The organism is Mesorhizobium sp. RCC_202 (assembly GCF_041355295.1).
Lineage (GTDB): Bacteria > Pseudomonadota > Alphaproteobacteria > Rhizobiales > Rhizobiaceae > Mesorhizobium.
This window is the reverse complement of record NZ_JBFUPO010000007.1, coordinates 110354-164085: the sequence shown is the minus strand read 5'-3', so window position 1 is coordinate 164085 and position 53732 is coordinate 110354. Positions and strand designations below refer to the sequence as shown.

Sequence of the window (53732 nt, the reverse complement as noted above, 5' to 3'; positions counted from 1 at the left end):
ATGGGCGGCCTCTTTGGGTTTGTTTCGAGCACTCTGAAAGACATCCACGACCCAGTCGTGGGCCACAGAATGCGATGCTGGCGGGACAGCGCCCCCCTCTGCCCTGCCGGGCATCTCCCCCACAAGGGGGGAGATCAGATGTCGCGCAGGCTTTCGCCAATCACTAGCGTTACAGAATGAGCGCGGCGTCAAAACAGCCAATCTCCCCCCTTGTGGGGGAGATGTCCGGCAGGACAGAGGGGGGCGCGAAGGAACGCGGCCTGGCAGAAGTGGCTCAGGCTAATTCCCCGCCCCCTGCGCGTCGTCATAGGCTTTCTTGATATCGGCCGGCCAGTCCTTCACCGGCGGCCAGGCCTGCGGCTCGCCATTGTCGCCGCGGCGGGCGAAATAGACCGCGTGCTTGCTCGGGTCGACAGCCATGAAGCCGTCATTGCCACCGCAATCATGCGGCACGCAGCCGGTGGCGTAGAAAGCGCCGGATGCCGTCTTTTCGGTGCCGCCGCCGACCAGCAGGCTGGTCGCCATATCCGGCATGTCGTTGCCGAGCAGCGTCTGGCCGGCCTTATAGACGGCCTCGTTGTGGAAGGCGTCGATGATGTTGTCGTATTTCGACGGATCGACATCCTTCCAGTCGGTGCCGGGTTCGGGCGTGTAGGCAAGCTCACCCGAGGTCGTCAGTCCCTCCTTGGGCGACCATTGCAGTGCCGGCTTGGAATCGCCGGGCAGCAGATAGGGCACGAAATAGATGGCGTCTTCCGAGATGGCGGCCGGCGGCGCGCCGCATTCATCCTGCTCGACCGTCGTTGCCTGGATCTCGCCGCCTTGCGGCTTCCAGACGATCACCTTGGCCGGACCGCATTGATTGCCGCCATCGCCGACATCGACCAGCGCCACATTGACGTCGCCGATCTTGACGATCTTGTCGAAAAAGACGTCGTAGTTGCTGGCCAATTGCTTGCCGTCATAGGACAGCACCTTCTCGCCGTCCTGCTCCGGCTGCGTGATGGTGAGCTGGCCGCCCTCGAAGGCGATCGGTGCTTGGCCGTCATCGGCGGCCAGGGCCGCATTGGCGGTGCTCGACGGGTCGGCGCCGTTAGACGGATCCTCCGCCGGCACGAGCACCTTGTCGGTCTGCGCATGCGCGCCAGCCGCCGACATCAGAACCCACGCCAACGCGCAAGCGCCGGCCAGAAGCAAGCGTGTCATGACTGTCCCTCCATTCAGTCGCAACCACCCGTCCGCTGGCGGCCGGGCCTATCGTCTTAGAGCAATTCCAGGAAAAGTGTGTGCGGTTTTCCGTCCGGAATTGCGTAAAAACAAATAGTTGGAGCTTCAGGCGCTCAGGCCCACGGGCGCAGCTCTGCGTTCTTCTTCTCGAAAGACGCGATCTCGCCGGCCTTCTCCATGGTCAGGCCGATGTCGTCGAGGCCGTTGAGCAGGCAATGGCGCTTGAAGTCGTCGAGGTCGAAATTCACCACGCCGCCATCCGGGCCGCGGATTTCCTTGGCCTCGAGATCGACCGAAACCGTCGCATTCGAGCCGCGCGAGGCGTCGTCCATCAGCTTTTCCAGATCTTCCGGGCTGACGGTGATCGGCAGGATGCCGTTCTTGAAGCAGTTGTTGTAGAAAATGTCGGCGAACGAGGTCGAGATCACGCAGCGTATGCCGAAATCGAGCAGCGCCCACGGCGCGTGCTCGCGGCTCGAGCCGCAGCCGAAATTGTCGCCGGCGACCAGGATCTGCGCCTTGCGGTAGGCCGGCTTGTTGAGCACGAAATCCGGATTTTCCGAGCCGTCGTCGTTGTAGCGCATCTCGGCGAAAAGGCCGGTGCCAAGCCCGGTGCGCTTGATCGTCTTCAGATAATCCTTCGGGATGATCATGTCGGTGTCGACATTGATGATCGGCATGGGCGCGGCGACGCCGGTGAGCTTGGTGAACTTATCCATGGCTTTTGCCCGTCTTCTTTGGGTTGCGGGGGTGGCTTTCGCCCGGTTTACACAAAGGCGTGGGCAAATAAAAGGCGGCTGTTCCGGCTCGTGCTTGTGCCATCGCACACAAGATCGGCATCGGCCGCTTTCAAAACGCCAGGCGATCATGCACCCTTCCACCATGACATCGCCCTCAAAGATCCTTTATGCCAGCGAGCCTGACCTCGACGTCGCCGAATTCCGCCGCGTGCTGGTGGAGTCCACGCTGGGCGAGGTGCGTCCCGTCGATGACGCGGCGCGTTTGAGGACAATGCTTGCCAATGCCGATCTGGTGCTGACGGCGCGCCTCGACATCGAAGGCAAGCCGCTGATCGGCGTTGCCCGCGCCATCACCGATTTTGCCTGGGTCTGTTATATTTCGGACCTTGCCGTGTCCCAATCGGCGCGGGGGCTCGGCATCGGCAAGGGCCTGATGGACGCCGCGCGCCGCGCGCTTGGCCCGAACGTCGCCATCAGCCTGATTTCCATGCCGGACGCCGTCGGTTTCTATGAACGCATCGGCATGAAGCGGATGTCCGACGCCTTCTGGTTCGGTCGCAAAAGCTGACATTCCTTTCGTGACCGCATCGCACCCGTAGGCGGAGGCGAATATTTCACCGCTTGACATGCAACCAAACGGTTGCATATTAAAGCCATGAGCATGGATGCCGTCTTTCGCGCCCTGGCCGATCCGACCCGCCGGCAGTTGCTGGACAGCCTCCATGCCAGGAACGGGCAGACGCTGAATGCGCTGTGCGAACGGATGGACATGACGCGCCAGGCGGTGACCAAGCACCTGGCGATCCTCGAAGAGGCAAACCTCGTCACCACCATCCGCAAGGGCAGGGAGAAGGAGCACTACCTCAACCCCGTTCCGATCAACGAGATCGCCGAGCGCTGGATCGGCAAGTTCGAGCGAGGGCGGCTTGCCGCCCTCAGCGACCTGAAGCAACGTCTTGAAAGGGAAGAGCCGTGAGCGACAACAGCTTCGTCTATGTCACCTACATCCGCACCACGCCCGAAAAACTCTGGACGGCGCTGACCGATCCGGAATTCAACCGGCAATTCTTCCTCTGCTCCCATCAGGAGAGCGACTGGAAGGTGGGCTCCAGCTGGAAGCTGGTTTTCCCGGATGGCAGCACTGCCGATTCGGGCGAGATCCTGGAGATCGATCCGCCAAGACGCCTCGTCATCAAATGGCGCAACGAATGGCTGCCCGAGGTGAAGGAGGACGGTTACACGCGCTGCACCTTTGCCGTCGAGCAGGATGGCGAATTGACCAAACTCACCGTCATTCACGAAGCCGACGGCCCGCATAAGCTGATCGCGAACGTCGCCAAGGGTTGGCCGCTGGTGCTGGCGAGCCTCAAGAGCCTGATCGAGACCGGCAAGGGTTTCGAGCGCCCGCCATCAAAGGGATAACGTACACAACGCTTCGTTTCGAAAACGAAACAATTTTTTGGAGATAAGCCATGATGCTCTGGCATGCCTGGCCGCAGGCGATGGCGAATGGCGAAACCGCCATGGCCGCGGCCGAAATCCCCGCCGCGCCCGATCAGGTGCTCGCGGCGCTGGTCACCAGCGAGGTCGAGCGCTGGTGGGGCTCGGCCGACACCTACCGGATGACCGGCTGGACCGCCGATCTGCGCGTCGGCAGAAGCTGGAGCGTTGTCGTGCGGTCGGCTGACGGCAGGCACTTACCCGCCAGCGGAAAATTCCTTGAGATCGAGATACCGCGCCGGATCGTGCAGACGCGGCGCTATGACTGGGACCACCCGACGCTCGGCCGCCGCGAAACGACGGTCGCCTATCTGCTGGAACCAGCCGCCGGCGGCACGCGGCTTACCGTATGCCATGGCGGATTTGCCGGATTGACGGACGCCGCCGCCGAGCATGCCGACGGCTGGGCGCGCGTGCTGGGGTGGCTGCAGCGGTATTCTGGTGCGGAGACATAGAACAGACGGCCGCGATCCTTCGCCCCCCTCTCTGCCCTGCCGGGCATCTCCCCCTCAAGGGGGGAGATCAGATGTCACGCCGGCTTTCGCCAATCTCCGGCGTTGCAGGAAAAGCGCCGTCGCCGAAACTGCCGATCTCCCCCCTTGAGGGGGAGATGTCCGGCAGGACAGAGAGGGGGGCCTCGTACCAGCGTCCAAGAAAACCGCGAGCGACTCAGATCACGTTCAGCTCCCGGAACGCGCGGCCTTCCGCCACCCGCCCATACCCGAACGCGGAGCAATCAATCGTCCGGTAGCCGCCATGCATGACAAGCTCGGCGATCGACTTGCCGACCGCCGGCGCCTGCTGCAGGCCGTGGCCGGAAAAGCCGTTGGCGAAGAGGAAATTATCGACCTCCGGATGCGGTCCGATCACCGCGTTCTGGTCGAGCGTGTTGTAGTCGTAATGGCCGACCCAGGCGCGCGTCGGCTTGATCGCCTCGAAGGCCGGGACGCGGGTGGCGAGCACCGGCCAGATGACCTCCTCGAACAGCGGCCAGTTGACCTCGAAATCCTTCGGATCGGGCGCATGATCGCCCTCCTCCGGCTCGGCGCCGCCGGTGAGGTAGACCGACCCTTCCGGCCGCACATAAATGCCGGAGGGATCGACCAGCAGCGGCATGTCGGCGAATTTGTCGCGCGCCTCGAAGACGAAGACATTGCGCTTGCGCGGCTCGACCGGCAGCGCCAGCCCGGCGAAGGCCGCGACCTTGCCGGCATTCGGCCCGGCGGCGTTGACGACGATGCCGGCCTCCACCGTCTCGCCATTGTCGAGGGAAACACCGGTGACGCGGTTGCCCTGGCGCGCGATGCCGGTGACGGAGGCGGTGATGAAGTCGATCTTCTTGTCGCGCAGCGCCTTGCGGAACAACGTCAGCATCGCATGCGCGTCGAACCAGCCCTCGCCTGTCCGGCCATAGGCGCCGGCCGAAATTCCTTCGGTCGATAGCCAGGCGAAGCGCTTGGTGAGCTGGTCGGGGTTCTCCAGCAGAATATCGGCGCCTTCGGCGACCTGCGTCTCGTGATTGGCCTTGAGGATCGGCAGTCCGGCCTCGCCGGCGAGGATCAGATAGCCGCCCTCGCGAAAACCGATATCGGCGTCAGTGCCGAACGTTTCCTTCAGCCGCCGGAACAGCTTCAGCGTGAACTGCGACAGCCGGATGTTTTCAGGGATCGAGAATTGCTGGCGGATCGAGGCCAGCGACAAGGTCGTCGCCGCATGGGAGAATTGCGGATCGCGCTCGATCAGCGCGATGGTGCCGCCAAAACCCTCCTCGCGCAGGTAATAGGCGATCGAGGATCCGACGATGGCTCCGCCGATGATGACAATGTCGTAGCGCACGCTTTTGGGTCTCCGGCTCCAGAGCATGACCCCGAGGCTGGGCTCACTCTCAAATCAATGCAGGCAGGTTGATCTCGAAGCGCGTGCCGCGCTCGGAGTCAACCAGCCTGATCGTACCATCATGCGCTTTCAGGAGGGCCAGAACGATGCCGAGGCCCATGCCGGTGCCGCCGGTCTCGCGCCTTGTGGTGAAGAACGGCTCGAAGATTTTCGCGCGGTTGGCGGCCGAGATGCCGTCGCCGTCGTCGCCGACATGGATCGCCACCCTGTCGCCGGCGCCCGCCGCGCCGACCGTAACCAGCCTGGCGCCATGCCGGGCCGAATTGTCGATGAGGTTGGCAAGCACGATGCCGAGATTCTCGGCCGAAATGCCAAGGCCGATGTCGCCGCCGGCCTCCTTTTGAAGCTCCAGCCTGGTGTCGATCGGCAGCAAGGTAAGCGCCGCGTTGAGCGTCGTGCTTTCGCCGCTCGGCGCCAGGTTTTCGGCACGTGCCAGGTCGAGCAGCCGGCGCACCAGGAGATTGAGCCGGCCGGCGTCGGTGACGATGTTGTTGGAGAAGCGCCGCCGCTCGGCCTCGTCCATGGCGCCGCCGGAATCGCGCAGCAGCTCGGCCGCGCCCTGGATCGCCGTCAGCGGCGATTTCAATTCATGCGAGACATGGGTGGCGAAGGTCTGGATGCTGTCGGAGCGCGCCTGCAGCTTGGTCGCCATGTCGAGGAAGGCGGCCGACAGCTCCGCCATCTCGCGCGTGCCGTGATGGGCAAGCGGCCTGATCGCCTCGCGATCGCCGGCAGCGATGCGCTTGGTCCGCTCGATCAGCGCATAGATCGGCCGGCTGACCGTGCGGATGAACACCAGCCCGATCAGCAGCGTGCCGCCGACGATGGCGATCGCCGCCAGGGTCACCTTGCCGCGCTCGCCATAGAGATGCTTGACGATGTTGTTCGGCGTCCGCGACAGGTACACGACGCCGGCAACCCTGCCGTCGATCTCGATCGGCAGGGCGACGAAGACGCGCACCTTGGTGCCGCGGCTCACCGAATAGAGCGGCGGCGTCGGCTGGTCGGGGATGCGCAGCCTGAGCGCGCTGGCATAGGCGCCGGTCAATGCCGTGCGGACCTCCTCGACCGCGGCCAGGGTCTGGCCGACTTCGCCGCCGCCGGCAATCACCACGCCGTGCGGATCGAGCAGGCGGAAGCCGGCAAGCGTCGTCTTCTGCGTCTCGTCCAGGATAGGGTCGAGCCGGGCCCCGATGGCGGCGAAGGCCGGATCGGCGGCGGCGGGAAGCGCCGCCGGCCGCGACGGCAGGACAGAGTCGGAGGCGAGATCGAGCTGCGGCTCGATCGGCTCGTAGGGATAATTGTTGTCCCTTGAAGGATCGGCCGAGATCGGAGCCCCCAATTGTTCGGGCGCAATACCGGCGGTGCGCACGGCGTCGGCGTAAACGGCGGCAACCACCGCGCCTTGCGCGATCAGTTCGCCCTCGGTCTGGCGGATCAGCTGGTTTTCATAGAGCCGGAAGAAGAACAGCCCGACCAGCGGCAGCGCCATCACCACGATCAGGATGGCGACGACGATGGTGGCAAGCCGCGGCCGCCACCGCTCCTTGCTCAACCACCGCATCGGCCGAGCCGGAAACCAACGCCGTGCACGGTCTCGACCGCATCGAGGCAGCCGACCGCCGCCAGCTTGGCGCGGAGGTTGCGGATATGGCTGTCGACGGTGCGCTCGGAGACATGGATGTTGGAGGCATAGGCATTGGCCATCACCGCGTCGCGGCCGAGCACATGCAGCGGGCGCGCAAGAAAGCCTTTGAGGATGGCGAATTCGATCGCCGTGAGCACCAGCGGCTTATCGTCGAAACGCGCCGCGTGGCTGGCCGGGACAAGCATCAACTTGCCATGCGCGAATTGCTGGTCGTCTTCTTCCGCCACCGGCGCCGGACGCGCGCGGCGCAGGATGACGTTGACGCGCGCGACCAGCTCGCGCGGGCTGAACGGCTTGGTCACATAGTCGTCGCCGCCCATTTCGAGCCCGAGGATACGGTCGATCTCCTCATCGCGCGCCGACAGGAACAGCACCGGCACGTCGGATTTCTGCCGCAGGCGCCGGCAGACCTCCAGCCCGTCCATCTCCGGCATGCCGATGTCGAGCACGATGAGATCGGGCGCGCGGCGTTCGACCGCCTGCAGCGCGGCGGCGCCGTCGGCCACGGCGGCCGTCTTCATGCCGGCCTTTTCCAGCGCGAAGCAGATGATCTCGCGGATATGCGGGTCGTCGTCGGCGACGAGGATGTTGTGCGGCATCGATCAATGGCCCGGCGCGTAAGGTTGGTTGACGGCAGGATTAGCAGGCAGGCCGCGCTTGTCGAGAGTGCGCAGCAGTCGCCAATCGCGAAAGCTCCAGGCGCGCCAGCGGTTCAGGGTCGCGCGATACCAACTTTCGCTCCCGCGTCGCGTCGCCGCAAGATCCTGAAGCTCTATATCGCCGGTAACGGACGACCTGCGGTGGTCGAGATAGCGATCGAGCGCAGGAAATCCGCTCGGCCCGAGGTCTTGCAGGTAAAGGGTGTCGAGAGGAACACCTTTTCCCGTCATTTCAAGCGAATGGTCGACATTGAAGTTGGCAATCAGCGCTGCGAAGTTGACGAAACAACAGGCATAAAGCGTCGTCGATAACGTCAGAAGATTGGCCGAAAGCAGCCATTCGCTGGATTTCCGCAGCGCGATTCGGGCGACGATAAGCGCCAGCCCCGCCGCCACCAGTCCCATCCAGATGAAGGTGGCAATGCGCAGATAGGTCAGCGCATAGATCCCCACATAGAGGTCGAGCCGCAGCATCGAGGAGACGACCAGCACGATGTTCTGCGCCACCCAGAGATAGACCAGACGGCGGATGAGCGGATCGGCCGATGTCTCGCTGCCGGGTTTCAGCGCCGCCAGCACGAAGCCGGCGGCAAGCAGGGCGGTGACGATCAGCGGATAGGCGCCGCGGTGCGCATAGGCGGCATAGGTCAGCCCATCGGGCAGGGCGACACCGCCCCAGAGATAGGTGGCGTCGAGCGCGGTCTGCAGCGCAAACAGCGCGTTGAAGACGATCAGCGCGCGCAGGATCGCGGCCTTGCCGAAGAGAATATCTTCCGCGGCGGTTTTTGCCGGCCGGGCAACAGGCGCGGCAGGCAGGAGGCGCCTGAGCCGGGAGACGAAGCGTGGCAGGCGAGGGCGCAGGAAGGCCCAGATGCCGGCTAGGAAAAGCAGCCAGAAGACAAGCCGCGCGACTTCGATTTTTTCGAGCAGCGCATTGAGGTCGATCAGCGACAGCCAATGGTCGATGATCGGATTGGCGGCGCCGAACAAAGCGAGGAAGACGACGCCAAGCGTCAGCGGCATCACCCAGACGACAATTGCCGCGAGCCGGAACCGCCGCTGTCCGAGTTCTCGCGCGGCCTTGCGCCAGCGAAAGAAGTCGCGCCCGAAGCGGAAGGGCGCTGCCAGCAGGAACAGGAAAAGCTGGTTGGCGATGCGCGCCAGCCCGGCGCGCAACCGCCCGGCGATCGACAAGGCGAACACGGCCAGCGCCACGATCGCGACCAGCACCGAAAGAAGGCTGACATTTTCGATCAATGGCAGCAGCGCGGCAAACAGCGCCGCCGGCTTGAACCAGACCCGCGCATCGCTGAGCGCAGCCGGATGCATGGCGACGACGGCGGCGGCAAGCACGACAGCAAAAATGAAGGCGGTGATGCCGACGGGCTGGCCGTAGAAAAGGAAATCGGCCAGCGCCGCCAGCAGAACGCTGGCGCCGGCGCGGCGGCAATAGCTTGGAGCAAGCGATGTCTTCATCGTCGGCATCGGCATGGTCATCGTCGTCATCGCTGCGACCTCCTGGCTGTTGCCATGCCAGCACCACGTGCCGGCCGCGATCTGGGAGCGAAAGGCAGCACCGTCGCTGTGAAGCGCTGTCTCTGCGGCCCGGCGAGCCACCAGCCTTCGTTGCGCAGCCGGCGCGGCAGGGACCAGCGGGGTTTGCGATGTGTTTCCATGCCGACGGTTTCGCCGGCTGGCGCGGTAAGGTCAGGGCGAAATCCCGGAGCTTTTCAGCAAGGGTTTGCAGATTTGGTGCAGAGCAAATCGCTCGAGGTTGGCGCTGCCCCTCATCTGGCTGCCGCCATCTTCTCCCCGTGAACGGGGAGCTGTCATTGCCGATTTCGCCAATCGTCAACGTTGCAAGGTGGCCACCGAGGTCGCGGCCAGCCCTTTCGCCCCGTTTACGGGGAGAAATGCCCGGCAGGGCAATGAGGGGCGGCGCCGACGTTGACGATATGCAGTGATACTCGCAAGGCCAGGATTGCTGGTGCAGCGAGCTTGCCTTGCCAAGTGGCAGGCGGCATAGATCGCCCATGACCGACCCTTACCGCCCGCGCCGCTCGGTGCTTTACGTGCCGGCCGCCAATGACAAGGCGCTCGCCAAGATCGCCACCTTGGCCTGCGATGCCGTCATCATCGACCTTGAGGACGGCATCTTGCCCGCCGACAAGGCGGCCGCCCGAGACAAACTCGCCGGCATCCTCGCCACGCGGCCGAAACGGCGCTGCGAGATGCTGGTGCGCATCAACCCTTTGGCCAGCGAATGGGGCGCCGACGACCTTCTCGCCGCGAGCAAGGCCGAGGCCGACGGCATCCTTCTGCCCAAGATCGGCACGCCGCGCGACATCCTCGAAGCCGGCGACCTGCTCGACGACAATTTCGCGCCGGACAGCGTGAAACTATGGGCGATGATCGAGACGCCCAAGGCGCTGCTCAACATCGGCGCGATCGCTGAACTCGGTCGCGATCCGGCTTCTCGGCTCGCTTGTTTCGTTGCCGGAACGAATGACCTGGCAAAGGCCACCGGCACGCTTGTCACGCCCGACCGCCGCTATCTCATGCCCTGGCTGATGCAGCTGGTGCTCGCCGCGCGGGCCGGCGGCCTCCACGTGATCGACGGCGTCGCCAATGATTTTCGCGACCTCGACGCCTTTGCCCGCGAATGCGCCGAGGGTGCCGCCATGGGTTTCGACGGCAAGTCGGTGATCCACCCCAATCAGATCGAGCCGGCGAACCGCGCCTTTTCGCCGTCGCCGGAAGCAATCACCGCCGCCCGCACTATTACGGATGCGTTCGCGCGGCCCGAAAATGTCGGCAAGGGCGTGATCGCGATGGACGGCCGCATGGTCGAGCGGCTGCATCTGTCCGAGGCCGAGAAACTTCTGGCGAAGGCCGCAATCATCGGCGCATGATGGGCCGGGCGGCAAGACGATTTCCGGGACTGTGAGCGATCCGCTCACGCCCATGACAGGATGGAAAGATGAAACTCTACCGCTTCCTCACCGGGCCCGACGACGCCACCTTCTGCCACAAGGTGACCGCGGCGCTGAACAAGGGCTGGCACCTGTTCGGCTCGCCGACCTATGGTTTCGATCAGGAAACCAGGTCGATGCGCTGCGGCCAGGCCGTGGTGAAGGATGTCGAAGGCCAGGAATACGGCCCGGATACCAAGCTCAGCGACTGGTAGAGGCTGGGTGCTGCCAGGTCTGCGCCAGTCCCCCCTCTCTGCCCTGCCGGGCATCTCCCCCTCAAGGGGGGAGATCAGCAGCTCGTTCGCTGGCGCAAATCCTGCAAAGTTGGCGATTGGCGAAACCCTAAATGCCAGCTGATCTCCCCCCTTGAGGGGGAGATGGCCGGCAGGCCAGAGAGGGGGGCCTGGGTGCCGACCTGGATGGCGTGCTCAGCTTGCCGCCGCCTGCTCCGCCGCTTCCTCGATCCGCTCCATGTCGTCGTCCGACAGGCCGAAATGGTGGCCGATCTCGTGGATCAGCACATGAGTGACGATGTCGCCCAGCGTCTCCTCGTTCTCGGCCCAGTAGTCGAGTATGGCGCGGCGGTAGAGCGTGACGCGGTTCGGGCCCTCGCCGGTCTGCGGGTTCCAGCGTTCGGCGATGCCGCGCCCCTCGAACAGGCCGAGCAGGTCGAACGGCGTCTCCAGCGACAGGTCGTCCATGATCTCGTCGGTCGGGAAATCGGCGATCAGGATGACGATCTCGCCGGTGAGCTTGCGGAATTCTTCCGGCAGATGGGCATAGGTCTCCAGCGCCAGAAACTCCAGCTCGTCGATCGACGGTGAGAGCTGGTCGTGCCAGGTGCGTGTCTTGTAGATGCGGGCCATAAAATTTCCTTTGATCCCGGCATATAGGCTTTCGCGCGGGTCGAGGCAAATGAGCGGGGTCCGAATCCAAGTGAATCGGCTAAGGCTCGGTTCCGGCCATGAATTGGGAGTTTCTCATGCCGGAGCTTTCCACACTTGGACTTTTCACCATCGCCTGCCTCGCTTTGGCCGGACATGCTTTGATCGCCTCGCGCAACGCCGGCCAGGGCGTGCGGCGGGGCTTTGCGACCTATCTGAAGAAGCAGGGGCAACCCCAAGGAATAAATTCCTTCTGACTCCGCTTGACTCTTCCGGCACCCTCTGGAATCTATAGGAACATAACAGGAACAATTGCTGTCGGAAGTGAACGTCATGGCGATGAACGCCGTGGCGCGGGATACTGTTTTTGCCCTGCGCCGCCAGATCGCGAAGATCGAGGGAACGCTGCCCGAGCGCCTGCAAGCGCCGGTGTCTGGCACGCCTGGAGCAATTCCGGGAAAAGTGCAGAGCGGTTTTCCGTCCGGAATTGCGGAAAAACAACATGTCGATGCCGTCAGATCGGATATCACCATTGTCCGGCGCGGTCTTGCCGTGGCCGGGCAGGAGGCCTTCCTGAACACCGGCATCGAACGCCTCGACACCGCTCTTGGCGGCGGCCTGCCCAAGGCGGCGCTCAGCGAGATCCACGGCCTGGAGACCCGCGATGCCGGAGCCGTCGCCGGATTCGCCTTGTCGCTCGCCAGCCTCATCCGCAAGGAAAAGCCGGGCCTGCCGCTGCTGTGGATCGGCACCGCCGAAATCTTCCACGAGGCTGGTTTTCCCTACGCCAGGGGGCTTCATGCCCTGTTCGGCATCGCGCCGGAGCAATTGCTGTTTTCCGAGGCGCCGAAACTGCTCGACGCGCTGTGGATTGCCGAGGAAGCCGCCCGCATGACGGCCTTCGCCGCCGTCATCCTCGAGATCCGCGGCAGCCCGCAGCGGCTCGACCTCACCGCCACGCGCCGCCTGCACGCGCGCGCCCAGAACGCCGGCCGTCCGGTGCTTCTGCTGCGCCAGGCCGGCGAGGCCGATCCCACCGCCGCCCCGGTGCGGCTCATCGTTTCGGCCGCACCGGCGGCAGAGCGCGAGACGGTCGCCGGACCGCTCGCCGGCTCGATCGGCCGCCCCGCCTTCACCGTCGCTATCGGCAAGAGCCGCACGGCCCTGCCTGGACAATTCACACTGGAGTGGAACCCCGATGAGCACGCTTTCACAGAAAGAAGCGCCGAAAAGGAACGCGCAGAGAATCCTGTCGCTGTGGTTCCCGCACCTGCCCGCGGAGCGGATCCTGCGCCAGCGTCTGGGTCGGTCCTGGCGTTCCCGGCCGTCGCATCATTTGCCACTGGTTATCAGCCATCGCGACAGCAACGCCCAGCGCATCGCGGCCCTCGACGAGCGGGCTGAGGCGCTCAAATTGAAGCGCGGCATGGGCATTGCCGACGCGCGCGCCATGCACCCCACGATCGATGTGGTGGAGGCCGACACGGAAGCCGACCGCCGCCTGCTCGAGGGCCTGGCCGATTGGTGCGACCGCTACACGCCGCTGGTGGCGATCGACGGCGAGGACGGGCTGTTCCTCGACGTCACCGGCTGCACGCATCTGTTCGGTGGCGAGCGCGCCATGCAGGAAGAAATCCTGACCCGCTTCTTCCAGCAGGGTTTCGATGTCCGCGCCGGGCTCGCCTCGACCCCGGGTGCCGCCTGGGCGGCGGCTCGCTTCCACGGCGACCGCATCGTAGCCGATGGCGAGGAAGAAGCGCTCCTGGCGCCGCTGCCTTTGTCGGCGCTGCGCATCGCGCCGCAAACCCGCGTCAGCCTCGAAAGCGTCGGCCTGCGCACCGCCGGCGCGGTGATGGCCGCCCCGCGCGCGCCGCTTGCCCGCCGCTTCGGCGCCACTTTGCTTCTGCGCCTCGACCAGGCGCTCGGCCGGCTCGACGAGGCCGTGTCGCCGCGCCTGCCCGTCGCGCCGCTGTCGGTCGAGCGCCATCTTGCCGAACCGATCATGCTCACCGACGAGATCGAGCGCCTGGTGAGCCGGCTTGCCACTGCCCTGAAGAGCGACCTCGAACGGCGCGGCGAGGGCGCAAGGGTGCTTGCCCTGTTCCTCTTCCGCGTCGACGGCGCCGTCAGCCGCATCGCCGTCGGCACCTCGCGTCCGATGCGCGAGCCGCAGCTGATCAAAAGACTGTTCCACGAAAGGCTGGCGGCACTGGAGCAGAGCATAGACGCCGGCTTCGGCTTCGACCTCGTGCGGCTTTCCGTGCTGTCGGTCGCCGCCTTCGACATGCTGCAGGGCGACCTCACCGGCGAGGAAACCGACGATGACGCCGATATCGCGCTGTTCGCCGACCGCATCCGCGCCCGTCTTGGCGAGGCCGCCGTGCTGAAACCCATTGTCGTCGAGAGCCATCTGCCTGAGCGTGCCGTTACCACGGTGCCTTTCTCGGAAGCGCCGCAACGGCGCGCGCCGGCGCGACAATCCGACCGGGGAGCGCCACCAATGACCATCTATCCGCCGGAGCGGCCGGTGCGCCTGTTCCGCTCGCCCGAGCCGATCGAGGTGCCGGCAACCGAGATTCCCGAGGGACCACCGATGAATTTCCGCTGGCGGCGCGCGCTCTACCGCGTCGCCCGCGCCGAAGGCCCCGAACGCATCGCTGCCGAATGGTGGCGGCAGGCGCCTGGCGAGGAGGAAGCGCCGACCCGCGACTATTACCGCATCGAGGACAGCGACGGGCGTCGCTACTGGCTCTACCGCCAGGGCCTTTACGACGCCGCGCAAGCCGCGCCGCGCTGGTTCATGCATGGGGTGTTCGCATGAATGCGCTCACCGTCATCCCCTATGCCGAGTTTGGCATCAGCTCGAATTTCTCCTTCCTGCGCGGCGCCTCGAAGCCGGAGGAACTGGTGGTGACGGCCAGGTTCCACGGCTTTTCCGCGATCGGGCTTGCCGACCGCAACACGGTTGCCGGCGTCGTGCGCGCCTGGCAGCAGGCCAAGGTCGAGAAGATGGCCTACCATCCCGGATGCCGCCTGGTGTTCGGCGACGGCACGCCGGATATCCTCGCCTATCCGCGCGACCGCCAGGGCTGGGGGCGCCTCTGCCGCATGCTGACCCAGGCCAATCTGCGCGACGAGACCGAGAAGGGCGCGACGCTGCTCGAGCTCGACGATCTCCTCGAATGGGGTGACCGGATGTCGCTGGCCATGTTGCCCAACCTGTCGACAGGCGCGGAGGATAGCTTGTCGCTCATTAGCCGGCTTAAGGATCGTTTTGGGGCCGCACTCCGGCTTGCCGTGGCGCCGGACTATGCCGGCAATGACCGCTTCCGCATCGAGCAGGCGGCGGCGATCGCCGACCTCCTTGACGTCCCGCTGATGGCGACCAACGACGTGCTCTATCACACCGCCGAGCGCCGGCCGCTGCAGGACGTGCTGACCGCGATCCGCCTCAACACGCCGGTTTCCGACGTCGGGCTGGAGCTGGCGGCCAATGCCGAGCGTCATTTGAAGCCGCCGCTGGAAATGGCCCGGCTTTTCCGCCGCCACCCCGAAGCGTTGGCCGAGACGCTGCGCTTTGCCGGGGAATTGACCTTCTCGCTCAGCGACCTCCAATACAATTATCCGGACGAGCTCACCGAATCCGGCCTCGGCCCGCAGGCCGAACTCGAACGCCTGGCGCTTGAGGGAGCGGCAAGGCGCTATCCCGGCGGTGTTCCCGGCCATGTTAGGCAGCGCATCGATGAGGAGCTCGCGCTGATCGAGCGCCTGAACTATGCGCGTTATTTCCTGACCGTCCACGACATCGTCAAATACGCCCGTAGCCAGGACATCCTCTGCCAGGGGCGCGGCTCGGCCGCCAATTCGGTCATCTGCTTCTGCATCGGCATCACCGAGGTCGGACCGGATCGGATCGATGCGCTGTTTGAACGTTTCATCTCCGAGGAGCGCAACGAACCGCCCGACATCGATGTCGACTTCGAGCATGAGAAGCGCGACATCGTCATCGCTTATATCTATGAGAAGTACAGCGCCAAGCGCACCGCTTTGGCCGCCGCCGTCATCAGTTATCGTGGCCGCTCGGCGCTGCGCGAGGTGGCCAAGGCCATGGGCCTGTCGGAAGATGTCCGCAGCGCGCTGTCGAGCACCATCTGGGGTTGGTCGACCTCCGAGCTCGGCGAAAAAGAGGCCAATGCCGGCGGCCTCGACCGCACCGATCCGCTGTCGCGCCAGGTGCTGGAGCGCGCCAACGAGATCATGGGTTTTCCCCGCCATCTCTCGCAACATGTCGGCGGCTTCGTCATCACCCGCGACCGGCTCGACGAGGTCGTGCCCATCGTCAAGACGGCGATGGAGGAGCGCAAGATGGTCGAGTGGGACAAGGACGATCTCGACGCGGTGAAGATCCTGAAGGTCGACGTGCTGGCGCTCGGCATGCTGACCTGCCTGAAGCGCGCCTTCTCCTTGCTCACGCATCATTATCCGAAGGCGCGGGATCAGTTCGGCCGGCCCTACGTGCTCGCAACCCTCCCCGAAGAGGACGACGATGTTTACGCCATGATCCAGCGGGCCGATACGCTCGGCGTGTTCCAGATCGAGTCGCGGGCGCAGATGTCGATGCTGCCGCGCCTCAAGCCGAAAGATTTCTACGACCTCGTCATCGAGGTTGCGATCGTGCGACCCGGTCCGATCCAGGGCGACATGGTGCACCCCTATCTGCGCCGCCGGCAGGGTAAGGAGGACGTCAATTATCCCAGCAAGGATCTGGAAAAGATCCTTGGCAAGACGCTGGGCGTGCCGCTGTTCCAGGAACAGGCGATGAAGATCGCCATCGTCGCCGGCGGTTTCAGGCCAGGCGAGGCCGACGAGCTGCGCCGCGCCATGGCGACCTTCAAGCGCACCGGCACGATCGGCAACTACCGCCAGCGCATGATCGACGGCATGGTCAAAAATAACTACGACAAGGAATTCGCCGAGCGCTGCTTCAAGCAGATCGAAGGTTTTGGCGAATATGGCTTCCCCGAAAGCCACGCCGCGTCCTTCGCGCTGCTGGTCTACGCCTCGTGCTGGTTCAAGACCTTTTACCCGGACGTCTTCTGCGCCGCGATCCTGAATGCCCAGCCGATGGGTTTTTACCAGCCGGCACAGCTTGTCCGCGATGCGCGCGACCATGGCGTCGAGGTGCGCGAGGTCGACATCAATCATTCCATCTGGGACTGCACGCTGGAGGAAACCGCCTTCGACCCGTTCCGCATCCTCGAACGCCATTCCTCGATGCGCGGCGTCATCGCGACGGCTCATGCCGTCCGTCTTGGCTTCCGCCAGATCAAGGGTCTGTCCGAGGAGCGCATGGAAGCCGTCGTCGCGCGACGCGGCGACGGCTATTGCTCGGTCCGGGATGTCTGGCTGCGTTCAGGTCTCGATGTCGGCGAGATCGAGAAGCTGGCGCAGGCCGACGCTTTCCGCTCGATCGGTCTCGACCGCCGCGCGGCACTCTGGGAAGTGCGCGCGCTGGATGGCAAAAGTGCCGCCGAAAAGCTGCCGCTGTTCGATCAGCCGACACTGCGCCTGCGCGAGCTGGAACCGGAAACCAAGCTGCCGAAAATGCCGCTCGGCGAACATGTCGTGCACGACTACCGCTCACTCGGCCTGTCGCTGAAGGAGCATCCCGTCGCTTTCCTGCGCGAGCGGCTCACCCGCGCCGGCATCACCCCCAATACCCACCTGCCATCTGTGCGCGACGGCCGTCGCGTTTCGGTGGCAGGGCTGGTGCTGGTGCGCCAGCGCCCCGGCAAGGGCAACGCCATATTCGTCACGCTCGAGGATGAAAAGTCGATCGCCAATGTCATCATCTGGCCACGCGTCTTCGACCGCTTCCGTTCGGTGGTGATGGGCGCGCGCCTCATCCGCGTCACCGGCAAACTGCAGCATGAATCGGATGTCATTCACATCGTCGCCGACAGGATAGAGGATCTGACCCCTTGGCTGAGCGTGCTGCTTCATGAAGCCGCGCCCACCATCGAGCATCAGCGCGGCGAAACGCGGCCCGACCGATCCGCCGACCCGGGCCGTGGCCTGCCTGTGCAGCAAGATGTTGCGACGCTATCCAGCGAGGCGCGGCAGGTCATGCCCAAGGGGCGCAATTTCCAGTAAGCGGAGCTGATCACATTCATGTGATCGGCTTCATATTCGCATCGCCCCGCCTGTGCTGAGTTGCGTGCGTCAGTGGGTGGCCGCGCCTTGGCGAGGCCGAGCCTTTTCAGCTGACCGCATCTTACTTGCAACGAGGAGGAAGGTCATGACGTCAATTCTTCGACTCCTATCCTGCGCCGTTCTTCTTTCGGCGACCGCTGCTCAGCCTGCATTTGCGAGCACCGCGCCCGGCGGATGGTATCTAGGCAAATGGTCATGCCAGCTTGACGGCCGCCCGACGCGGATGGAGTGGCGAATCGTCACCGTCGACTACGGCAGCGACAATGGCGACGGAACCGCGACCAGCGCCGTCGGCGCGGAGCTGCGCGGCCGGCTTTGGGATCGCAATGGCCCATGGGCAACGCTCACGCGTCTTGGCTCCACCGGATCCACGCTCTCCTTCCGCCATGCCGACGGCAACCGCTGGTTCCTGCGCCTCAACGATGGCGACACAGCGAGCGGTTACTCGACCTGGCAGGGCAACCGCTATGCCTTCGATTGCCGGCGCCGGGCCTGACTTAGAGCGGTTCGGCGATTCCGTGAAAAGCTGAACCGCTCTAGGGGCGCGGCGGCGCCAGCAAATCCTCGGCCGGGATTGCGCGCGCCTCCGAGGGCAGCATGACCGGAATGCCGTCGCGCACCGGATAGGCGAGCTTCGCCACCCGCGAAATCAACTCGCCGCGCTCGGCGTCCCAGGTCAGCGGGCCCTTGGTCAGCGGGCAGGCAAGCAGTTCCAGAAGCTTCGGGTCGACCGTCGCCTTGCGCCCGTCACGTCCATCCGCCACCATTGGATTCCTCTTTCGCCCGTGGATAAGATGCGTCGAGATTCAGGTCAGGCCGAGTCGAAAATGGCGACTTTCGAGAACCGGAGCGGAGCGTACTGAAGTACGTGAGCACCGGAAGCGCAGAAAGCCGCCATTTGCAGGCCGGCCTCGCCTGAATATCGATGCATCTTACTGCAGGGACGGACCAAAATCCTCGCTCTCTCGCGCCAGCGTCATTTCCGTGATCGCAATCAGCGTCTCGGCCCGCGTCTTGAGATCCGGCGCTTCCAGCAGCGCCTGTTTTTCAGCGGGTCCGTAGGGCGCCATCATCGACAGCGCGTTGACCAGCATGCCGTTTTCGGCGCGGCTGACGCTCTCCCAGTCAGCCTCGAGCTCATTGGCCTGCAGATAGGCGCGAAACGCTTTCAGGAGCGCCGGACGGTCGACATCCGCGCCGGCCTGCTCCTCTTCGAGATCGGTGAGGAAGGGCGCCATCCGGCATTGCCGGAACGGCGTCTTGACCGTCAGTTCCTGCCCGATGCGGAATCGGCACACGCCCTGCAGCGAGATCAGGTAGCGGCCGTCGCCGGTCTCGGCCAGCGAAATGATGCGGCCGGCGCAGCCGACGCTGCAAAGCTCGGGTTCGCCATCTGCGCGCAACGCGCCGTCGAGGCTGGGCTGGATCATGCCGATCAGCCGCGAGCCGCCCATCACCTCGTCGATCATCTGCAGATAGCGCGGCTCGAAGACATTGAGCGGCATGCGCCCGCCGGGCAAAAGCAGCGCGCCGGCAAGCGGGAACACAGGGATCACCGAAGGCAGATCCTTGGCAAGCCGGTAGCGCGCGTTTCCTACCCGCACCTGGACCTCCGAAAACGCCCCCGGCTATGCATCAAGCTGCGATCTCCTCCCGAACGTGTCATCGGGCACGCTCGCTCTATCTGGCGCTGGCGCCGCGCTGCGCAAGCCTGCCGGCCATGACAGCCGGCAAAAATCTCAAGCGAACAGCAGCGACGAGAGCTTGCGCCGTGCCGCAAGCGTCGCCTCGTCGGTCATTCCCCAGGCCTCGAAGAATTTCAAGAGCTGCGCTCGGGCGCCGTCTTCATTCCAGGCCCGGTCGGCTTTGATGATGGCCAGCAAATTGTCGGCGGCCTCGTGCCGCTCGCCGCGCCCATTCTGGATCATCGCCAGATCGAAGCGCGCCTGGTGGTCGGCTGGGTTGACGGCAAGCCGGCGCTCGAACTCGGCCGGATTGCCGAGCGCGGCCGCTTCCGCCGCAAGCGTCATCTTGGTGCGCAGCGCGGCAAGCGCTGGGGCATCCTTCTTGTCGTCCGGCGCCCGCGCCAGCATCGTCTCGGCGCCTTCCGCGTCGCCGGCCTCGAACAGGATCTCACCCAGGCCGGCGATCGCCTCGATCGTCTCCGGCGCCTGTTCCAGCACCGCGTCATAAATGTCGGCGGCCGTCTGGATGTCGCCGGCCGTCCGCGCTTCGGCGGCAGCGGCGAGCGCGTCCGCGATCTGCGGCGCGCCATTGCCCTTGCCGCCGACCTTGTCGAGGAACTGGGCGATCTGGCTTTCGGGGATAGCGCCCATGAAGCCGTCGACCGGCTGGCCATCCTTGAAGGCGATGACCGCGGGAATGGACTGGATGCCAAGCTGGCCGGCGATCGAGGGATGGTCGTCGATGTTCATCTTGACCAGCTTGACCTTGCCGCCGGCGGCCTTGACCGCCTTTTCCAACTGCGGCGTCAGCTGCTTGCACGGGCCGCACCAGGGCGCCCAGAAGTCGACCAGGACCGGCTGGCGGCGCGATTCCTGGATGACGTCGGCGGCAAAGGCGGCGGTCGTCGTATCCTTGATCAGGTCGGCCGCCGCCGGCGCCTCGGCAAGCGCTACCTTGGCGCGGTCGCCGCCGCCATACTGGACGGATTGGGTGTACTGGCCCGAAGCATTGCCAAAAGAGCTGCTGAACGGATTGTTGTCACTCATGGTGTCGCCCTTGTCGGTCGCGTCGCCGGATGCAGAGCGCGACTCGGTCATTGTCTGATTTCGGTTTCGCCATCCATGTGGCGATCAAGCCAAGACTTTCAAGATAACGAGACTTTCAAGATAACAGGATCGTGGCCGGTTGCCTCGACGAATTTGATGAGATCGGCCGCCGCGATCGAGGTCGTCGCCTCGTTGGTGAGCGGATGGCCGTTGATGACGGCGTGATCCATCAACTCCTGGTCGAGCACCACTTTGACCTTCGCGCCGTCGTCGTTGATCAGGCCGAAAACGGTGACCGCGCCGGGAATGACGCCGAGCAGCTCCATCAGCATTTCCGGCCTGCCGAAGGAGACGCGGCCTGACGCGCCGATCAGATGGTGGATTTGCTTGAGGTCGACCACGGCTTCCTCGCCGACGGTGACGAGGAAATAACTGTCCTTCTTGTCCTTGAGGAACAGGTTCTTGGTGTGGCCGCCCGGAATCTCGCCGCGCAGCGCCTGCGAATCGGCGACCGTGTAGAGCGGCGGGTGCCTGACCGTCGAGACGGATATGCCGAGATCGGCAAGGAAGGCATTGAGCTCGGCTTCGGTCTTCGGCATCGGTCCCTCAAATCATCCGACAAGTGTCATGCCGTTTACGGCCAAGGGTGCTGTTCCGGCAAGGGCGCAAGCAATGGACCAGCGATCCGGCGGCTTCATGCCGCTCGCCAGGCATGCGCCGGCCGCGGCCAAAAAAGACCGTCATTTCCCTGTTGCAATCGCCGCGCTCTTCGGCCATATAGGCCCGGCTTGCGGCCAAGGCCGCGCGAGCGGGTGTAGCTCAGGGGTAGAGCACAACCTTGCCAAGGTTGGGGTCGAGCGTTCGAATCGCTTCACCCGCTCCAATTTCCCTCAAGGAAATTAAGCATTGCGAAAGGGCCGGATCGATCCGGCCTTTTTCGTTTCTGTCGGCCAACACGGCATTCACGATGCTTTGACGCCCGATCACATCGGATAACGTTTGCGTTCCACCCCCCGGTCTAACGCCGGAGCGGTCTCTATATGTCTTTTTCAGGGCCGAGAACCGCCGGCGATGATGGCCACACCGCGACACGACGCGACCAGACGGCCCCTTCCGGAGATGCGATCTTACCGCTTCTCCATCGCAAGGAGAGTCATCATGCGTTCCTTCACTCCAAGGATCGTCGTTGCGGCCGCGGTCTTTGCCGCCATCCCGCTTTCAAGCGCCTATGCGGTGCACCGTCACCACAAGGTGCAAGTCGACACCATGAGCACGGCATCGGTGCCGGCGGATCCGGAAGCGCGCGCGGCGACGGAGCAGTTGCTGGGCGTAAAACAGGGTATCCGCGTGGCAAGGGAGGTCGGCAAGATCTCGGCGGACCAGGCCCGCGACCTGATGCAGCAGGCCGATACCATCCAGCACGCCGGGTCGACCTCAGCCAGTTCGATGTTGGGGCAGATCAATCAGCTTGATCAGCGGCTTCAGAATGCCACCGGACAAGGGACCTACATCGGGAGCGGCGGCGACGGCGGCTACTATCCGAACGGTTGACGCGATAGACGCTCTTCGTAAAGCAGCCGCCGGTGCGATCAGGCCTTCCCGCACCGGCGCCGCGATCATGCCGCGCCGGCGGTAGCCCCGTTCGCTCAGGCGGAATTGGCGGGTATCGTTCAAGCCTTGCCGTCAGCGTAAATTGCCCGTCAGGCCGCTTTCGGCGGGTCGATGCCCAAGGTCGATGCCAGCTTGGTCAACGTTTTGAGCGTTTCCTTCGCGACAGGAACACCGAGTGTGTTCGAGGCCATTTGATGGCTATGCGCGAGTTCTCCAGGTATGAGGATGTCGCTGACGCCAGGTGCCTTCCTGGCGGCTTTCATCTGATCGATCAGAAGATCCATTCTGTCGTGGAACGCCTCCAGAGGCATGAAGGCCGCGACGTTGACTGCCCGGAAGCTATGGCCAACCCCGCCGGTGGAATCGTCCTTCGACCCCTGTATCTGCGACCCTATGCCGGCTCCGGTCAGGACGCCGGCAAATATCTCGAAGGTCAGCGCGAGACCGTAGCCCTTGTGTCCGCCGAACGGGACAAGGGCTCCGCCCCGGATGAAGTCGCGCGGGTCCGTCGATGGATTTCCCAACGGGTCCAAAAGCCAGCCGAGCGGGATTGGACGTTCGGATTCCGCCGCGGCGATCACCTTTCTGCCCGCGACCACGCTTGTGGCGATATCGAACACGAAAGGAGGACGGCCTCTGGTCGGCGCCGCGACGGCATAAGGATTGTTGCCGAGCGCACGTTCGCGACCGCCGGTGGGCGCCATCACCGGCGGCGCGTTGCTTATGACCTCGCCGATCATGCCGGCCTGCGACATGATCAAGGCATAATAGGAGCCAGCGCCAAAATGGTTGCTGTTGCGGGCGGCGACGAAAGCCATTCCGGATCTGCCGGCCTTCTCGACCGCAATTCTCGCGCATTTGGCGGCCGTCAAAGGCCCCAGTCCGCCGTCGCCGTCTACGATCGCATAGGCGTCCTGGTCGACAAGGATTTGCGCGTTTGGCCTCGGATTGAGGTTGCCCAGGCGCAAATGATGCATATAGCCCGGAAGAACCGAACACCCATGCGATGCAATGCCTCGCTTGTCCGCGAAGATCATGATTGCGGCGGTTTCGCGTGCATCGGCCTCCGGCACGCCGGACGTCATCAACGCCTCGATGCAGAACCCCGCCAGGCTCTGTTCGGCAATCCGCAACGCGTCTGTCATGTGCCCATCGAACATCTCAGGCCCGGTCTGTGGCGAACGGCGATACCACTTGCAGGGTTTGCCTCGCCTTTTACCGCGGTTCCGTCAAGATCGGGTCGGCTTGCAGCCAACGATCAGAATCTTTCCGGACGATAGGGCGTTGGGTCGGCGAAAGTCGGTTTCCCCGTCAGCATCTCTGCCAGCAACCGCCCTGTTGCCGGGCCGATGGTCAGCCCATGGTGCGCATGGCCGAAATTGAACCACAGCCCTTTCGTTCCCGACGCAGGGCCGATGATCGGCCGCATGTCGGGCGGGCATGGGCGGACGCCGATCCACGGCGTTTCCTCGACCGGCTCCCCAAGCGGCAACAGACGCGCCGCCGCGGCTTCGGCATATTTGAGCTGCCTCGGGTTTGGCGGTGCATCGGCCCCGGCGAACTCGACACCTGTCGTCAGCCGCAGCCCGCGTGTCATCGGCGACATCACAAAGCCTCGTTCCTGATCCGCAACAGCGTGGAAAGGCATAGCATCGTCCATCCGATAGTGGCGGTGATATCCGCGCTTCATCAGCAGAGGCAAGGAATGGCCGAAGCGCCTGGCGAGGCCAGCCGATTGCGGGCCAAGGGCAATGACGGCATTCCTGGCTTGAACTTCAAGTTCTTCGGTTTTGACCGTCCATAGGCCTGCGGAAGCGCAAAGGCCCGCAGCGTCGCCGACCAGAAGCCGGCCGCCGCGCCGCACGAAGAGCTCGGCATAGCGTTTCACCAATTCACCGGGGTCAGTCACCGTTTTGGCATCATGCCAGTGGATGCCTCCAACGGCCCCTTCCTGCCCGGTGTGAATTTTCGGCTCGACGCGCGCAAGTTCATCGGCGTCCAGCACCGTGTACGAGAGATTGAAGCGCTTAAGACCCTGAAGATTTCCCGAAACCGCGGCAAATTTCGCCGCGGTCCTCCATATGCCGATCCAGCCATCGGCTCTTACCAGATCCTCGGCGCCCGCGGGGCCTATCAGCGCGTCGTGCTCGTCGATGCTCGCTTCTATCAGCGGCAGCATCGCATCTATGGCGGATTTGAGTTTGAGGCGCGAGGAATTGTGCCAATAACTGACAAGAGCCGGCGTGGACTTAAGCAGGTAAAGCGGGTCGAACCGCACGGAGGGCACTCGGTTGAAAGCGTATCTTGCAAGCATCGCCGCTGTTCTCGGAAAGGCGGCGGGTATGACGCTGGAACGCTCTATCAGGCCGGCATTGCCGAAGCTTGCCCCCTCGCCTGGCGCGGCCCGATCCACCAGCGCGACGTCGGCGCCACGCTCTTGCAGGTGCAGCGCGGTACAGACGCCCACGATGCCTGCGCCGAGGACCGTTACATCAACGCGCATTGCCGGCCCTGGCGACGGCAAGGCTTTTGGCATCGCGATGGGTGGACCCGCTACGCGGCGGATATTCGACATACATTTGCGACGCTCCCTTGCTTCGGCGCCGCCGAGTTGCGCCGGCAGCATGGCGGAGCTGTCGCGCATCATTTCGCGATTGCCCCCCGTGTGGGAGGTACGCTAACAACGGCAAAACAGGCTTTGGCAAGGGCCTCGCAACGCAGCCACTCGGAATTGGCTCCAGATAAATGACAACCTTCCCGCTGCCATCAACGGTTGCTCTGTGCATCGCGGTCGTCGATCCGGTAACCACGAAGGCATACGCCGTGCAGGTGCCGTGTGTACCAACCTGAGTGCTCACAGGCCGACCTAGAGCCGCGCGACACACTCTTGCACTTGCAGGATCTTGTTCGAGCTCCCAGCGGACGCGGACCTGCCGCGGAAATTCATTCCTTGTTCGCACGTTTCAAGAGCCGCTTCGGCGAGCCGGCGGCGCTGTGGGCGCAGCGTAATCTTGCGGCGCACCGGACCACGGTTAAAACCATTTTCTATCCTTTCGGCGGCCCGGACCTGCTGTTCCCCTTTCACCTGTTCCCGCAAGCTGACGAATACATTCTGGTGGGCGCGGAACCATGCGGTTCCTGGCCGCCCGCTGAAGGACTGGACGGCCTGGCGTTGACCGGCATAGCGGACATCCTGCGGCACTATCTCGACAGTTCCTATTTCGTCACCAAGGATCTGCGAGCGCAATTGACGAGCAGCGGCATAGGGGGCGTGTTGCCGCTCCTGATTGCACAGATCGCCCATGCCGGGCTGCCGTTGCACCGCATCGATCCCGTCGACGGCTCCGGCACAGCGATCCGTATCCTGTTCGGTGATCGGGCGGCGCCAACCCGCCTCACCTATTTCCAGCAGGATCTTCGTGATGAACACTGGTCGCGGGAAGCCCCGCTCAGCCGTCACCTCAGAGCCGGGTATCGCTTTGCGACATTTGTGAAGAGTGCAAGCTATCTCCTGCACGAAGCGCCTTTCGAGCGGCTTCGACGTCTTTTGCGGGAGCGAACCGATCTTCTGGTGCAGGATCCGAGCGGCATCCCGTATAGCCTGCTGTCAGCCTGGGGATGGCACATCGAGCTGCATGGGCGCTTCGTCGCCGATATTCCGGTCTTCGCCAAGTACGATCAGTCGGATCTGGCCGCGGCTTATGGCGATAGCGATGAACTTCCGGCGCTGCCTTTCGGGATCGGCTATCTTAACGACGCCGACACGGCCGGCCTTATCGTCGCGGCACCCCAGTCATGGGACCCGTCATGCGGCTCTTGATGACCCAGCGAGAGCTGGTCGGCTTCCACGGATCGGAGATGGTCACGGTCGAGGTCGCCAGGGAAATGGCCGAGCGCGGCCACGAAATCACCGTTTTCAGTCCTCGCCTCGGCGGTGTCGCCAAACTGCTCTGGCCAAGCGGCGTCCGCGCAGTGTCTCGCCTGGACGAAGTCCCGTGGACCCCGGATCTGATCCATGCCCACCACCATCTCCCGGCCATGGCGGCGATGGCGCGCTTCGAAAGAACGCCTGCCATTTATTATTGTCACGGCTCCATACCATGGGTGGAGCAGCCGCCCATGCACGAACGCATCCGCTGCTATGTGATGATGTGCGAATGGATGGTTCGGCGCGTCATTGCCGAGTTCGGCCTCGATCCCGGATGCGTCTCCTGCGTGCCGAACTTTGTCAACACGACGCGCTTCTCGGAGGTGCGCGCGCCGTCTCGGCAGTTGCGCCGAGCGCTGCTCTTCCAGAGCAGTGCCCTGTCCGCGACGGAGCTTTCGGAACTTGAATCCGGCTGCGCCGCGCTCGGTCTCGAACTCGACAAGATCGGCGCGGCCTATGGCAACAGCCAGTCCCGGCCGGAGATGCTGCTGCAGCAATATGATCTCGTCTTCGCGAGTGGCAAATCCGCGCTGGAGGCAATGGCGACAGGTTGCGCGGTGATGACGCTGGCGCCGACCCAGGCTGGCGCATTGATGACCGTGGAGAACTTCGACAGCTGGTCTTTCGCCAATTTCGCACCTCGCTACTACAGCGGCGCGACACCAATCAACGAGGCTTGGCTGCGGCGCGAGCTTGCCCTCTATTCCGCCGAGAACGCGGCTCAGGTAACGGCGAAGGTGCGGCGGGAACGCACCCTCAAGATTGCCGGCGATCAACTGGAAGGCGTCTACCGGACAGCGTTGGAATCCGCTGTGTCGGAGGCAGCGCCAGCTCCATTCGCGGCCTATCTCGAACGCATGGCCAGCGAGGTTGACGCGATGTGGGTCGAAAGAGAAGGCATGCGGGGGCTGCGTGATCATGTAGCTTATCTGGAAAGCAAGCTCGCGCAGCCGCAAAGCGTCGTACAACCGCAAAGCGTGATACAACCGCAGCCGCGAAGCGGTGTGCTGCGTCGTCTCAAAACGGTGGCCAAATCCATCTTGCTAAAACTCGGGGCATAGCCAGAGCAGTTCCAGCCGGCTACCCCAACCTTGCCCGCGTCGTCCTCGGCGTCGCCAGCAGCAGGCTCGTCTCGCTGCCCGTGATCCCAGGGATCAGCCTTATCCTGCGCAGCACCGCGTCGAAATCGGTCAGCGACGCCGTGCCGAGCTCGACCACCAGGTCCCAGCGACCGTTGGTGGTGTGGATGGTGGATACCTCGGCCAGGCCGCCGAGCGCGCGCACCACGCGGTCGGCGGCATGGCCTTCGATTTCGATCATCATCATGCCACGGATGCGTTGATCGACGGCGTCGGCGCGCAAAACCACCGTGTAGCCGATGATCTCGCCGGATTTCTGCAGCCGCTCCATGCGCGCCCTGACCGTGGCGCGCGAGACGCCGAGATCGACAGCGAGATCAGAGACGCTGCGCCGCGCATCGTGCCGCAGAAGGGTCACCAGTCTTTCGTCAAGTGCATCCATGACTGTCCATTTCGATCAAGATCGATGTCCGAAATGATAAACTAAGCTTCTCGAAATGCCAATTTCGCCTGTTCAAACCGCCGGGGCATGATGGTTCACTGCGGCCATCAATTTCAAAGGGCGAAAAGAATCATGCGCTGCAGGATCGTTGGCGCGCCGGTGCAGGACGGCGCGGGCAGGATGGGATGCGAGATGGGACCGAGCGCGTTGCGCACGGCCGGACTGATCTCCGTGCTTTCGGACCTCGGCCATGAGGTCGAGGACTGGGGCACGGTCGAGAAGGCGGCGACGCGGGTCGTCGTCCACGGCAATCTGGCGCTGAAGGCGCTGCCCGAGATTTCGGCCTGGACGGCGGCGATCGCCGAAACCGCCTATGCCGCGGCCGGCGACGCCATGCCGATCTTTCTTGGCGGCGACCACTCGATCTCCGCCGGCACGGTATCGGGCGTGGCGCAGCGCGCCGCCGAACGCGGCCGGCCGCTCTTCGTGCTGTGGCTCGACGCGCATCCGGATTTCCACACGCTCGACACCACCGCCAGCGGCAATCTGCATGGCGTGCCGCTCGCCTATGCCAGCGGCCGTCCCGGCTTCAAGGGTTATTTCCCGGATCTGGCCGTTCCTGTCGATCCGGCCCGCATCTGCACCATCGGCCTGCGCAGCGTCGACCCGGCCGAGCGCCGGGCGCTGAGCGAAGCAGGCGTCACCGTGCATGACATGCGCGCCGTCGACGAGCACGGCATCGCGCCGCTGCTGCGCGCTTTCCTCGCCCGCGTCGAGAAGGAAAACGGTCTCTTACATGTCAGCCTCGATGTCGATTTCCTCGATCCCTCGATCGCGCCGGCCGTCGGCACCACCGTGCCCGGCGGCGCCACCTTCCGCGAGGCGCATCTGGTGATGGAGATGCTGTCCGACTCAGGCCTGGTCACCAGCCTCGACCTCGTCGAGCTGAACCCGTTCCTCGACGAGCGCGGCCGCACCGCGACGTTGATGGTCGACCTTACCGCCAGCCTGATGGGCCGCCGCATCATGGATCGCCCGACCCGCAGCCATTCCGGAACCATCTGATCATGACCCAACCGTCCCGTCTTGCCATCGTCCCTTTCGTCAGCGTCGACCATATGATGAAGCTGGTGCTGACGATCGGCGTCGAGCGCTTCCTCACCGAGCTCGCCGGCTACATCGAGGAGGACTTCCGCCGCTGGGAGCTGTTCGACAAGACGCCGCGCATCGCCTCGCACAGCCATGACGGCGTCATCGAGTTGATGCCGACCAGCGACGGCAAGATGTACGGCTTCAAATATGTCAACGGCCATCCGAAGAACATGCGCGAGGGGCGCCAGACCGTGACCGCTTTCGGCGTGCTCGCCGATGTCGGCTCCGGCTATCCGATGCTGCTCAGTGAAATGACCATTCTGACCGCGCTGCGCACCGCCGCCACCTCGGCGCTGGCGGCGAAATATCTCGCTCCCAAGGGCAGCCAAGCCATGGCCATCATCGGCAACGGCGCCCAGTCCGAATTCCAGGCCATCGCCTTCAAGGCGCTGACCGGCATCGACCGGCTGCGGCTCTACGACATCGACCGTTCCGCTTCGGAAAAATGCGCCCGCAACCTTGCCGGCAAAGGCTTCGACATCACCATCTGCCAGACCGGCCAGGACGCGGTCGAGGGCGTCGACATCATCACAACGGTGACGGCCGACAAGCAGTACGCCACCATCCTCACCGACAACATGGTCGGCTCCGGCGTGCACATCAACGCCGTCGGCGGCGACTGCCCGGGCAAGACCGAGCTGCACCGCGATATCCTCTTACGCTCCGACATCTTCGTCGAGTTCCCGCCGCAGACGCGCATCGAGGGCGAGATCCAGCAGCTCGACGCCGACCATCCGGTGACCGAGCTGTGGCAGGTGATCTCAGGCCAGGCGCAAGGGCGCAAGGCGCCCGAGCAGATCACGCTGTTCGATTCCGTCGGCTTCGCCACCGAGGATTTCTCGGCGCTGCGCTATGTCCGCGACCAGCTCAAGGCCACCGGCCTTTACGAGGAGCTCGACCTGCTCGCCGACCCCGACGAGCCGCGCGACCTGTTCGGCATGCTGCTGCGGGCCGGTCTGCAGCCGGCTGCGTGAGCCATCAACCGGGAAGCTCGAAATCGAGCGCCTGCAAGGCTGCCACGCAGGCATCCTGGTCCTGCTGGTAGCTGCCGCCGGAAATGCCGACGCCGCCGATCAGCCTGCCGTCCTCGAGGATCGGATAGCCGCCGCCCACCGCGACCATCCGCGGGCGATGGGCAAGTGGCGCGACCTTCGGGTCTGTCGTCACATAATCGTTCCAGACATGCGTCGCAAAGCCGAAGGACGAGGCCGTCCAGGCCTTGTCGATGGCCACATCGACGGTCAGGAACGGCGCGCCGTCGGTGCGTTCGAAGGCGCGCAGGTTTCCAGTGGCGTCGGTAACCGCGACGGCCGCTTCGATGCCGATTGCCTTTGCGGCGGCCAGCGCGGCGTCGATTAAGCCTACGGCAGCCTCGCGGCTGATCGAGGCCATCGGGATCGACTTTTGCGAAGTCTTGCTCATGTCGTGCTCCTTGGACAGCATGGTGGCCTCAGCGTCCGGCGGCAAAATCTTCGAGCACGACCTTGCCGCGGGCGGCGCCGCTTTCCAGCCAGGCATGCGCGGTCTTGAGGTTCGCCGCGTTGATCGGCGACAGCCGCTTGGTGAGCGTCGTCTTCAGCCGGCCCTCGTCGACGAGCCGCGCCACCTCGCCCAGCAGCCTGCCTTGCTCGGCCATGTCGGGCGTGCCGAAGATCGACCGGGTGAACATCAACTCATGATGGATCGACACCGACTTGCGCTTGAACAGCATGACATCGAAGGCGCCGGGATCGTCGATCAGGCCGAAGCGCCCTTGCGGCGCGATCAGCTCGGCGATGTCCTTGACGTGCTTGTCGGTCTGCGTGGTGGAAAAGACGAAGGCCGGCGCGCCGATGCCAAGTGCCGCGAACTCGGCGGCGAGCGGCTTCGAATGGTCGATCACGTGATGCGCGCCGAGTGCCTTGACCCATTCGCGCGTCTCGGGCCGCGACGCCGTCGCGACGACGGTCATATCCGTCAGCTGCCGGGCGAACTGGACAGCGATCGAACCGACGCCGCCGGCGCCGCCGACGATCAGGATGGCCGGGGCGACCCCCGCAACAGCCTTCTTCACGTCGAGCCGGTCGAAGAGCGCTTCCCAGGCGGTGATCGCCGTCAGCGGGAGCGCGGCGGCCTCGGCCCAGTCCAGCGTCGCCGGCTTCGGACCGACGATCCGTTCGTCGACGAGGTGAAGCTCGGCATTGCTGCCGGATCGGGCGATCGAGCCGGCGTAGAAGACGTGATCGCCCGGCTTGAACAGTGTCACGGCCTTGCCGACGGCCCGCACGACGCCTGAAGCGTCCCACCCAAGCACCTTCCAGGCCGCGCCTTGCGGCGGCGTGCTGCGGCGGACCTTGTAGTCGACGGGGTTGACCGAGACGGCCTTCACCTCGACCAGCAGGTCGTGTCCGTCGCGCGAAGGTTCGGGCAAATCGATGTCGACGAGCGAAGCGTCGTCGGTGATCGGCGAGGGTTTCTGGTAGCCAATTGCGTGCATCGATTGATCTCCTTGTCGGAGGCTTAACTAGTGCATATGATCAGTCGGCGTAATATGCACAAAATTTGCACTTAGTATAAAAAGGATACTGTTCCATGGCCAAGGCCCGGCATTCCCGCTTCGACTGCAATCCGGGTTGCGCCGTGGAGGCCGCGATCAGCCTCATCGACGGCAAATGGAAGAGCGTCATTCTGCATCACCTACTCAGCGGCACCGCGCGCTTCAATGAGATCCGCCGGCTTGTTCCCGGCCTGACACCACGCATGCTCACCAACCAGTTGCGCGATCTGGAGATCGACGGGCTGGTGACGCGGACGGTCTTCGCGCAGGTGCCGCCGAAAGTCGAATACAGCGTGTCCGAGCTTGGACGCAGCCTCGCGCCGATCATCGAGGCCTTGCGGATCTGGGGCACCGACAACATGGCACTCTTCGAGAAGCACAAACCATCCATGGTGAAATCGCAGCCTGCCCCGGATGCGCCCGGTCTTTCCTGACCGTCCGCTCCTGCGCCGCGTCGCCCGAGATCGCTAGACCGTTTCACCGTTTCACGGAAACGGCGAACCGCTCTATCTCTTTGTTTTGACGCAATTCCGGGCGGAAAACCGATCACACTTTTCCTGGAATTGCTCTAGCGCCCGGATCGGCGCCCACAGCTCTCCCGCTCGACCAGCACCGGCGCCAGCACCTCGCGGCGCGACGGCGCGTCCGGTTCGCCGAGGCGTTCGAGCAGAAGGCTCACTGCCAGCGTGCCGATCTTCTCCACCGGCTGCGCGATCGTCGTCAGCGGCGGCCAGGTGGTGACGGCATAGGGAATGTCGTCGAAGCCGATCATCGAGAGATCGTCCGGCACCCGCAATCCGCGCGAACGCAACATCGTCAGCGCACCCATCGCCATCAGATCGTTGCAGGCAAACAGCGCCGTGATATCGGGCGCCTGCGCCATCAGCCGCTCCATCGCCATGCGGCCGCCGGCGAAGTGATAGTCGGAATCGACCACCGCCGATCCCGGCAGGTCGAGGCCGGCCTCCGCCAGCGCCCGTGCGAAGCCGCGCTGACGGGCCGGGCTGGAACTCGAATCGCGTGGACCGCCGATGACGCCGATCTTTTCGTGGCCGAGCCCGACCAGGTAGCGCCCGGCGAGATAGCCGCCATGATCGTGGTCGACCAGAACCGTATCGACGTTGACCGACTGGATCTCACGGTCGAGCAGCACCGCCGGCACGTTGGGCAACAGGCGCGAGAACACCCGCGCGTGGTCGGATGAACCGGCGAAGATCAGCCCGTCGATCTGCTTGGCCATCAGCACCGAAAGATAGCGCTCTTCCTTCTCGGCGCTGCCGTCGGAGTTGCACAGGATCACCGTGTAGCCCGAAACGAAGCCGGCATCCTCGATCTGGCGCGCGACGCTGGCGAAGAATGGATTGGAATTGTCGGGCAGCAGCAGGCCGATGGTCTTGGTCTCGCCGCGCCGCAAGCTGCGTGCCACCGAGTTCGGGCTGTAGCGCAGCGCCGTGATCGCGGCGCGCACGCGCTCGGCCGTTTCCGGCTCGACATGGCGCGTGCGGTTCATCACATGCGAGACCGTCGCGACGGATACGCCTGCATGGCGTGCGACATCGGCAATCGTCGTCATGGCCCCTGGCCCCCTTAGCGAATCTTCCGCAACAGCCGCTCCCGGTATGCGTCGAGGATGACGGCAAGCACAATGACAAGCCCGATCACGATCGGCTTGAAATTGTCGCCGACGCCGAGCAGCTGCAGCCCTGTCGAGAGCACCTGCAGGATGCAGGCGCCGACCAGCGTGCCGATGATCGAACCTTTGCCGCCGCTGAGGCTGGTGCCGCCGATGATGACGGCGGCGATCGCGTTGAGCTCATAGCCGACGCCGGCGATCGGGCTGCCGATGTTGAGGCGCAACAGATAGACCATGGCGGCGATGCCGGCGGTGAGCCCGCTGATGGTGAAGGCCGCGACCTTGTAGAAATCCGGATTGTGGCCCGACAGCCGCACCGCTTCGTCATTGGTGCCGACGGCAAAGATCATGCGGCCGAAGACGGTGAAGCGCAGCACGAACCAGCCGGCCGCGATGACCAGCACGGCGACCAGGAAGATCGACGGCAGGAAGCCGCCGATGATGAGGTTGCCGAAATCGACGAAGCTTTGCGGCAGGCCGGTGATGGTCGAATTGTCGCTGACGACGCGGGCGGCACCCGCCGCCATGTTGAGCATGCCGAGCGTGACGATGAAGGACGGGATCTTCCAGCGCGTCGAGATCCAGCCATTGAGGAAGCCGCAGACCGCGCCCGTCGCCATGCAGGCAAGCAGCGCCAGAATGATGGCGACGGCCGGCGACAGGTTCTCGTCGATCATCACGGTCGCGCCCACCACGGTGCACAGCGCCAGCACCGAGCCGACCGAAAGGTCGATGCCGCCGGTCAGGATGACGAAGGTCATGCCGGCGGCCAGCACCGTGTTGATGGCGATCTGCACGAAGATCTTCAGCGCATTGCCCGGTGTCGCGAAGTAGGGCGCGGTTGCCGAGAAGAACACGGTGATCAGCACCAAGGCGAGCAGCACGCCGGCGTCGCGCACCAGGAAGCGCAGGAATTTTGCGCGTCCCGGAGAAACAGGCGCCGCCACGGCGGTTTCGGACGTCTGGCTCATGGTCGCACATACTCCTGATAGGCGAGCGACAGGATGCGCTCCTGGTCGAATTCGGCGCGCGGCACCTCGCCGACGATCTTGTTCCTGGAAAAGACGATGATGCGGTGGCACATGCCCATCAGCTCGGGCAGGTCGGACGACACCATGATGATGCCCTTCTGCGCCGCCGCCAGCATCCAGAGCAGTTGGTAGATCTCGCGCCGCGCGCCGATATCGACGCCGCGCGTCGGCTCGTCGAGGATCAGCGTCGAGGTGCCGCGGAACAGCCATTTGGCCAGCACCACCTTCTGCTGGTTGCCGCCGGAAAGATTGCGCACCGCCTGCTCGATCGAGCTTGCCTTGACACGCAACTGCCTGACGAGATCGTTGGCTGCCGCGGCCTCGGCCCGGCGGTTGAGCAGGCCGTTGCGTGAAACCTTGCCGAGATCGGTGATGGTGATGTTCTTGTCGACCGGCATGTCGAGCAGCAGGCCCTGGCCCTTGCGATCCTCGGTGAGCAGGCTGAGGCCGTGCCGCACCGCGTCCTTGGGCGCGGCGATCGCCACCGGCTTGCCGTCGATCTCGACCAGGCCGTCGAGCTTCGGATCGGCGCCGAACAAGGCGCGCATCGCTTCGGTGCGGCCGCTGCCAACCAGCCCGGCCACGCCGAGGATTTCGCCATGGCGGACGGCGAAGGAAATGTGGGGCGTCTCGGTGCTGCGCTTGAGATTGGCGACGCTGAGCGCAACGGTGCCGGGCACGATCTTGTCGTCGAAACCATATTCGTCGGCGATGTCACGGCCGATCATCATGCGTACCAGGTCGGGCACGGTGAGCCCGTTGAGGTCGCGCGTCGCGACAAGCTTGCCGTTGCGCAGCACCGTCACCCGGTCGCCGATCTCGAACACCTCATGCAGCCGGTGCGAGATGTAGATGATGGTGACACCCCGGGCCTTCAGCCGCTTGATGATGGAAAACAGCCGCTCGATCTCGGGCGGCGTCAGCGTCGCCGTCGGCTCGTCGAGCACCAAGAGCTTTGAATCGTAGCTCAGCGCCTTGGCGATCTCGACCAGCTGCATCTGCGCCACGCCAAGCGCCTCGACGCGGGTGCGCGGATCGATGTCGAGGCCGACCTCCTTGAGCAGCGCCACGGCGCGGCTGTTCAGCGCCTTGCCGTCGACGATGCCGAAGGCCCGATGCGGCAGGTTCTCCAGCATCAGATTCTCGGCGATGCTGAGATAGGGCAACAGGTTGAGCTCCTGGTGCACGATGCGGATGCCGGAGAGCTGCGCGTCATGCGGCGTCTTCGGCTGATAAGGCGCGCCATTGAAGGCGATCGAGCCTGAGTCGGGTTGGTAGATGCCGGCGAGCAACTTGATCAGCGTCGACTTGCCGGCGCCGTTCTCGCCCAGGATGATGTGGGTTTCGCCACGCGCGATCGACAGCGACACGTCGCTGAGCGCGACGGCGCCGGGAAAGATCTTTCCGACCCCTTCAAGGGAGAGAATCGCATCCATGTGCCGTGGAATCCTAAACCGCGCTCAGCCACCGCGATAGCGGTGACGGTGCATCGTCACCGCCGCCGGAACTGCCGGCGGCGGTGATGACAAAGGCGAAGCTTGACGCCAGAGGGAGTACTGGCGCCGGCGCTCGCCTCAAGCGGTGATCAGCTTGATGTCGGTCTTGACCCAGCCGGTGAACTTCTCGCCGGCAAGTTCGCGCAGGCCGTAGTCGATGCCCATGGCCGCCATTTGCGCACCGTATTGTTCGACGGTGGCCAGCATCTTGCCTTCCTTCAGCAGCTTGCCGACGGCCGGGATGTTGTCGAAACCGACGACCTTGATCTGGCCCGACTTGCCGGCCGCGTCGATCGCCTTGACGACGCCAAGCGCCATCGAATCGTTGGCCGCCATCACGCCCTGGATATCGGGATGCTGGGTGAGGAAGTTGGTCATCAGCGTGTTGGCTTCCTCGGTCTCCCAATGCGCGGTCTTGGAATCGAGCAGCTTCAGCTTGTACTCCTTCACCGAATCGTCGAAGCCGAGCTTGCGCTCCTTGGCGTTGTCGGCCTCCGGATTGCCCTCGAGGATGACGACCTTGCCGCCCTTGCCCAGCGCCTTGCCGAGCGCGTCGCCTGCAAGCTTGGCGCCGGCACGGTTGTCCGGACCGAAGAAGGCGAGGTCGATGCCGGCCTTCTTCTTGGCCCCCTTGTCGAGCGCGACGTCGATGTTGATAACCTTGATGCCGGCCTTCAGCGCCTTGGCGATCGGCGTCACCATGGCCTTCGAATCGGCCGGCGCCACGACGATGATGTTGTAATTCTGGGTGATGAAGTTCTCGATCGCGTCGACCTGCGAAGCGAAATCGCGCTCGTCCTTCATGCCGACGGCGGCGAAATCGAACTTGTCCTTGTTCTTGGCGGCGTAGTCCTCGGCGCCGGCCTGCATCTGCTTGAAGAACTCATTGGCGAGCGACTTCATGACCAGGCCGACCTTCGGCTTGTCGGCGGCGAAGACCGGGCCGATCGGCAAAGCGAGCGCGCCGGCCGCCAGCGCGCTGGTCTTCAGGAACTTGCGGCGTGAGAACGAACCCAGGTCGAGCCCTTGGGGTGTTGAAACCTTGCTCATGCTTTCCTCCACTTGATTGAGCCGTAACCGATTACGTAACCGATTACGCGCCAAAGTAGAGCTTGGGCTCGGCAGGTGTCAATATCAAGCGGGGCACGGCTGCAGCGTTGAGCCGCGCCCGCAGCCACTTGGCCGCAAAATCGCTGAAGGCGCGCACCCTTGGATTGCCCTTGAGGTCCGGGTGGTAGAGCACCCATAGCTCCGAGGCGAGCGCGTTTATGCTTTCGCCGACGCGCGAGAGCCGACGCGACGCGCCGAGATAGTCGGGCAGCAACGCCTGTCCCCAGCCTGCCTCGGCGGCCGCGGCCGCGGCCGTCAGACTATTGACCCTGAGCTTGATCTCCTCGTCGATCACATTCGCCTTCAGCCATTGCGCGGCCGGCAACGCGGCCAGCGCCGCGCCGAAGCCGATCCAGTCGCCCTGAGCCGCCGCCGCGCTCGCATAGGCAGCATAGGAAAAACGCGCCACGCGCCGGCCGACCAGCGTTTCGGGCGGCGTCAGCGTCGGGCGTATGGCGACGTCTGCCTCGCGCCTCCCCAGATCGGCGAAGCTGTTGTTCACCTCCAGCGACAGCGCGATGCCGGGATGCGCGCTGTTGAAGGATTTGAGGCAGGAAGCGGCGATGTCGAGCAGCGTATCGGCCGTCGTCACATGCAGCGGACCGACCAGTCGGTCATGCTGCGCCGCCACCCGCCGCTCGACCTCGGCGAGGCGATCGCGCAACTCCTCCGCCGCGTCGAGCAAAGGCTCCGCCCGCCCCGTCGGCATAAGGGTATCGCCGGCGCGTTCGAACAGCGCGCCGCCGGTGCGCTGTTCCAGCGCCCTGAGTTGCCGGTAGATGGTGGCGACATGCGTGCCGAGCCTGGCCTGCGCGCCGCGCACCCCGCCCCCTGCCGCGATTGCCGCCACCAGCCGCACATCATCGTAGTCGATCATCTTCGCATCCATGCGAACGCAAGTGGCGAAATTGCTAAAAGCCATCGCTTAGATGCGAACATATATCGGACTCAGCACAGACACCAGCATTCTGGAGATTGGCATGAGCCGCCTACTGCACATCGAAGCCTCGCCGCGTGCCGACCGATCCTGGTCGAGCAAGGCCGCGAAAAAATTCCTCACGCAATTGAAGGAACAACGCCCCAAGGTCGAGGTCGATCTCTTCAACATCTGGACCGCGATCCTGCCGAGTTTCGACGGCGCGGCGATCGACGCCAAATACGCAAAACTCTCCGGCACGCCGTTGACCGACGCGCAAAGCCGGGCCTGGAAGCTGATCGGCCACTATGTCGCGCGGCTGGACGCCGCCGACGCGATCCTGATCTCGACTCCGATGTGGAATCTCGGCGTGCCCTACCGGCTGAAGCACCTGTTCGACCTGGTGACGCAGCCTGGCTTGAGCTTCTCCTTCACGCCCGGAGTTGGCCACTCGCCGCTGTTGCGCCCACGCCCGACGGCCGTGCTGATGGCCACGTCCGGTGATTTCACCGAAGGCCCTAGCTACGGTCGGCCCGACCTTGCCACGCCCTATCTGCGCACCGCGCTCGCCTTCATCGGCCTGAAGGATGCCGAGATCGTCCATGTCGCGCCGACCATCGGCCAGCCGGAGGCGGTGGAAGCCGGCGTCAGGCGGACCGAAGGCGAGGTGAGCAAGCTCGCCGCCAGCTTTGCGGAGCGCCTGGCATGAGCTCGTCACTCGCATGGTTGCTGCTGGTCATCTCCGGCGTCACCGACGTCGCCTGGGCGCTCGCCACCAAGAAATCGGCCGGCTTCACCGAGCCGCTCTGGGCCGTCGTCTCGCTGGTGCTGCTCGTCATCTTCATCGTGTTGCTGACCAAGGCGCTGACGGTCTTGCCGCTCGGCACAGCCTATGCCGTATGGACCGGCATCGGCGCCGTCGGCTCCTTGGCCGCCGGCATTGCACTGTTCGGCGAAAGCACCGACGCCGTGCGCCTCACCTTCGCGGCGGTGACCATTCTTGGCGTCGTTGGGCTGAAGGTGAGCTCGTGAAACGTCACCGCCAGCCCATGGCCGGCGCGACGTGCTTGAGGATCGACTCGATGACATGGGCGTTGTAGTCGACGCCGAGCTGGTTGGGCACGGTGAGCAGCAGCGTGTCGGCTTCGGCGATCGCCTGGTCTTCCTTGAGTTCCTCGACCAGCTTGTCCGGCTCGGCGGCGTAGCTGCGGCCGAAGACGGCGCGCTTCTCCGGCTCGATATAGCCGAAGTGGTCCTGGCCCTCGCTGCCGCCGAAATAGGCGCGGTCCATGTCGTTGACCAGGGCGAAGATGCTGCGGCTCACCGACACGCGCGGCTCCCTGGTGTGCCCGGCTTCCTTCCAGGCGGCACGGTAGGCGCGGATTTGCTCGGCCTGCTGGATGTGCAGCGGCTCACCGCTCTCGTCGAATTTGAGCGTCGAGCTCTGCAGATTCATGCCGAGCTTGGCCGCCCACACGGCCGTGGCGTTGGTTGCAGCGCCCCACCAGATGCGCTCGCGCAGGCCCGCCGAGAACGGCTCGACCCGGAGCAGTCCAGGCGGATTGGGAAACATCGGCCGCGGATTGGGCTGGGCAAAACCTTCGCCGCGCAACAGGTCGAGGAAGATCTCCGAGTGGCGGCGCGCCATATCGGCGTCGCTCTTGCCCTCTTCCGGCACGTAGCCGAAATAACGCCAGCCATCGATCACCTGCTCGGGCGAGCCGCGGCTGATGCCCAGCTGCAAGCGGCCGCCGGCGATGAGATCGGCCGCGCCCGCATCTTCCACCATGTAGAGCGGGTTCTCGTAGCGCATGTCGATGACGGCGGTGCCGAGCTCGATACGCCGGGTTTTCGCACCGGCCGCGGCCAGCAGCGGGAAGGGCGAGGCGAGCTGCCTGGCAAAATGGTGGACACGGTAATAGGCGCCGTCGGCGCCGAGCTCCTCGGCCGCGACCGCGAGGTCGATCGATTGCAGCAGCGCATCGGCGCCCGAACGCGTGCCCGATTGCGGCGAGGGCGACCAATGCCCGAACGACAGAAATCCGATCTTCTTCATATGATCCGCTCCAGCTCGCAGGGGTCGCGGGACCGCTCGAGTGCTTTTATGTTGCTCTCATGTAATGGCTGAAGCGTATAACGACTTTCCGCCTCAAAATTGCGTAACAGCAGATAGCCAGCGCAGCGTCGCAATTCAACGGAGGCCCAATGAACGATCTGTCACCCATCCTTTCCATCGTGACGGCCTCCTTCCTGGCGTCCTTCGTCGAAGTGGTCGAGGCTTTCACCATTGTGCTTGCCGTCGGCGTGACGCGCGGCTGGCGTCCGGCGCTGGGCGGCGCCGCCGTGGCGCTCGCTGTCCTGGCCGCGCTGGTGCTGGCGTTCGGGCCGCTGCTGGCGCTTGTCCCTATCACGGTTCTGCAATTCGTGGTCGGCGTGCTTTTGATCCTGTTCGGCATGCGTTGGCTGAGGAAGGCGATCCTGCGCAGCGTCGGGGTCATCGCGCTGCATGACGAAGAGCAGGCTTTTTCCAAGGAAACCGCCGCCTTGCAGCGCCAGGCCAACGACCGTCGCGCCGACTATCTGGCGGCCGTCGCGTCGTTCAAGGCGGTGCTGCTCGAAGGCGTCGAAGTGGTGTTCATCGTCATTGCCGTCGGATCCGCGCACGCCCAGACGCTTTATGCCAGTCTCGGCGCGCTTGCTGCCTTCGTGCTGGTGATTCTGGTCGGGTTCGCCGTGCACCGGCCATTGGCGCGTGTGCCCGAAAATGCGCTCAAATTCGTCGTCGGGCTGATGTTGACCAGCTTCGGCGTCTTCTGGACCGGCGAAGGGTTCGGCGCCGATTGGCCAGGAAAAGACCTCGCGCTGCTTGGCATCTTCGCCATCATCGCCGTAGCATCCTTCGCCATCGTGCGCTGGTTGCGCGGCGCCTACCCGGCAGCTGCCGAGGGAGTTGCCCGATGACCATGATCCGTCTCGTCCTCAAGGAACTGGTCGGCATGTTCGTCGACGACGGCAGCCTGGCGCTGCTGGCGCTGATCCTGATTGCCGTGGTCACCGCCGCGGTGAAGCTCTTGGCGCTGCCGCCGCTCATCGGCGGCGTGCTGCTCCTGGCCGGCTGCTTGGCGATTCTTCTGGAAAGCACGCGGCGCGCCGCGTCCGCCAAGCGCAAGGCCTGAGCTATTTTAAACGCGAAGCGGGAGGTCAGGCTCGAAGGAAGCGGTTTTCCTTGCGTGCCGCGTTTTTGACGAAAAGCTCGGCATGTTTGGCCCAATCGGCCAGTGCGACATTGTTGTCGCGAACAGATCGCTTAAAAGCTTCCCTCAGGGCGTCGAGTTCAAACAGCGGCATCTGTTTGAGCGCTTTGTCTTTAAGGATGCGAGCGTCCATTCTTCCCGTCGGCCAAGAGCTGAAGTTATACCCAGCTATATGCTGCGTCGGCAGGGACCAGCAAGGCGATGCCCCTGACTTCTTTTGGGTGCAAACCGCCGCCACAGCACTTCAGCCACGAAGTTGCGACGCGACAACCGCCGGCGCTTTTCCTGCCGCTAATAAACGGTGAAAAGCGTCGGCAATGCACCGCTGATGCGGAAATACTCCACCGCCTCGATGACCGGAAACAGCGCCAGGAAATAAAGCCCGTCGCGGAACGTGCTTTTCAGCGCTTTGGTCGAAAACATCCACTGATCCTCGTCGCGATAAAGCAGCGGGTTCGGCCAGAAGCGCGGAGTGCGTTCGGCATAGGCGGTATAAGCGGCGCCGAACTTGCCGGAGAGGAAGGCTGCCTCCTTGCGCGCCGTGAACCGGAAGACGAGATAGCTCGCCAGGCCGAGCATCGCGGCCGCCAGCACCGAACCGAACATCAGCCCGACGCCGACAGCACCAACGGTCGAAAAGAAATAGAGCGGGTTGCGGGTCATCGAGAAGGGGCCGGAGACGACCAGCTCGTCATTCTTCCTGCCGCCCACGAAGAGGATGCTCCATAGCCGGCCAAGAAAGCAGGCGAGCACCATCAGGAACCCGATCGTCTCCACGATTTCATGTCCATCCGACCCCTCGGCCAGCGCCGGCCTGCTGAACAGGAGCAGGATGATGGAAAGCACGGCCGCGGTCTGCACGACGATCAGGCGTTTATGCTGGTCGAACGCTTTCGGCGCCGATTTGAGGGACGTGTAAGCCATTCTTTCTCACCGCTCCGGCGCCGATGGGCGCCAGGCTCCTCTAGCCCTTTCGCCGCGCGATGACGAGACCCGGCGGGTGTTTTTAGACGATCTTACGAAATTGTAATGCCCCGGACAGGCTGCGGTGAAGTCGCCTGTCTAACCTGCCGATTGCCCGCCAGATGCAATTTGAGGCGGTTCGATTGAACGCCGAAACCCGGCCCTCAACGTCAGGATTATAGTCATGAACAGATTTGCTCTTGCTTTCGCCTTTGTAACTGCCGCGATCACCGCTCCACTCGCCTCGGCCCTTGCGGCCCCAGTGCCTTGCGAAACCGCGCTGAAGGATCTGCGCACCGCCGAAGCCAAGGCGACGCTCAACGAGGCCGACAAGAACAAGGTCTCAGAACTCGAGACGAAAGGCATCGAGCGCTGCAACGCCGACGACGACAAGCGTGCGGACGACTTCTTCGCCCAAGCCATGAAGATCGTCGGCAAATGATCAGCGCCTCCCACGCAACCGAGGTCGACATGTCCTCACCCGGCGACCACCGTGCATTCAACCGCGTTCCTGAAGTCACCGTCGCTTTCTGGCTGATCAAGGTCATGGCAGTCACAATGGGCGAGACGGCGGCCGACTATCTCGCCGTCAATCTCGGCCTTGGCCTCACCGCCACGTCGCTCATCATGACCGGTATCCTTGTTGTCGCGCTCGTGCTGCAGTTCGCTCAGAAGCGTTATGTGCCTTGGGCTTACTGGCTTGCAGTCGTCCTCATCAGCATCGTCGGCACTTTGGTTACCGACAACCTGGTGGACAATTTCGGCGTCCGGCTGGAGACGACGACAATCGCCTTCTCGATCGCGCTGGCGCTGACCTTCATCGCCTGGTACGCGAACGAAAAAACCTTGTCGATCCACACCATCTTCACCACCCGGCGCGAAATCTTCTACTGGCTGGCGATCCTGTTCACCTTCTCGCTCGGCACGGCCGCCGGCGATCTCGTCGCCGAACGCTTCGACATGGGCTACCTCCCCACCGGCCTTATCTTCGGCGGCGTGATCGGCATCATTGCCCTTGCCTATTATGCGTTTGGACTGAACGGCATCCTCGCCTTTTGGCTTGCCTATATCCTCACCCGGCCGCTTGGCGCTTCGTTCGGCGATCTGCTCTCGCAGCCGGTGGAGTATGGCGGATTGGGCTTCGGCACTACTTTCACCAGCCTGATTTTCCTCGGATGCATCGTGGCAATCGTGCTTTACATGACGCTGCGAGGCTTGTTCGACGAGGACGATGAGCTTGTAGTTCGCTAGAGCAATTCCAGGAAAAGTGTGAAACGGTTAAGTTCGGCGACTTCGCCGTAACCCTCCGTCCGGAATTGCGCCAAGACAAAGAGTTAGGGCGGCTCGCCGTTTCCGTGAACGGTGAGCGCTCCAGGAACGCAAGCCGGCCAAGAAAAAGCCGCAGCCGGTGCTACCATGCCGGCTGCAGTTCAAACAGCAAGGAGCGGGGACGACAAAGGGCGATGCGACTTCTGCTGGTTGAAGACGATCCGAGAACCGCCGACTATATCGTCAGAGGGCTGACCGAGGCCGGCCACGTCTGCGACCTGTTGCGCGACGGTCATGACGGTCTCTTCGCCGCGACCCGCAATGCCTATGACGTGATCGTGGCCGACCGCATGCTGCCGGGCCTCGACGGCCTGTCGATGATCAAGGCGGTGCGCGCCGCCGGCGTGCGCACGCCGGCGATCTTCCTGACCTCGATCGGCGGCGTCGACGATCGGGTCGAAGGCCTGGAGGCCGGCGGCGACGATTACCTGGTCAAGCCCTTCGCCTTTTCCGAGCTCCTGGCCCGCATCCATGCGCTTGGACGGCGGCCGGCGGCGCAGGAACAGAAGACGAGCCTGCGCGTCGCCGATCTCGAAATGGATCTCATCCAGCGCCGGGTGACCAGGCAGGGCCAGGCGATCGACCTGCAGCCGCGCGAGTTCAGCCTGCTCGAGGTGCTGATGCGCGGCGAGGGCCGCGTCATCACCCGCACCATGCTTCTGGAGCGCGTCTGGGATTTTCATTTCGATCCCAAGACCAGCGTGGTCGAGACGCATATCAGCCGGCTGCGCACCAAGGTCGACAAGCCCTTTGATATCCCGCTCATCCATACCGTGCGCAACACAGGCTACAGCCTGCATGCGCCGATCTGAGGCGGGCACGGCATGAACGGTGCACGTTCGAGCCTGCTGCGCAGCACCCCGTTCAGGCTGGCGCTGACCTTTGCTTTCCTGTTCCTGCTGGCCTTCATCCTGTCCGGCGCGATCGTCTATCAATTGATGAGCGCCGAACTGACCAAACGGCTCGATCAATCGATCAAGGAAACCCACTCGTTGATCGCGGCGACCTATGCCGAGAGCGACGAGGAGGATCTCGTCGCCACCGTCAGGGATCATGCCCAGTTCAGCCAGGACAGCGACCAGATCTTTTCCCTCACCGACCAAAGCGGCAACCGGCTGGCCGGCGATTTCACGGCCACGGGCCTGCCGGCCGGTTTTTCCATGTTTGCCGCGACCTTGCCCGGCGTGCCGCGTGGCACCGAGTATCGCGCCTATTCGGGCACCGTTGGCGGCAACAATTTGACGGTCGCCTTTTCGCTCTCGGAAACCGAAGCACTCGAGACCATCGCCTTGATGAGCTTCGGCTGGGCGACGCTCTTCATAACCGGCCTTGCTCTCGCCGGCGGCGCCGTGCTTGCCTCGCGGGTCCAGCGGCGCCTCGACGCCATCGCCGCCACCATGGTCGACGTCTCGCATGGCCGCCTCGACGCGCGCATTCCCTTGATCGGCAATGGCGACGACATCGATGCGGTCTCCGGCCAGGTCAACGCCGCGCTTGATCGCCTGTCGGCGCTGGTCGACGGCATGCGGGAGGTCAGCGCCAACATCGCCCATGATCTGAAGACGCCGCTCAACCGGCTGCAGATGATCCTGGAATCCGCTGCCGACAAGACGGCTTCGGGCAGCGATGTCGAGGCCGAGCTGGCGGACGCCCGCGCCGAAAGCCAGCAGATCAACGGGACTTTCGATGCCTTGCTGCGCATTGCCCAGATCGAGGCCGGCGCGCGCAAGGCGCGGTTTGTCGATGTCGATGTCGGCCATATCGTGGAGACCATCGGCGAGGTCTATGCCGATGTCGCCGAGGATGACGGGAAGTCGCTGTCCACGGGACTTGTTCCGGATACGAAATGGTACGTCCACGGCGATCGCGACCTGCTTATGCAGATGCTTGCCAACCTGGTCGAGAACGCGCTCCGGCACTGTCCGCCAGGCACCGCGATCGAGCTCCTGGTCACCGGGCAAACCGATCGCGTCGTCGTGAATGTCCGCGACAATGGTCCTGGCATTCCAGCTGAGGAACGCGAGAATGTTTTTCGCCGGCTTTACCGGCTGGATTCGAGCCGCACCACACCCGGCAGTGGCCTGGGCTTGAGCCTCGTCAGGGCGGTGGCCGACCTGCACGGCGCGACGATCATGCTGGAGGACCGCGGTCCCGGCCTCGATGTGGTCGTCAGCTTTCCGGCTGTGAAACCGCCGGCTGCCTGAAAAGCGCGCTCGTTGCGAAATGCTATCTGATGCCTGCCCGGCGAAAATCCGAAGGCGACATGCCGGCCAGCTTGCGGAACGATTTGTTGAACGCGCTGAGCGAACCAAAACCAGATTCCATGGCGACCGTCAGCACATTGGCGCCCTCATGCATCAGCAGCGCCTGGGCGTAGCTCAGCCGTAGCAGGCTGACATACTCGTTGAGCGTCATGCCGGTCGATTTCTTGAACAGGCTCATGGCGTATTTCGGGTGGATGTCGGCGGCCGCAGCGATGTTGACGCAGTCGATGTCGTAGAGAAAATTGCCGGCGATGAAGTCGCACATGCGCCCGACATTGCGCGAGGACTGCTGGTCCAGGGCATTGCCCGCGCCTTGCCCCGCCGTGGCGTCCGGGACCAGCCGGTAGGGATCGAAGCGGACCCGCTCCAGCCGCAGCAGCAGCTCGTTGACGGCATGCTCCGCCTTGGCCGCGTCGCCCGAGCGCCCATATTCGTTCCAGCGTTTGAAATTGTCGTTGTCGGACTGGTCGGTGGCATTGGTCACCAGCGTCGCGCCGGTCATCAGCCGGTGCCGGACATCGGCCGGCAGATGCAGCCGGAAGAAATGCACCAATGGCAGATGCGCGCCGGCATAGATCGCGTCGTCGGTGAGATCGTCCATCTGGTGCGGCAGCCCACCCCAGAACAGGCACATCTCGCCCGCCGACAGCGAAATCTCGTGCTCGGCCATGCGGTAATGCACGCGGCCCTGCACGATGAAATTGACCTCGACCTGGGCGTGCCAGTGCGGCTTCAGCATCACCAGCGGGTGGTTGTGAAACATCTGCATGGCGAACGGCAGACCTTCGACGCTGCTGGCGCCTGGCTGGTAGAACGGCCGCTGCGACACCTTACTTTCCGCCAACTTCTTATTCCCTTTGACGGGGACAAGCCTTCCGCGCCGCCTAGTCTAGGCACGCTCACAGTGAGAGAGCAAATGAAATGGGAGGATTTCAATGCGCACGACACTGACTTGCGCCGCGCTTCTGCTTGCCCTGGGCTCCGGCCCGGCCCTGGCGCAGTCCGGCGAAATCACGATCTGGAGTTGGAACATCGCCGCCTCGTCGCTCAAGGCGACCGTCGCGGGCTTCAACAAGCAATACCCCGACATCAAGGTCACGGTCCAGGACCTCGGCAACCAGCCGACCTATGACAAATCGATTGCCGGCTGCGCCGCCGGCGGCGTCGGCCTGCCCGACATCGTCACCATCGAAAATGGCGAAGCCGAGAACTACTGGAGCCAGTTCCCCGACTGCTTCGTCGACCTGCACACGCTGGGCTACGGCGCCGAGGACCAGAAGAAATATCCCGACTTCAAGCGCACCGAGCTCGAGGTCGGCGACAAAGCCTATGCGATGCCGTGGGATTCCGGCCCGGTCGCCGTCTTCTACCGCCGCGATTTCTACGCGAAGGCCAGCGTCGATCCCGCTTCGATCAAGACCTGGGACGATTTCATCGCCGCCGGCAAGAAGATCCAGGCCGCCAATCCGGGCGTGTCGATGACCAACGCCGATTTCAACGGCGACACCGAATTCTTCCGCATGATCTCCAACGAGCAGGGCTGCGCCTATTTCGCCGAGGACGGCCAGTCGATCACCGTGGCCGAGCCGAAATGCGTCGATGCCCTGACCAAGGTCAAAGAGATGAAGGACGCCGGTATCATTTCATCGGCCGACTGGTCGACCAAGATCACCAACAACACCGCTGGCACTGTCGCCAGCCAGGTCTATGGCGGCTGGTACGAAGGCACCATCCGCACCGAATCGCCGAAGGAGAGCGGCAAGTGGGGCGTCTATCTGATGCCGAGCCTTACCGCGGACGGCCCGCGCGCCGCCAATCTCGGCGGCTCCTCCTTGGCCATCACCTCGGCCTCGAAGAACAAGGAAGCCGCCTACGCCTATCTGAAATACACGCTGGGTACGAATGAAGGCCAGATCACCATGCTGAAGGATTTCGGCCTGGTGCCGTCGCTGATCTCGGCGCTCGACGATCCTTACGTTTCGCAAGGCCAGCCCTATTGGGGCGACCAGGCGATCTGGAAAGACATTCTGGCAACCTTGCCGAAGGTCGTGCCGAGCCGCGGCACGCAGTTCCAGAGCGACGCCGAGATCATCCTGCGCGCCGTGCAGACCAAATATCTGGCCAGCGGCTACCCCGACGCCAAGGCCGCGCTCGACGACGCCGCCAAGCAGATCGCCGCCGCGACCGGCCTGCCGGTGAAGTAGGCGCCAAGACGGATGAGGGGTGTTCCAGCGGAGTGAGACGCTGGTGTTCCCTGGAACACCCCTCATCCGGCCGCTTCGCGGCCACCTTCTCTCACAAGGGGAGAAGGAAAGACAGACGAAAGGAGGAGGAGGAAGATGCGCACCCGAAACGCCACCGCGTATCGCTTCCTCACGCCTTATCTTTTGATCTTCGCCATCTTCTGGATCTGGCCGATCATCTCTTCGTTCATGATCTCCTTCCAGGCGACGCGCACCGTGCCGTGGCGCTTTGCGCCTGCCTTCAACTGGGGCCGCCTGATCGGCGATCCGGCCTTCTACAACGCGCTCGAAAACACGCTGCTCATCCTCGTCATCCAGGTGCCGGTGATGATTGCGCTGGCGATCATGATGGCCGTCCTGCTCAATTCGCCGATGCTTAAAGCGCGCGGCCTTTACCGCTTTGCCTTCTTCGCTCCGGTCGTGGTCGGCGAAGTCGCTTATTCGGCTGTCTTCCGGCTGATGTTCAGCCTCGATTTCGGCATCGTCAACAAGCTGCTCGCAAGCGTCGGCCTGGCCAAGATCGACTGGTTCTCCAACGTCACGCCGGCGATGGCCGTCATCATGATCGCGGTGACCTGGCGCTGGGCCGGCTACAACGCCATCATCCTGCTCGCCGGCCTGCAATCCATTCCCGACGACGTCTATGAAGCAGCGACGCTCGACCGCGTCAGCAAGCTCAAGCAATTCTTCCACATCACCCTGCCGCTGTTGAAGCCGGTTATCGTCTTTTGCGCCGTGCTGTCGATCATCGGCACCATGCAGCTGTTCACCGAACCGTTCCTGATCACCGAGCGCGGCGGCCCCGGCGGCGGCACCGAGACACTCGGCCTGCTGCTCTACCGGCAGGGTTTCCGCTCGCTCAATTTCGGCTATGCCTCGGCGATCGCCTACACCATGGCGGGGCTGGCCATCGCCATCACCCTGGTGCAGCTCTGGCTGACGAGGGAGCCGAAATGAGCTCGCTCTCGCGCAGCCGGCTCGGCCGCGGCATCCTGCTGCACCTCTTCCTGACGCCGCTGGCGCTGATCTGGCTGTTCCCGCTGTGGATGATGGTGGTGTTTTCCACCATGCCCGACAACGGCATCTTCAGCCCCGGCATCGAGCTGTTGCCGCATGACGGCTTCCTCGACAATTTCAACAACCTGCAGCGCGACACCAATTTCGTCGGCGCCATCGGTATCTCGGTCTGTGTGGCGGTGACCTACACCGTGCTGTCGGTGCTGCTCACCTCGATGGCTGGCTGGGCGCTGGCGCGCTACGAATTCCACGGCAAGGGCATCGTGGTGGCGATCATCCTCGGCACCATTACGCTGCCTTATGCGGTGGTGCTGATCCCGCAATTCATCATGGTGGCGCGCGACTTCCAGCTCGCCAACACCTGGATCGCGCTGATCGTGCCGCCGCTGTTCAATTCGCTGGGCGTGCTTTTCATGCGCCAGGCATTTTCGATGATGCCGGCCGAGCTGTTCGATGCCGCGCGTGTCGAAGGCGTCAAGGAATGGCGTATCTTCCTGTTCGTCGCGCTGCCTTTGGCGCGGTCGATGCTGGCCGCGCTTGCCATCATCCTGTTCCTCGCCTCGTGGAACAATTATCTGTGGCCGCTGCTGATCAACAGCCAGCCCGGCGCGATGACCGCGCCGGTGGCGCTCGGCACGCTGATCGGCCTGACCAAGGTCTCCTGGGGCGGCATCATGGCCGGCGCGGTCATGCTGACCTTGCCGATGCTCGTCGTCTTCGTGCTGCTGCAGCGCCATTTCATCGCCGGCATCGCCGCCGGCGCGGTCAAGTAGGAAGAGCGAGATGCTTCACCAACGGGGAATAGAATGACTCAACCTAACCTCATCTCGCTCTAGCATGGCGGCCGTCACCCTCACCAATGTCGTCAAGCGCTTCGGCGTCCTCGAAGTCGTCCACGGCGCCAACATCGACATCGCCGATGGCGAGTTCGTCGTCTTCGTCGGCCCGTCCGGCTGCGGCAAGTCCACCTTGCTCCGAATGGTCGCCGGGCTGGAGGACATCAGCGGCGGCGAGATCGCCATCGGCGGCAAGCTGGTCAACGACGTCGAGCCGGCCGATCGCGGCATCGCCATGGTGTTCCAATCCTATGCGCTCTATCCGCACATGACGGTCGAGCAGAACCTGTCCTTCGGGCTCCGCATGAACGGCAACCCGAAGGCCGACACCGAGCGGCGGGTTAGCCGAGCCGCCGAGATCCTGCGCATCGACGAGCTGATGCAGCGGCGGCCGAAACAACTGTCCGGCGGCCAGCGCCAGCGCGTCGCCATCGGCCGCGCCATCGTGCGCGAGCCGCAGGTGTTTCTGTTCGACGAGCCGCTGTCCAACCTCGACGCCGAGCTGAGGGTACAGATGCGGGTCGAGATCTCGCGCCTGCACAAGGAGCTCGGCACCACCATGATCTATGTGACGCACGACCAGACCGAGGCGATGACGCTGGCCGACCGCATCGTCGTGCTGAAAGCCGGCAATGTCGAGCAGATCGGCGCGCCGCTCGATCTCTATGACGACCCCGTCAATCGTTTTGTAGCCGGCTTCATCGGCTCGCCGAAGATGAATTTCCTCGGCGCGAAAGTCGTCGAGACATCCAACAGCGCCGCGACCATCGAGCTCGTCAATCACGGTGGCGCCAGGCTGCGCAAACCGCTTTGCGAATCTTTGCCGACTGTCGGAGCCGAGGTCGTGCTCGGCGTTCGGCCGGAGCATTTCTGCGAGAAAGGCGAGGGCGACTGCGACATCGCGATCAAGGCCGACGTAGCCGAGCATCTTGGTTCGGTAAGCTACGTCTATGCCAATGCCGGGCCCGAGGAGCTGATCATCGAGCGCGAGGCGTCGCGCCAGCGCGCCAGCGGCGATCACTTCACCGTCTCGATCAAAGCGGAACGTTGCCTGCTGTTCGACAAGGCGGGCGCGCGCATCCGCTGATTTTCTTGTCCGCCCGATCCCAAGGCGTGGCGGCGACCCATGGAGTATTCAAAGATGACGTCCAAACAAAAAATCCGCTGGGGCATTCTCGGGCCTGGCAGCATCGCCAAATCCTTTGCCGGCGGCGTCGCGCGGTCACGCACCGGCACGCTCGAGGCGCTCGGCGCCCGCAACCCCGGCAAACCGGGACTTGCCGAGACCTTTCCGGGGGCGCGCATCCTCGACGGCTATGAGGCGCTGCTTGCCGACAGCCAGGTCGATGCCGTCTATATCGCGATCCCGCATCCTGGCCATGCCGAGTGGGCGATCAAGGCGGCGGAAGCCGGCAAGCATGTGCTGTGCGAAAAGCCGTTGGCGCTGACCGCTTTCGAGGCCGATGCCATGATGCATGCGGCGCGCAAGGCCGGCACCTTTCTCGGCGAAGCCTTCATGTACCGGCTGCATCCGCAGACGCTGCGACTGGTCGAATTGATCAAGTCGGGCGTGATCGGCGACATCTGCATGGTCAAATCGAGCTTCGGCTTCGCCATGCCGGGCTTCATGCCGGAGCACCGGCTCTACGCCAACGACCTTGCCGGCGGCGGCATTCTCGATGTCGGCGGCTATCCGGTATCGATGGTCCGGCTGATCGCGGGCGCCGCGGCGGGACAGCCGTTCCTCGAGCCGGACAAGGTGGTTGGCGCCGGCCATCTCGGCCAGTCCGGTGTCGATGAATGGGCCTCGGCGCTGCTCCATTTCCCCGGCGGCATCGTCGCCGAGGTCTCCTGCAGCATCTCGCTCAATCAGGACAATGTGCTGCGGATTCTCGGCACCAAGGGCAGCATCGAGGTGCCGGATTTCTGGTTCGCCGGCGGCGACCGCGATGTCGGCCTGGGCCGCATCGACGTCATCCGCGGCGGCGGCACGCGCGAGACGATCAGCGTCAACGAGACCCGCCACGTCTATTCCTTCGAGGTCGACGCCGCCGGCGAGGCGATCCTTGCCGGCAGGCAGGAATTCGCCTGGCCCGGCATGAGCTGGGCCGACAGCCTCGGCACTTTGCGTGTTCTCGACAAATGGCGCGCCGCTGCGGGGCTGGAATATGACATCGAGAAGCCGGCTAAGCGCGTCAACACCCTCTCCGGTCGGCCCTTGCGCATCGGCGGCAGCGCGATTGGCAAGCGCGACATTCCGGGCTTGCCGCGCGCAGCCTCGCGGCTGGCGCTCGGCTTCGAGGATTTCCGCACTTTTTCCTCGGGCTCGATCCTGCTCGACGCCTTTTTCGAGGCCGGCGGCAATTTGTTCGATACCGGCTATGTCTATGGCGGCGGCTATACCGAGACGCTGCTTGGGCAGTGGCTCACCAATCGCGGCGTGCGCGAGCAGTCTGTCATCATCGCCAAGGGCGCGCACTCGCCGCTCTGCTATCCCGATATGATCGGCAAGCAGCTGGCGCAATCGCTCGACCGGCTGCAGACCGATCATGTCGACATCTACTTCATGCATCGCGACAATCCGGACGTGCCGGTCGGCGAGTTCGTCGATGCCATGGACCGGGAGGCCAAGGCCGGCCGCATCCGTGGCCTGTTCGGCGGCTCCAATTGGACGATGGAGCGCATGGATGCGGCGATTGCTTATGCGCAGAAGAACGGCAAGCAAAAGCCCGGCGCGCTCTCCAACAATTTCTCGCTGGCCGAGATGCTGGAGCCGATCTGGGCCGGCTGCATCACTTCTTCGACCGACGACTGGAAAGCCTGGCTGACGAAGCGGCAAATGCCGAACTTCGCCTGGTCGAGCCAGGGCCGCGGCTTCTTCACCGACCGCGCCGGCCGCGACAAACAGGACAATGAGGAGCTGGTGCGGGTCTGGTATTCGGAGAAGAATTTCGGCCGCCGCGATCGCGCGATCGAACTGGCGAGCCGTCTCGGCAAAAGCCCGATCCATGTCGCGCTGGCCTATGTGCTGGCGCAGCCCTTCCCGTCCGTCCCGCTGATCGGCCCGCGCACGCTGGACGAGCTGGAGGACAGTCTAAAGGCGCTGGATATCGCGCTCTCGCCGGAGGATGTCGCGTGGCTGGATGAGGGGCCGGAAAGGCGGCGGGCTTAGCGCTGCTTGGGCGTAAAAAAGGAAACGTCGCGTTCCTTCGCCCCCCTCTCTGCCCTGCCGGGCATCTCCCCCTCAAGGGGGGAGATCAGATGTCACGCCGGCTTTCGCCAATCACCGGCGTTGCAGGAGAAGCGCAGGCGCCGAAACTGCCAATCTCCCCCCTTGAGGGGGAGATGTCCGGCAGGACAGAGAGGGGGGCCTCGCGCCGGCGTCTCAAATTATGGCACTCACCGATCCACCCGCGTCGACAAAATAATCGACGACGACGTCCGCTCGACCCCGTCCATCGCGCCAATCTTGTCGAGCAACGCATCGAGATCCCGGATCGACGGGGCGTCGACGATGACGATCATGTCGAAATTGCCGCTCACCGAATGCACGGTGCGCACCGGCGGCATCGCCTCCAGGCTGCGCACCACCTTGTCGGCGAGTTTCGGCGTGACGGTGAGCAGCACATGCGCCTTGACCAGCCCGTGCTCATAGTCGGGCGAGAGCCGCACGCCGTAGCCGGCGATGATGCCGCGCTGCTCCAGCCGCTCGATCCGGCTCTGCACCGTGGTGCGCGACACGCCGAGCTGGCGCGCCAATTCGGCGGTCGAGGCACGGGCGTTGGAACGTAGCAGCGTCAGCAGGGCTTGTTCGGCTTCACTGATCATTTCGACGAAACTCTTCGGCTAATCGTCCAGATTACGGCTTCACTTCGTACAGTTCCACGCTTCCTTTCGACAGGCAAGCTGCGATGATTCCTGCCAACTCATGAGCAATTCCAGGAAAAGTGTGAAGCGGTTTTCCGTCCCGAATTGCGTAAAAGCTTGAATCAACAGGGGTATTGACCATGAAGAACATTGTTGTCGTCGGCGCCGGCAAGATCGGCTCGACCATCGCCGAGATGCTGAGCGTCACGGGCGACTACCACGTCACGCTCGTCGACCGCTCGGCGGCCCAGCTTGCCGCTGCCGAATTGCCGGCCGGCGTTGCTATGCAGGAACTCGACATCGCCGCCGCCGGCGAGCTCGAGAAGGTGCTTGCCGGCAAGTTCGCCGTGCTGAGCGCCGCCCCCTTCCATCTCACCACGCGCATCGCCGAAGCCGCGGCCGCCACCGGCGTGCACTATCTCGACCTCACCGAGGACGTCGTCTCGACCCGACGCGTCAAGGAACTGGCCAAGTCGGGCAACAGCGCCTTCATCCCGCAATGCGGCCTGGCGCCGGGCTTCATCTCGATCGTCGCCAATGATCTCGCCAGCCGC

The 53732-nt window shown here is 64.1% G+C and carries 58 protein-coding genes and 1 tRNA gene (2 of these 59 running past the window's edge); 32 read left to right on the top strand and 27 right to left on the bottom strand.

Translation table 11 applies throughout. From position 1 onward, the window contains the following. The 3 genes from AB6802_RS17860 to leuD all read right to left on the bottom strand — a co-directional run. Positions 1-2, bottom strand: partial view of a RidA family protein gene (locus AB6802_RS17860; protein WP_371011478.1) — a 2-nt sliver only. The gene continues 382 nt to the left of window position 1, outside the view; only 2 of the gene's 384 nt are visible here; the start codon is cut by the window's left edge — 2 of its three bases fall inside, at positions 1-2; its stop codon lies beyond the left edge, outside the window. A gap of 277 nt (positions 3-279) precedes the next feature. Continuing rightward, on the bottom strand, positions 280-1206 hold the full coding sequence (locus AB6802_RS17855; protein ID WP_371011477.1) for a hypothetical protein: 927 nt from the start codon (positions 1204-1206) through the stop codon (positions 280-282). A gap of 134 nt (positions 1207-1340) precedes the next feature. Next, complete coding sequence (gene leuD, locus AB6802_RS17850) at positions 1341-1946, bottom strand: 3-isopropylmalate dehydratase small subunit (protein ID WP_371011476.1); 606 nt, start codon at positions 1944-1946, stop codon at positions 1341-1343. A gap of 163 nt (positions 1947-2109) precedes the next feature. Between leuD and AB6802_RS17845 the strand changes: the two genes are divergently transcribed. The 4 genes from AB6802_RS17845 (at position 2110) to AB6802_RS17830 (ending at position 3922) form a co-directional block, all read left to right on the top strand. Beyond that, entirely contained in the window at positions 2110-2535 is a 426-nt protein-coding gene (locus AB6802_RS17845) for a GNAT family N-acetyltransferase (RefSeq protein WP_371011475.1), read from the top strand. 93 nt (positions 2536-2628) lie between these two features. Then, positions 2629-2943 carry an ArsR/SmtB family transcription factor gene (locus AB6802_RS17840; protein ID WP_371011668.1) on the top strand — a complete coding sequence of 105 codons (315 nt, stop codon included), beginning with the start codon at positions 2629-2631 and terminating at the stop codon, positions 2941-2943. After that, entirely contained in the window at positions 2940-3389 is a 450-nt protein-coding gene (locus AB6802_RS17835; RefSeq protein WP_371011474.1) for an SRPBCC family protein, read from the top strand. Before AB6802_RS17840 ends, AB6802_RS17835 begins: the two co-directional genes overlap by 4 nt. Positions 3390-3439: 50 nt before the next feature. Further along, on the top strand, positions 3440-3922 hold the full coding sequence (locus AB6802_RS17830) for an SRPBCC domain-containing protein (protein ID WP_371011473.1): 483 nt from the start codon (positions 3440-3442) through the stop codon (positions 3920-3922). A gap of 214 nt (positions 3923-4136) precedes the next feature. Here the strand turns inward: AB6802_RS17830 and AB6802_RS17825 are convergent, their stop codons facing one another. Genes AB6802_RS17825 through AB6802_RS17810 form a run of 4 tightly spaced genes read right to left on the bottom strand, consistent with a single transcriptional unit; the run spans position 4137 to position 9146 of the window. After that, positions 4137-5303, bottom strand: a complete 1167-nt coding sequence (locus AB6802_RS17825; protein WP_371011472.1) for an NAD(P)/FAD-dependent oxidoreductase — start codon at positions 5301-5303, stop codon at positions 4137-4139. A 49-nt stretch (positions 5304-5352) separates the two neighbouring features. After that, positions 5353-6855 carry an ATP-binding protein gene (locus tag AB6802_RS17820; RefSeq protein ID WP_371011667.1) on the bottom strand — a complete coding sequence of 501 codons (1503 nt, stop codon included), beginning with the start codon at positions 6853-6855 and terminating at the stop codon, positions 5353-5355. 59 nt (positions 6856-6914) lie between these two features. Further along, positions 6915-7610: a response regulator gene (locus tag AB6802_RS17815; protein WP_371011471.1), complete on the bottom strand. Its 696-nt coding sequence runs from the start codon at positions 7608-7610 to the stop codon at positions 6915-6917. A 3-nt stretch (positions 7611-7613) separates the two neighbouring features. Further along, a complete protein-coding gene (locus AB6802_RS17810) occupies positions 7614-9146 on the bottom strand; it encodes a DUF4173 domain-containing protein (protein WP_371011666.1) in 1533 nt (510 codons plus the stop codon). A 557-nt stretch (positions 9147-9703) separates the two neighbouring features. Between AB6802_RS17810 and AB6802_RS17805 the strand changes: the two genes are divergently transcribed. Both AB6802_RS17805 and AB6802_RS17800 read left to right on the top strand, forming a co-directional pair. Then, complete coding sequence (locus tag AB6802_RS17805; protein ID WP_371011470.1) at positions 9704-10582, top strand: CoA ester lyase; 879 nt, start codon at positions 9704-9706, stop codon at positions 10580-10582. 68 nt (positions 10583-10650) lie between these two features. Further along, positions 10651-10857, top strand: a complete 207-nt coding sequence (locus AB6802_RS17800; RefSeq protein WP_371011469.1) for a DUF1737 domain-containing protein — start codon at positions 10651-10653, stop codon at positions 10855-10857. A gap of 213 nt (positions 10858-11070) precedes the next feature. Here AB6802_RS17800 and AB6802_RS17795 read toward each other — a convergent pair whose 3' ends face one another. Further along, complete coding sequence (locus AB6802_RS17795; RefSeq protein WP_371011468.1) at positions 11071-11508, bottom strand: metallopeptidase family protein; 438 nt, start codon at positions 11506-11508, stop codon at positions 11071-11073. Positions 11509-11624: 116 nt separating this feature from the next. Here AB6802_RS17795 and AB6802_RS17790 point away from each other — a divergent pair, with 116 nt between their 5' ends. From AB6802_RS17790 to AB6802_RS17770, 5 genes are all read left to right on the top strand, one after another. Continuing rightward, the gene (locus AB6802_RS17790) at positions 11625-11783 is read left to right on the top strand and encodes a hypothetical protein (RefSeq protein ID WP_371011467.1); all 159 of its coding nucleotides are present in this window, start codon (positions 11625-11627) and stop codon (positions 11781-11783) included. A gap of 76 nt (positions 11784-11859) precedes the next feature. Further along, positions 11860-12930, top strand: a complete 1071-nt coding sequence (locus tag AB6802_RS17785) for an ImuA family protein (protein WP_371011466.1) — start codon at positions 11860-11862, stop codon at positions 12928-12930. Further along, positions 12863-14347: a DUF6504 family protein gene (locus tag AB6802_RS17780; RefSeq protein WP_371011465.1), complete on the top strand. Its 1485-nt coding sequence runs from the start codon at positions 12863-12865 to the stop codon at positions 14345-14347. The genes AB6802_RS17785 and AB6802_RS17780 overlap by 68 nt, the downstream gene beginning before the upstream one ends. After that, a complete protein-coding gene (locus AB6802_RS17775; RefSeq protein WP_371011464.1) occupies positions 14344-17679 on the top strand; it encodes an error-prone DNA polymerase in 3336 nt (1111 codons plus the stop codon). Before AB6802_RS17780 ends, AB6802_RS17775 begins: the two co-directional genes overlap by 4 nt. 145 nt (positions 17680-17824) lie before the next feature. Then, positions 17825-18235: a DUF6006 family protein gene (locus tag AB6802_RS17770; RefSeq protein ID WP_371011463.1), complete on the top strand. Its 411-nt coding sequence runs from the start codon at positions 17825-17827 to the stop codon at positions 18233-18235. Between the two features lie 40 nt (positions 18236-18275). On the opposite strand, the gene AB6802_RS17765 is transcribed toward AB6802_RS17770, so the two are convergent. The 4 genes from AB6802_RS17765 to AB6802_RS17750 all read right to left on the bottom strand — a co-directional run bounded on the left by AB6802_RS17765 (position 18276) and on the right by AB6802_RS17750 (position 21070). Beyond that, positions 18276-18506 (bottom strand): Trm112 family protein, encoded by a 231-nt coding sequence (locus AB6802_RS17765; RefSeq protein WP_371011462.1) that lies wholly within the window; start codon positions 18504-18506, stop codon positions 18276-18278. Between the two features lie 165 nt (positions 18507-18671). Then, the gene (locus tag AB6802_RS17760; protein ID WP_371011461.1) at positions 18672-19343 is read right to left on the bottom strand and encodes an LON peptidase substrate-binding domain-containing protein; all 672 of its coding nucleotides are present in this window, start codon (positions 19341-19343) and stop codon (positions 18672-18674) included. Between the two features lie 135 nt (positions 19344-19478). Beyond that, positions 19479-20471: a thioredoxin gene (trxA, locus tag AB6802_RS17755; protein ID WP_371011665.1), complete on the bottom strand. Its 993-nt coding sequence runs from the start codon at positions 20469-20471 to the stop codon at positions 19479-19481. Between the two features lie 98 nt (positions 20472-20569). Further along, positions 20570-21070, bottom strand: a complete 501-nt coding sequence (locus AB6802_RS17750) for a prolyl-tRNA synthetase associated domain-containing protein (RefSeq protein WP_371011460.1) — start codon at positions 21068-21070, stop codon at positions 20570-20572. Positions 21071-21279: 209 nt separating this feature from the next. Between AB6802_RS17750 and AB6802_RS17745 the strand changes: the two genes are divergently transcribed. Further along, positions 21280-21354 (top strand) — tRNA-Gly (locus AB6802_RS17745). Positions 21355-21629: 275 nt separating this feature from the next. Continuing rightward, on the top strand, positions 21630-22022 hold the full coding sequence (locus tag AB6802_RS17740; RefSeq protein ID WP_371011459.1) for a hypothetical protein: 393 nt from the start codon (positions 21630-21632) through the stop codon (positions 22020-22022). Between the two features lie 149 nt (positions 22023-22171). On the opposite strand, the gene AB6802_RS17735 is transcribed toward AB6802_RS17740, so the two are convergent. Together AB6802_RS17735 and AB6802_RS17730 are read right to left on the bottom strand one after the other, a co-directional pair. Continuing rightward, positions 22172-23227 (bottom strand): Ldh family oxidoreductase, encoded by a 1056-nt coding sequence (locus AB6802_RS17735; protein ID WP_371011458.1) that lies wholly within the window; start codon positions 23225-23227, stop codon positions 22172-22174. Positions 23228-23340: 113 nt separating this feature from the next. Next, the gene (locus tag AB6802_RS17730; protein ID WP_371011664.1) at positions 23341-24585 is read right to left on the bottom strand and encodes an NAD(P)/FAD-dependent oxidoreductase; all 1245 of its coding nucleotides are present in this window, start codon (positions 24583-24585) and stop codon (positions 23341-23343) included. Between the two features lie 447 nt (positions 24586-25032). Between AB6802_RS17730 and AB6802_RS17725 the strand changes: the two genes are divergently transcribed. Both AB6802_RS17725 and AB6802_RS17720 read left to right on the top strand, forming a co-directional pair. Beyond that, positions 25033-25902 carry a hypothetical protein gene (locus tag AB6802_RS17725; protein ID WP_371011457.1) on the top strand — a complete coding sequence of 290 codons (870 nt, stop codon included), beginning with the start codon at positions 25033-25035 and terminating at the stop codon, positions 25900-25902. Then, positions 25890-27071, top strand: coding sequence for a glycosyltransferase (locus AB6802_RS17720; RefSeq protein ID WP_371011456.1), 1182 nt, complete (start codon positions 25890-25892; stop codon positions 27069-27071). The genes AB6802_RS17725 and AB6802_RS17720 overlap by 13 nt, the downstream gene beginning before the upstream one ends. 19 nt (positions 27072-27090) lie before the next feature. Here the strand turns inward: AB6802_RS17720 and AB6802_RS17715 are convergent, their stop codons facing one another. Next, on the bottom strand, positions 27091-27531 hold the full coding sequence (locus tag AB6802_RS17715; RefSeq protein WP_371011455.1) for an Lrp/AsnC family transcriptional regulator: 441 nt from the start codon (positions 27529-27531) through the stop codon (positions 27091-27093). A gap of 132 nt (positions 27532-27663) precedes the next feature. Between AB6802_RS17715 and rocF the strand changes: the two genes are divergently transcribed. Together rocF and AB6802_RS17705 are read left to right on the top strand one after the other, a co-directional pair. Next, positions 27664-28596 (top strand): arginase, encoded by a 933-nt coding sequence (gene rocF, locus AB6802_RS17710; protein ID WP_371011454.1) that lies wholly within the window; start codon positions 27664-27666, stop codon positions 28594-28596. A 2-nt stretch (positions 28597-28598) separates the two neighbouring features. Then, a complete protein-coding gene (locus AB6802_RS17705) occupies positions 28599-29657 on the top strand; it encodes an ornithine cyclodeaminase (protein ID WP_371011452.1) in 1059 nt (352 codons plus the stop codon). A 4-nt stretch (positions 29658-29661) separates the two neighbouring features. On the opposite strand, the gene AB6802_RS17700 is transcribed toward AB6802_RS17705, so the two are convergent. Then, positions 29662-30105 (bottom strand): heme-binding protein, encoded by a 444-nt coding sequence (locus AB6802_RS17700; protein ID WP_371011451.1) that lies wholly within the window; start codon positions 30103-30105, stop codon positions 29662-29664. Positions 30106-30133: 28 nt separating this feature from the next. Beyond that, positions 30134-31159, bottom strand: a complete 1026-nt coding sequence (locus tag AB6802_RS17695) for a zinc-binding alcohol dehydrogenase family protein (protein ID WP_371011449.1) — start codon at positions 31157-31159, stop codon at positions 30134-30136. 95 nt (positions 31160-31254) lie between these two features. Here AB6802_RS17695 and AB6802_RS17690 point away from each other — a divergent pair, with 95 nt between their 5' ends. Beyond that, entirely contained in the window at positions 31255-31653 is a 399-nt protein-coding gene (locus AB6802_RS17690; RefSeq protein WP_371011447.1) for a winged helix-turn-helix transcriptional regulator, read from the top strand. A gap of 134 nt (positions 31654-31787) precedes the next feature. Here the strand turns inward: AB6802_RS17690 and AB6802_RS17685 are convergent, their stop codons facing one another. The 5 genes from AB6802_RS17685 to AB6802_RS17665 form a co-directional block, all read right to left on the bottom strand. After that, positions 31788-32792, bottom strand: coding sequence for a LacI family DNA-binding transcriptional regulator (locus tag AB6802_RS17685; RefSeq protein ID WP_371011445.1), 1005 nt, complete (start codon positions 32790-32792; stop codon positions 31788-31790). 14 nt (positions 32793-32806) lie between these two features. Next, positions 32807-33823 (bottom strand): ABC transporter permease, encoded by a 1017-nt coding sequence (locus AB6802_RS17680; protein ID WP_371011443.1) that lies wholly within the window; start codon positions 33821-33823, stop codon positions 32807-32809. Beyond that, complete coding sequence (locus AB6802_RS17675; protein ID WP_371011442.1) at positions 33820-35319, bottom strand: sugar ABC transporter ATP-binding protein; 1500 nt, start codon at positions 35317-35319, stop codon at positions 33820-33822. Before AB6802_RS17675 ends, AB6802_RS17680 begins: the two co-directional genes overlap by 4 nt. A gap of 138 nt (positions 35320-35457) precedes the next feature. After that, positions 35458-36429: a sugar ABC transporter substrate-binding protein gene (locus AB6802_RS17670; protein WP_371011440.1), complete on the bottom strand. Its 972-nt coding sequence runs from the start codon at positions 36427-36429 to the stop codon at positions 35458-35460. Positions 36430-36472: 43 nt separating this feature from the next. Continuing rightward, positions 36473-37366 (bottom strand): LysR family transcriptional regulator, encoded by an 894-nt coding sequence (locus AB6802_RS17665; RefSeq protein ID WP_371011439.1) that lies wholly within the window; start codon positions 37364-37366, stop codon positions 36473-36475. A gap of 103 nt (positions 37367-37469) precedes the next feature. On the opposite strand from AB6802_RS17665, the gene AB6802_RS17660 reads away from it, so the two are divergent. Further along, the gene (locus AB6802_RS17660; protein ID WP_371011438.1) at positions 37470-38114 is read left to right on the top strand and encodes an FMN-dependent NADH-azoreductase; all 645 of its coding nucleotides are present in this window, start codon (positions 37470-37472) and stop codon (positions 38112-38114) included. Next, positions 38111-38437, top strand: a complete 327-nt coding sequence (locus tag AB6802_RS17655) for a multidrug efflux SMR transporter (RefSeq protein WP_371011436.1) — start codon at positions 38111-38113, stop codon at positions 38435-38437. Before AB6802_RS17660 ends, AB6802_RS17655 begins: the two co-directional genes overlap by 4 nt. Positions 38438-38441: 4 nt before the next feature. Here the strand turns inward: AB6802_RS17655 and AB6802_RS17650 are convergent, their stop codons facing one another. Continuing rightward, on the bottom strand, positions 38442-39461 hold the full coding sequence (locus AB6802_RS17650) for an LLM class flavin-dependent oxidoreductase (RefSeq protein ID WP_371011434.1): 1020 nt from the start codon (positions 39459-39461) through the stop codon (positions 38442-38444). A 149-nt stretch (positions 39462-39610) separates the two neighbouring features. Here AB6802_RS17650 and AB6802_RS17645 point away from each other — a divergent pair, with 149 nt between their 5' ends. Together AB6802_RS17645 and AB6802_RS17640 are read left to right on the top strand one after the other, a co-directional pair. Then, positions 39611-40366, top strand: coding sequence for a COG4280 domain-containing protein (locus tag AB6802_RS17645; protein WP_371011433.1), 756 nt, complete (start codon positions 39611-39613; stop codon positions 40364-40366). Continuing rightward, entirely contained in the window at positions 40363-40581 is a 219-nt protein-coding gene (locus tag AB6802_RS17640) for a hypothetical protein (protein ID WP_371011431.1), read from the top strand. Before AB6802_RS17645 ends, AB6802_RS17640 begins: the two co-directional genes overlap by 4 nt. A gap of 25 nt (positions 40582-40606) precedes the next feature. Here AB6802_RS17640 and AB6802_RS17635 read toward each other — a convergent pair whose 3' ends face one another. Next, positions 40607-40792 (bottom strand): hypothetical protein, encoded by a 186-nt coding sequence (locus tag AB6802_RS17635; RefSeq protein ID WP_371011430.1) that lies wholly within the window; start codon positions 40790-40792, stop codon positions 40607-40609. A gap of 158 nt (positions 40793-40950) precedes the next feature. Next, complete coding sequence (locus AB6802_RS17630) at positions 40951-41583, bottom strand: isoprenylcysteine carboxylmethyltransferase family protein (protein ID WP_371011429.1); 633 nt, start codon at positions 41581-41583, stop codon at positions 40951-40953. 223 nt (positions 41584-41806) lie between these two features. On the opposite strand from AB6802_RS17630, the gene AB6802_RS17625 reads away from it, so the two are divergent. From AB6802_RS17625 to AB6802_RS17610, 4 genes are all read left to right on the top strand, one after another. Beyond that, positions 41807-42064 (top strand): hypothetical protein, encoded by a 258-nt coding sequence (locus tag AB6802_RS17625; protein ID WP_371011428.1) that lies wholly within the window; start codon positions 41807-41809, stop codon positions 42062-42064. A 29-nt stretch (positions 42065-42093) separates the two neighbouring features. Next, entirely contained in the window at positions 42094-42873 is a 780-nt protein-coding gene (locus tag AB6802_RS17620; RefSeq protein WP_371011663.1) for a hypothetical protein, read from the top strand. Positions 42874-43085: 212 nt separating this feature from the next. Further along, entirely contained in the window at positions 43086-43763 is a 678-nt protein-coding gene (locus AB6802_RS17615; protein WP_371011427.1) for a winged helix-turn-helix domain-containing protein, read from the top strand. Between the two features lie 12 nt (positions 43764-43775). Further along, positions 43776-45155 (top strand): sensor histidine kinase, encoded by a 1380-nt coding sequence (locus tag AB6802_RS17610; RefSeq protein ID WP_371011426.1) that lies wholly within the window; start codon positions 43776-43778, stop codon positions 45153-45155. A gap of 22 nt (positions 45156-45177) precedes the next feature. Here the strand turns inward: AB6802_RS17610 and AB6802_RS17605 are convergent, their stop codons facing one another. After that, positions 45178-46044 carry a helix-turn-helix domain-containing protein gene (locus AB6802_RS17605; protein ID WP_371011662.1) on the bottom strand — a complete coding sequence of 289 codons (867 nt, stop codon included), beginning with the start codon at positions 46042-46044 and terminating at the stop codon, positions 45178-45180. Between the two features lie 106 nt (positions 46045-46150). Between AB6802_RS17605 and AB6802_RS17600 the strand changes: the two genes are divergently transcribed. From AB6802_RS17600 to AB6802_RS17580, 5 genes are all read left to right on the top strand, one after another. Beyond that, positions 46151-47419, top strand: a complete 1269-nt coding sequence (locus AB6802_RS17600) for an ABC transporter substrate-binding protein (protein WP_371011425.1) — start codon at positions 46151-46153, stop codon at positions 47417-47419. Between the two features lie 135 nt (positions 47420-47554). Further along, a complete protein-coding gene (locus AB6802_RS17595; RefSeq protein WP_371011424.1) occupies positions 47555-48415 on the top strand; it encodes a carbohydrate ABC transporter permease in 861 nt (286 codons plus the stop codon). Continuing rightward, complete coding sequence (locus AB6802_RS17590; protein WP_371011423.1) at positions 48412-49248, top strand: carbohydrate ABC transporter permease; 837 nt, start codon at positions 48412-48414, stop codon at positions 49246-49248. The genes AB6802_RS17595 and AB6802_RS17590 overlap by 4 nt, the downstream gene beginning before the upstream one ends. 64 nt (positions 49249-49312) lie before the next feature. Next, complete coding sequence (locus AB6802_RS17585) at positions 49313-50398, top strand: ABC transporter ATP-binding protein (protein ID WP_371011422.1); 1086 nt, start codon at positions 49313-49315, stop codon at positions 50396-50398. Positions 50399-50452: 54 nt separating this feature from the next. Continuing rightward, entirely contained in the window at positions 50453-52483 is a 2031-nt protein-coding gene (locus AB6802_RS17580; protein ID WP_371011421.1) for an aldo/keto reductase, read from the top strand. 227 nt (positions 52484-52710) lie between these two features. On the opposite strand, the gene AB6802_RS17575 is transcribed toward AB6802_RS17580, so the two are convergent. Beyond that, entirely contained in the window at positions 52711-53139 is a 429-nt protein-coding gene (locus AB6802_RS17575; RefSeq protein ID WP_371011420.1) for an Lrp/AsnC family transcriptional regulator, read from the bottom strand. Between the two features lie 179 nt (positions 53140-53318). Between AB6802_RS17575 and AB6802_RS17570 the strand changes: the two genes are divergently transcribed. Next, a protein-coding gene (locus AB6802_RS17570; RefSeq protein ID WP_371011419.1) for a saccharopine dehydrogenase C-terminal domain-containing protein crosses the window boundary here: on the top strand, positions 53319-53732 show its 5' end (the start). 690 nt of this gene lie beyond the right edge of the window; only the first 414 of its 1104 coding nucleotides appear in the window; the start codon lies at positions 53319-53321; its stop codon lies off the right edge, out of view.

Excerpts from the sequence above, each read along its gene's own strand:
- AB6802_RS17855 (WP_371011477.1), bottom strand. The coding sequence starts at position 1,206 with ATGACACGCTTGCTTCTGGCCGGCGCTTGCGCGTTGGCGTGGGTTCTG.
- leuD (WP_371011476.1), bottom strand. The coding sequence starts at position 1,946 with ATGGATAAGTTCACCAAGCTCACCGGCGTCGCCGCGCCCATGCCGATC.
- AB6802_RS17845 (WP_371011475.1), top strand. The coding sequence starts at position 2,110 with ATGACATCGCCCTCAAAGATCCTTTATGCCAGCGAGCCTGACCTCGAC.
- AB6802_RS17840 (WP_371011668.1), top strand. The coding sequence starts at position 2,629 with ATGGATGCCGTCTTTCGCGCCCTGGCCGATCCGACCCGCCGGCAGTTG.
- AB6802_RS17830 (WP_371011473.1), top strand. The coding sequence starts at position 3,440 with ATGATGCTCTGGCATGCCTGGCCGCAGGCGATGGCGAATGGCGAAACC.
- AB6802_RS17820 (WP_371011667.1), bottom strand. The coding sequence starts at position 6,855 with ATGGCGCTGCCGCTGGTCGGGCTGTTCTTCTTCCGGCTCTATGAAAAC.
- AB6802_RS17815 (WP_371011471.1), bottom strand. The coding sequence starts at position 7,610 with ATGCCGCACAACATCCTCGTCGCCGACGACGACCCGCATATCCGCGAG.
- AB6802_RS17810 (WP_371011666.1), bottom strand. The coding sequence starts at position 9,146 with ATGAAGACATCGCTTGCTCCAAGCTATTGCCGCCGCGCCGGCGCCAGC.
- AB6802_RS17805 (WP_371011470.1), top strand. The coding sequence starts at position 9,704 with ATGACCGACCCTTACCGCCCGCGCCGCTCGGTGCTTTACGTGCCGGCC.
- AB6802_RS17800 (WP_371011469.1), top strand. The coding sequence starts at position 10,651 with ATGAAACTCTACCGCTTCCTCACCGGGCCCGACGACGCCACCTTCTGC.
- AB6802_RS17795 (WP_371011468.1), bottom strand. The coding sequence starts at position 11,508 with ATGGCCCGCATCTACAAGACACGCACCTGGCACGACCAGCTCTCACCG.
- AB6802_RS17790 (WP_371011467.1), top strand. The coding sequence starts at position 11,625 with ATGCCGGAGCTTTCCACACTTGGACTTTTCACCATCGCCTGCCTCGCT.
- AB6802_RS17785 (WP_371011466.1), top strand. The coding sequence starts at position 11,860 with ATGGCGATGAACGCCGTGGCGCGGGATACTGTTTTTGCCCTGCGCCGC.
- AB6802_RS17775 (WP_371011464.1), top strand. The coding sequence starts at position 14,344 with ATGAATGCGCTCACCGTCATCCCCTATGCCGAGTTTGGCATCAGCTCG.
- AB6802_RS17770 (WP_371011463.1), top strand. The coding sequence starts at position 17,825 with ATGACGTCAATTCTTCGACTCCTATCCTGCGCCGTTCTTCTTTCGGCG.
- AB6802_RS17765 (WP_371011462.1), bottom strand. The coding sequence starts at position 18,506 with ATGGTGGCGGATGGACGTGACGGGCGCAAGGCGACGGTCGACCCGAAG.
- trxA (WP_371011665.1), bottom strand. The coding sequence starts at position 20,471 with ATGAGTGACAACAATCCGTTCAGCAGCTCTTTTGGCAATGCTTCGGGC.
- AB6802_RS17750 (WP_371011460.1), bottom strand. The coding sequence starts at position 21,070 with ATGCCGAAGACCGAAGCCGAGCTCAATGCCTTCCTTGCCGATCTCGGC.
- AB6802_RS17740 (WP_371011459.1), top strand. The coding sequence starts at position 21,630 with ATGCGTTCCTTCACTCCAAGGATCGTCGTTGCGGCCGCGGTCTTTGCC.
- AB6802_RS17735 (WP_371011458.1), bottom strand. The coding sequence starts at position 23,227 with ATGACAGACGCGTTGCGGATTGCCGAACAGAGCCTGGCGGGGTTCTGC.
- AB6802_RS17730 (WP_371011664.1), bottom strand. The coding sequence starts at position 24,585 with ATGCGCGTTGATGTAACGGTCCTCGGCGCAGGCATCGTGGGCGTCTGT.
- AB6802_RS17720 (WP_371011456.1), top strand. The coding sequence starts at position 25,890 with ATGCGGCTCTTGATGACCCAGCGAGAGCTGGTCGGCTTCCACGGATCG.
- AB6802_RS17715 (WP_371011455.1), bottom strand. The coding sequence starts at position 27,531 with ATGGATGCACTTGACGAAAGACTGGTGACCCTTCTGCGGCACGATGCG.
- rocF (WP_371011454.1), top strand. The coding sequence starts at position 27,664 with ATGCGCTGCAGGATCGTTGGCGCGCCGGTGCAGGACGGCGCGGGCAGG.
- AB6802_RS17705 (WP_371011452.1), top strand. The coding sequence starts at position 28,599 with ATGACCCAACCGTCCCGTCTTGCCATCGTCCCTTTCGTCAGCGTCGAC.
- AB6802_RS17700 (WP_371011451.1), bottom strand. The coding sequence starts at position 30,105 with ATGAGCAAGACTTCGCAAAAGTCGATCCCGATGGCCTCGATCAGCCGC.
- AB6802_RS17695 (WP_371011449.1), bottom strand. The coding sequence starts at position 31,159 with ATGCACGCAATTGGCTACCAGAAACCCTCGCCGATCACCGACGACGCT.
- AB6802_RS17690 (WP_371011447.1), top strand. The coding sequence starts at position 31,255 with ATGGCCAAGGCCCGGCATTCCCGCTTCGACTGCAATCCGGGTTGCGCC.
- AB6802_RS17685 (WP_371011445.1), bottom strand. The coding sequence starts at position 32,792 with ATGACGACGATTGCCGATGTCGCACGCCATGCAGGCGTATCCGTCGCG.
- AB6802_RS17680 (WP_371011443.1), bottom strand. The coding sequence starts at position 33,823 with ATGAGCCAGACGTCCGAAACCGCCGTGGCGGCGCCTGTTTCTCCGGGA.
- AB6802_RS17675 (WP_371011442.1), bottom strand. The coding sequence starts at position 35,319 with ATGGATGCGATTCTCTCCCTTGAAGGGGTCGGAAAGATCTTTCCCGGC.
- AB6802_RS17670 (WP_371011440.1), bottom strand. The coding sequence starts at position 36,429 with ATGAGCAAGGTTTCAACACCCCAAGGGCTCGACCTGGGTTCGTTCTCA.
- AB6802_RS17665 (WP_371011439.1), bottom strand. The coding sequence starts at position 37,366 with ATGATCGACTACGATGATGTGCGGCTGGTGGCGGCAATCGCGGCAGGG.
- AB6802_RS17660 (WP_371011438.1), top strand. The coding sequence starts at position 37,470 with ATGAGCCGCCTACTGCACATCGAAGCCTCGCCGCGTGCCGACCGATCC.
- AB6802_RS17655 (WP_371011436.1), top strand. The coding sequence starts at position 38,111 with ATGAGCTCGTCACTCGCATGGTTGCTGCTGGTCATCTCCGGCGTCACC.
- AB6802_RS17650 (WP_371011434.1), bottom strand. The coding sequence starts at position 39,461 with ATGAAGAAGATCGGATTTCTGTCGTTCGGGCATTGGTCGCCCTCGCCG.
- AB6802_RS17645 (WP_371011433.1), top strand. The coding sequence starts at position 39,611 with ATGAACGATCTGTCACCCATCCTTTCCATCGTGACGGCCTCCTTCCTG.
- AB6802_RS17640 (WP_371011431.1), top strand. The coding sequence starts at position 40,363 with ATGACCATGATCCGTCTCGTCCTCAAGGAACTGGTCGGCATGTTCGTC.
- AB6802_RS17635 (WP_371011430.1), bottom strand. The coding sequence starts at position 40,792 with ATGGACGCTCGCATCCTTAAAGACAAAGCGCTCAAACAGATGCCGCTG.
- AB6802_RS17630 (WP_371011429.1), bottom strand. The coding sequence starts at position 41,583 with ATGGCTTACACGTCCCTCAAATCGGCGCCGAAAGCGTTCGACCAGCAT.
- AB6802_RS17625 (WP_371011428.1), top strand. The coding sequence starts at position 41,807 with ATGAACAGATTTGCTCTTGCTTTCGCCTTTGTAACTGCCGCGATCACC.
- AB6802_RS17620 (WP_371011663.1), top strand. The coding sequence starts at position 42,094 with ATGTCCTCACCCGGCGACCACCGTGCATTCAACCGCGTTCCTGAAGTC.
- AB6802_RS17615 (WP_371011427.1), top strand. The coding sequence starts at position 43,086 with ATGCGACTTCTGCTGGTTGAAGACGATCCGAGAACCGCCGACTATATC.
- AB6802_RS17610 (WP_371011426.1), top strand. The coding sequence starts at position 43,776 with ATGAACGGTGCACGTTCGAGCCTGCTGCGCAGCACCCCGTTCAGGCTG.
- AB6802_RS17600 (WP_371011425.1), top strand. The coding sequence starts at position 46,151 with ATGCGCACGACACTGACTTGCGCCGCGCTTCTGCTTGCCCTGGGCTCC.
- AB6802_RS17595 (WP_371011424.1), top strand. The coding sequence starts at position 47,555 with ATGCGCACCCGAAACGCCACCGCGTATCGCTTCCTCACGCCTTATCTT.
- AB6802_RS17590 (WP_371011423.1), top strand. The coding sequence starts at position 48,412 with ATGAGCTCGCTCTCGCGCAGCCGGCTCGGCCGCGGCATCCTGCTGCAC.
- AB6802_RS17585 (WP_371011422.1), top strand. The coding sequence starts at position 49,313 with ATGGCGGCCGTCACCCTCACCAATGTCGTCAAGCGCTTCGGCGTCCTC.
- AB6802_RS17580 (WP_371011421.1), top strand. The coding sequence starts at position 50,453 with ATGACGTCCAAACAAAAAATCCGCTGGGGCATTCTCGGGCCTGGCAGC.
- AB6802_RS17575 (WP_371011420.1), bottom strand. The coding sequence starts at position 53,139 with ATGATCAGTGAAGCCGAACAAGCCCTGCTGACGCTGCTACGTTCCAAC.